This window comes from Nitrospina gracilis 3/211 (assembly GCF_000341545.2).
In the GTDB taxonomy this organism is placed as follows: domain Bacteria; phylum Nitrospinota; class Nitrospinia; order Nitrospinales; family Nitrospinaceae; genus Nitrospina; species Nitrospina gracilis.
Map to the genome: position 1 here is coordinate 1,021,819 of NZ_HG422173.1, position 55,306 is coordinate 1,077,124.

Genomic DNA, 55,306 nt, shown 5'->3' on the forward strand with positions numbered 1-55,306 from the left:
CATCGACCGCCTGTTCCTGTTCCGTGCCGCGCGACAGTTTTTTGGTCAGCGGGTGTTCCGGCGCGAGCACCATGAACGTCGCGCCCCACAGCGTGTCCGGCCGCGTGGTGAAGATGCGGATGGTCTCCTTCGCGCCTTTCACTGCAAAGTCCACCTCCGCGCCGAAGCTCTTGCCGATCCAGTTGCTCTGCATCGCCAGCACCTGCTCCGGCCAGCCGCCTTCCAGTTCCCTGCAGCCTTCCAGCAGGCGGTCGGCGTATTCGGTGATTTTGAAGAACCAGCCTTCCTGTTCTTTTTTGATGACCACGTTGTCGCAACGCCAGCAGCGGTCGTCGATGACCTGTTCGTTGGCGAGCACCGTCTGGCACGATTCGCACCAGTTGACCGTCGAGTTCTTACGGTACACCAGGCCGCGTTCGTGGAATTTCAGGAAGCACCACTGGTTCCACTTGTAGTAATCCGGCTTGCACGTCGCCACCTCGCGGCTCCAGTCGTAGCTGAGGCCGAGCCGCTTCAACTGCGTGCGCATGGTGTCGATGTTCTCGAACGTCCACTTGGCGGGGTGCGACTTGTGCTGGATGGCGGCGTTCTCCGCGGGCATGCCGAAGCTGTCCCAGCCGATGGGGTGCAGGACGTTGTAGCCTTTCATCATCTTGAAGCGGGCGAGGGCGTCGCCGATGGTGTAGTTGCGCACGTGGCCCATGTGGATGCGCCCGGAGGGGTAGGGGAACATCTCCAGAAGATAGTACTTTTCTTTCGACGGGTCCTCGGTGACGGAGAACGACCGGTTCGTGTCCCAGTGCTCCTGCCAGCGCGCTTCAATGGCTTTGTGATCGTATTCCTGCATGGTCGGGATGGGTCCTCGTGGAGATAAAAGGTGAATGAATCCGAAACCCGTATAGTAACCAAAACCGCCCGCCGTTTCCACCCGCCGGACAGCGTCTGGTGGCAAATAATGTAAAACAAAAATAAAAGGGAATGGCCTGAGCCATTCCCTTTTAAATTTTGAAAAGGTTAAATCACACCACAGGTCGGCCTGTATCTTGATCTGATTTCCTTTTCTATTCTCATTCGATTGGCCTCGTTGGTATACAGGACTGCAACTTTAAGAGCTTGGTTGCAGTTTCTTTTCCAACATGGTTTTCGTTCATGATTTTCATGAACGCTCCTTTTGACGGTCCCTGATTCACCGACATCAATCAGGTAATTCCCTCTGAACCCGCAATCCAGAATGGCGTACACGCCAGATTGATTTCTTATGGCCCATTTTAGATCAATGGAAAAAGGACCTTCAAAATTGTAACCATTTATTGATATACCCATTTTCTTCTCCTATACAATATGGGTGTTTTTAATTGACGGAGAAATGCAAAATGGGTACATTGAAAGTGCCTTACACATTTGTATTTCCCGCCGTTCAGGCGCAGAAAACCGCTACCCCACGTAGCGGTTTTCTTTTGCCCTAACCCCTACATCTTGTAGGGTCCATCCTAAGGTACCACTATATATTGTGATGTCAATCCAGTTTTTCCACAGGCTAAGCTCCTGAGTTTGAAAGCTTTTTGGTTCCGCAGCCACATGGAATTTCCGCCCACAGCGCTTTACAATGGAGGGTATGACGGAACTGTCCGGGGCCATCATCGTCGTCTTCTGCCTGTACGTCCTGCTGATGCTCGCCATTGGCTGGGCGACCTCGCGCTACCAGAAATCGGCGTCGCATTACTTCCTGGGCGACCGCTCGCTGAAAGCGTGGGTGACGGCGGTGTCCTCCACCGCCTCCTCCGAAAGCGCGTGGGCGGTGCTGGGTACGGTAGGGCTGGCGTACAAGGACGGCCTCGCCGCGTTGTGGTTTTTGCCCGGCTGTCTGCTCGGGTACGCGCTCAACTGGTTTTTCCTCGCCGAACGCCTGCGCAAGCATTCGCTCGACACCGGCGCGATCACCCTCCCTGATTATTTCGAATTCCATTTCAACGACAAAACCCGCGTGCTGCGCATGTTGTCGGTGGGCATCATTTTCTTCAGCATGATGGCGTACGTGGCGGCGCAGTTCACCGGCATCGGCAAAACCTTCGATGCCATCTTCGGCATCCCGCACACTGTGAGCATCCCGGTCGGCGGCGCGATCATCATCGTCTATACGATGATGGGCGGCTTTCTGGCGGTGGCGTGGACCGATTTCGTGCAGGGACTCATCATGGTCGCGGGACTGGTGGTGCTGGCAGTCGTCGGGTTCGTGCACCTCGGCGGATTCTCCGGCGTCGCCGAACAGGTGAACGCCGCCTCGCCGGAAACATTGCAGTGGATGGGCGGCAAGCCGACCGCCGTGTTCTTCGGCTCGATGATCGGCCTGTTGGGCATCGGCCTCGGCTACCCCGGCCAGCCGCAGGTGCTGAACCGTTACATGGCGGCGAAGAACAAGAAAGTGATCGAGACCGGCGTGTGGATCGCGCTCGGCTGGGGATTCCTGGTGTACGGATCGGCGATCCTTTTGGGCATCTGCGGCAACGCGCTGTACCCGACGCTGGACGATCCCGAACACCTGTTCCCGCGTGCCGCGACGGACCTGTTGCCGACGGGACTGACCGCGGTGGTTTTGACCGGGGTGATGGCAGCCATCATGTCCACCGTCTCCGCGCTCATCATCGTCGCCACTTCATCCGTGGCGCACGACGTGTACTCGAAGATGATCAACCCCAACCTCACGCATGAGCAGATCGTGCGCATCAGCCGTTACACCGTGCTGGCCCTGGGCATCGGCGCCATGCTGATTTCGCTGATGGAGACACGCGTCATTTTCTGGTTCGTATTGCTGGCGTGGTCGGCGTTGGGATCGAGCTTCGGCCCGGTGATCCTGTTTTCGCTGTACTGGAAGGGCGTGACGCGCGAGGGCGCGATCGCGGGCATGGTGACGGGCTTCGTCACCACCGTCGTCTGGTATCACAGCGGCATGAAGGATGTGCTGTACGAGATGATCCCCGCCTTCACCCTGGCCACCCTCGCCGTGTATGTAGTGAGCAAACTAACCGCGCACAAAGCTTCCGCTACCGTAACCACCAATCCCGAGCGGTCTGAATAAAGAAGTCGCTTTACAAGCATTGCCCCCTCTGTTCGCCACTCCTTGTTGATTTATGAGGAAATTGCAATTACGCATAAGATCAAAACAACCCAGCGAATTCCGTTACATAAATAATGACGGTTAATCATAGTGAATCCCTTTAGCGTGTCTTGGGGCAGTTCTGATTGTAGCGGGTGGGTTTGAAATGGGCTTGTTGGCCAGAGTTCTGTTCGCGGATTGTTTCCGCTCGCTTAGCGATCGTATCTGCTTGCTGCTCTGCACCGGTTTTGCGCAGGGCTGAGGCGTGCTCATCCAGAATATTAGCGAAAGCTATGGGATCTGTTTTTTCGCCACCCAAAATCTCTGCCAATTGGATACCCTTGTCGAAATAAGGGATCGATTGGGCATATTGGTCACTATCATAATAAAATCTCGCCAGTTCAAAGTAACTTTTTGCCTTGAAGTCCAGGGGAAATTCCAGCCTCTCTTTTATCTCCAGTGACTGCAGCATATATTTTTCTGCTTCTTCGTGATCGCACAAGTATCCGGAAATTCTGCCGTATTCATAAGCCGCATAAGCCCATTCTTCTTCACTCAGGTTGCCCAAATTGACATTGATAAGAGCCCTTTTGTAATTTTCTCGTGCAAGTTCCAGGTTGCCCCTGTTCTCCGCAACATTCCCCGACTCGATATATTTTCTAAAAGTCACCCTATTGATGGGGTTCGCACAGGACGCAAACATTGTCATCAATAAAAAGAATATTAACAGTTGGCTCCATTTAACTGGGCGGACGATGTTCAACATGGTCCCTCCAATAGTTTATTTGATGGGATTTGTATAGTTCTCCAACGCACGTAGGATCAATCCTGCCATCTCACGCGAGGCGCCTTTTTTTCTTTGACCAGCGTCACCGCTTTCTCCGTCAGTTTGGCGTGCAGGGTGTCTTCCTCGAACAACTCAGTGATGCGTTTGGCCATGGTGTCGGCATCGGCGACTTCGATGGCGATGCCGAGCGCGCCCAGTTCGTCCGCCGAGTGCTGCACGTTTTCGACGAAGGGTCCGTGCAGAACGACCTTGCCCTGCGCCGCCGGCTCGATGAGGCTGTGCCCGCCGCCGGGCGCGACGAGACTGCGCCCGACAAACGTCACGTCGCCCACCGCGTACAGCTTCGCCAGCTCGCCCATGGTGTCGAGCACGATCACGTCGCGGCCGTGGGAGTCGTCGGGCTTCAACTCGCTTTTGCGCATGGCGTCGAGGCCGCGCGCCTCGATCAGTTTCATCACCTCGCCCACCCGTTCCAGCCGCCGGGGCGCGAGCACCAGCGTCAGTTTGGGGAACCGCGCGCGCAGTTGTTCGTAGGCATCGAGCACGATGGCCTCTTCGCCCGGATGTGTGCTTCCCGCCACCCACACCGGATGGCTGGCCGGAATGCGCAACGCCTCGCGCAGGCGGAAGCCTTCCGGCTCGCCGACGGGTTTCAGTCCGTCGTACTTGGTGTCGCCCACCACGCGCAGTTTCTCCGGTTCCGCGCCGAGGCTGACCATCGCCTGCCGCCCCGCCTCGCTCTGCATGCAGATGAGGTCGAAGCGATTGAGCAGTCCGCGCACCCACGGCTTGACGAAGCCGTAGCACTTGAGCGATTTCTCCGACAGCCGCCCGTTGAACAGCACCTGCGGGATGCCGCGCGCTTTCAGCAGGTAGATCATGCCCGGCCAGAAGCCCGTGTCGGTGAGCACGTAGAGGTCGGGGCGGATGCGCGCCAGCGCCAGATTGAGAAACGGCCAGCAGTCGATCGGCGCAAAGAAGATCTGGCGCGCGAACGGCATCTGCCGCCGTGCGCCGTCGTAACCGGAATCGGTGGTGACCGACACCACGATATCGAGATCGGGCCGGTCCTCATGCAGGCGGCGCAGTACCGGCGCAGCGGCGTTGACCTCGCCGAACGACAAGGCCTGCACCCAGACGAGCGGACGTCCTTCCTCGCGGTTCACGCTCGGCACGTAGCCGAAGTGGTGACCCAGCCCGCGTGTTTTTTTGCCATTGATGATGCAGTAGAAAAAAACAGCGGCAGGACGAGGATGACGGCGAGACTCGACAGCGTGTGGTAGAGAAGGGACATAAAGGATCCGGTCACTCGGTTGTGGGTGCGAGCAGCTGTTCGAGGATGCGCAGGTTCGCGTCCAATGCGCCGCGGTTTTTTTCGACGGTCTCGTGCGCCAGCCGGCCGCGCAGTTCGATGTCTTCCGGTTGCTCCAGGAGATTGCGAAGCACCGGATAAAGTTCGTCCTCGCTCGTCAGCTGAATGCCGCCGCCGGACTCCACCAAAAGCCTAGCTTCTTCCCGGAAGTTGTCCATGTGCGGACCGAACACCACCGGCACGCCGTGCAGGGCAGGCTCGAGGATGTTTTGCCCGCCGAACTCCGGGCTGAAGCCGCCGCCGACGAACGCCAGTTGGCTCTGCCGGTAAAAGTCGTTGAGGTGGCCGATTTCATCGACCAGTACGATGGCGGTGTCGTCGTTCGGTTGCCCGTCCAGCTCGCTGAACCGCTGGTAATGCAGACCGCGGTTGAGGAGCATCGCCTCCACCTCGTCGCAACGGTTCGGATGACGCGGCGCAAGGACGAACCGCTTCGGCGCATTTCCCACTTCCTGCATGAGGCGGGTGATGGCGTCGAGGATGGGTGGTTCGTCGCCGGGGCGCGTCGAACCGAACACGACAAGCGACGCGTCCTGTCTTTCCTGCGGGGTGGCGGCGGTTTCCGGCAGGGCGTCGAATTTCATGTTGCCCGTGGTGTCCACCCGCGCTTCTGGAATGCCCAGGCTCAATAAACGTTCCGTGTCTTCTTCGGAACGCATGGCGAAGCGGTTCACGCCTGCGACCATCCAACGGAACAGGGGAGCGATCTGCCGGTAGCGTCTGGCGGACTTCCTCGACATGCGGCCGTTGACCAGCAGGACCGGCACCTCCCGCGCCGCGCACTGGTGCAGGAGTCCCGGCCAGAACTCGGCTTCGATCAACACCAGCAGGGCCGGGTGCAGTCGGTCGAGCACCCCGGCGGTGAGCCAGAACAAATCCGGCGGCAGACGGAACACGGGACAGAGATCGAACTCCACCGCCTGCCGGTATCCCGTCGGGGTGAAGGTGGAGAGCACCACCTGGTGGTGCGGAAAGCGTTTTAGCAGTCCCTGGATCAACACCCGCGCGACCCGCACCTCGCCGACGGAAGACGCGTGCACCCACAGCGTGTCATTGCAGGCTGGCAGGGATTTCCAGTTGCTCCAGCGTTCAAGCATTTCCTCGCGGAAGTCGGCATTGAATGCCATCCGCACGAGGAGGAAAGGCGAAACCGCCACAAACACGAGGCCTGTGATAAGATGATAGATCGCAATCATGGCTTTGATTATAAACCAGATACAGGCGTTTTGGGGACACGCCGGGGAAATCCGAAAACAAAAATGAGCATCGAGTCCTTGTTCTACCAGGTCATCTCTCCCGGCCGCCGCTTCTACCATGTGCCACTCTACCTCCTTTTAAGAAGCGTGTCGGTATTTTACGGTCTGGCACAGAAACTGCGGGTGGCCTGTTACCGCATGAAAATCCTGCCGACGCGCAAACTGGAGAAACGCGTGATCAGCGTTGGCAACCTGACGCTGGGCGGTACGGGAAAAACGCCGACCGTGGTGTGCATCGCCGAAATCCTGAAACGCCACGGGTACCGTCCGGCGGTGTTGAGCCGCGGATACGGGGGCGAGTCGCCGCTGGCGGTCAACGTGGTTTCCGACGGCAGGGACGTGTTGATGTCGCCCGCCGAGGCCGGGGACGAGCCGGTGATGATGGCGCGTCGGCTGGAAGGCGTGCCCGTGCTCACCGCCAAGAGCCGGTATGCCAGCGGACGCTTCGCCATCGACAATCTCGGAGCGGATGTGTTGATCCTCGACGACGGCTACCAGCACCTGCCGCTTTACCGCGATCTCAATATCATTTTATGTGATCATCAGGATCCTTTCGGCAACGGATGCATTTTCCCGGCGGGCGAACTGCGGGAGCCGCTCAGCCAGATCGAACGCGCCGACGTCATCTGCCTCACCCGCTACCGTCCCTCGGTGAACCACAGCCTGATCGACCACAACCCGAAGCAGGTTCCCGTCATCGCCACGCAACTCAGGCCGATCGATCTCATCCATCCGCCGACGGGCAAGGTGACGCCGCTTTCCGAATTGAAAGGGCGGCGCGTGGGGTTGTTCTGCGGTATCGGCAATCCTGCCGACTTCAAGGCATCGCTCGAGGCGCTGGGCGCGGAGGTGGTGGCAAAATTCGCCTTCCCGGATCATTACGCCTACCGCGGCGAGGATTTAAAAGAAATCGAGACGCGTGCCCGCAAAAACGGGGCGGAACTCCTCGTGACCACGGAAAAAGATGCCGTTAAGTTCTTCGATCATGCGTTTGAATTGCCGTGGCACGTGCTCCGCGTTGCGCTGGAAGTGGTGGAAGGTGAGGAAGCCTGGTTGCGCTTGATCGTGCCGGAGCATTCTGGGGAACGCGTGGGGGGTGCCGGTGCCGGAACCTGATGCAGAACGGGAAGCGGACGGCTCAACCGACGGAGCGATGTCTCCGGTCAAAAGCCTGGTGTTCACCATCGCCATTCCGTCTGTGTATCTTGGCGCATTGCTGGTGGCGTGGCTGGGGCCGAAACATTTCGGCTTCGGTGTGAGGCCGCTGGTGTATGCCGGGTTGACGGTGGGCCTGTCGGGCCTTTTGTTCTGGATCGTGGCGATGGTGCAGCTGGGGAAGTCGCTCGCGGTGCTTCCCGGGGGCGACCGGCTGGTGAGCCGCGGTGTGTACCGCTGTGTTCGGCACCCGGTGTACTGGGGCATCGTGCTTACGTTTTTCGGATTGTTCCTTGCGGTGGGATCGGTGCAGGGGATGGTTTATCTTTTTGTTGTGGTGGTGCCGCTCAACATCGTGCGCGCGCGGCAGGAAGAGCGTGCAATGCAGAAAAAATTCGGCGAGGCCTACACCCGTTACCGCCGGCAGACGTGGTTTTGAACTTCGAGTGAACGTGAACTGGATGAACGAACAAGGCGGTATTGTGGTTAAAGGCTTTGCGTGCGGGGCTGTCTGCGCGGTGTTGCTCTTTGGGATTACGTCGACCGCGGCTTGGGCTGAAGGACCGCCTCCACCCAGGGGAACGCATGTACCGGTGGAATCCCCTCCTTCTTCCGGCGGATCGGATTTATTTTCGCTGTATCCCTTGCTGGGGCTGCCCACCGTCAAGCAGGAAGTGCCGGTATTGACCGTGCTTCAGGAAACCAATGATACGGGCTGGCTGGGGATCGCGCCGCGCGAGACCAAGCCGGTATTCCTTCCCGGCGCGGATGATTTCACCCCCGCGCTTCGCGTGCACCGCGTCTATCCCGGTTCGACGGCGGACAAGGCGGGGTTGCTGGTCACCGACCGCATCGTGGCCGTCAACAACGAGCCGTTGCAGCTCGGCGCCGAAAACTCGCTGGTTGTGCATTTCAAGAACCGTGTGGCCCAGGTGGGGGCGGGCGGCAACCTGGAACTCAAACTCCTGCGTGGCGAGGGGGTGATGGACCTGGCGCTCACGCTCGATCCCATCCCGACGCACCCCCCCGTTCTGCCCGTGCATCCGGAACTGGACCGGCTTCACGCCGAGGCGAGGGAAACCTTTTTTTTGCAGACTCTGGAGCGCGAAGGCATGAAGGGTGAATTTAAAAAAACCCTGCGCGCCATGAAAACCGCCTCCGAGCGTGTGTTGACGACTGCCTTTGCGGGCGGGGAGGCGAATCCCTTCCGCCTGGGTGAGGTGAATTACGTCCTGCACCGGCCCATGGACCTGCCGTGGCTGGCTCACCTGCTGACGCGTTCCGTCCATCGTTCCTTTTCGGCCGAAACCCAGCGATTGGGTTCCCTTGTACGGGGGGGACTGGAGGCGCTGGGGGTGGAGAAGGATGCTGACGATTCTGTTCTCATGGAAAAGGCGTATATCCCACCCACGGACCTGGGCGATTTTATCGACCGTCTGGCGAAAGCCATGAATGAAGCCGAAATCCTGAGGCGCGAATCGTTTGCGAAACTGACCGTGGAAGAGATCCAAATGCTTGAGGAGGGTATCCGCGACTGGCTCTTTCAGGATCTGGTGGACGACGCGCTTGATCGAACGGAAATCGAGAAACGGGAAATGGAAGACCGGTTCCTGAAGTGGTTCGAGATAGCTATTAAAGTGGACCGCCACAAACTCCTTGTTGCGGGGAAACGCATCGCCGAGGTGCTGGACCTGCAATGGCTCAAATCGTGGAAGCAGAGCGGCGCTTCCTTCCGGCCCTTCCGCGAGGGCTGGGTGGTGCGTGAGGAGCGAGACCGGGTGGCGATCCGCACTGCGGGCATCACTATCGTGGTGGGCGACGGCCAATCCAACTTGTACAGCGAGGATGCCGATGTGATCATCGATCTCGGCGGCGACGACCGTTACCTCAACACCGCCGGGGCCAGCCAGGTGGGGCGACGCAACATGGTGGTGATCGATCTCGATGGCGACGACCTGTACCTGTCGCGTGGTTGGAGCCGGCAGGGCGCCGGACTGCTGGGTGCCGGGTTTCTGCTCGATCTCGGCGGCAACGACCGGTATGTGACCGATCACTTTTCGCAGGGCGCGGGGTTCCTCGGTGTCGGTGTGCTGGTGGACACGGGTGGGCAGGACCGGTACCAATGCCAGGTGTTCTGCCAGGGTGCGGGGTTTCTGGGCATCGGCATCCTGGCGGATGGGGGCGGGGACGATGCGTTTTCCAACGCCATTTACGGACAGGGCCTGGGAGCGACCGGCGGTTATGGCCTTCTGGTCGATGCTGCCGGGCAGGACCGCTACACTTCCGGCGGTTCGTTCGCGGATTATTCCGAGCCCATTCTGGCGTTCCGCTCCATGGCTCAGGGTGTGGGCCTGGGGCATGACCGCTGGGACAGCCTGATCCAGTTGTCCGGCGGAATCGGGATCCTCTCCGACCAGAATGGCAACGACACCTATGTGGCCGATTACTTTGCGCAGGGTACGGGGAAGACTTACGGGCTCGGCATTCTGCATGATGAAAACGGGGACGACCGGTACCTCGCCGGACGCTACGCCCAGGGTACCGGGATGCGCCAGGGAGCCGGGTTGCTGCTGGATGGTCACGGTGACGACGATTACCTGTCCCACGCCGGGGTGTCGCAGGGGGTCGGTCACGAAACCGGTGTGGGTATGTTGATCGATCGCGCCGGGGATGACCGCTTCACCAGCAGTCTCCTTTCGCAGGGGGCGGGCAACGGAAACGGCATCGGCCTGCTGGTGGATACCGATGGAGATGACGAGTACGCCTGCCGCGACCTGGGGCAGGGATTCGGTCTGTTCGATCCGGTGGCCGGGCAGGGCGGGTTCGGGTTCCTGTTCGATACCGGCGGTGGCAACGACCGCTATTCCCTCGGCCGCGGCAACGACGGCATCTCCAAAAACGAAGGCTGGGGCCTTTCCGCCGACCTGCACTGAAGGAACCGGTCATGACCGCATCCGTTCGCACACGCATCCTCTTTGAAAAACTGGTCACCATGACCGGACGCGATTACGAACGGGGCGAGGTCTGGGTGAAGGACGGTCGGGTCGAGTCTATTCAGGATACCGTCACCCCGGGCAACCCCGCTCCTACTATTGACCTCACCGGCCACCTGCTTCTGCCCGGCTTCGTCAACGCCCACAGCCACATGGGCCTGTGCGCACTGGAAGGCAAGCTGACGCCGCGGACGCCGTTTGCCGACTGGATTTTGGATGTGGTCGCCGCCAATACGGCGCTCAACTGGAGCGACCGGGTAGGAGCCCTGCACCGGCACAGTCAAACCATGTTGTCTACAGGCGTCACGCTGCTGGGAGATTATCTGGCCAACCCGGAATTGCTGGTGGAGCTGGCCCGTCTTCCGTTTCGCCAGGTACTGTTTCTGGAAACCCTGGGCTTTCCTGAAGAAGACGCGGTTGCCCGCGCGGACCGGGTGGAGGGTTTGGTCCAGGAACACGAATCCCAGGGTGGGCGCATCCGCCTGGGCATCGCCCCGCACGCGCCGTATTCGGTTTCGGCGAAATTGCTCCGCCGGTTGAAAGTCATTGCGCAGAACCACCGTTGCCCGATTTCCTGTCATGTAGCCGAGGTGCCGGAAGAGCGTGAATTCCTGCAAACCGGTGAGGGACCCATGCGGCACCTTCTGGAAACACGGGGCGTGTTCAACCCCCGGTGGCGTCCTCCCGAACTGGGGCCGGCGGCCTACCTGGATCAACTCGGAGTGCTGGAGGGACTGGTGGGCGTCCACCTGAACGACGTGGCAGGGGATCTGGACTTATTGGCCCGGCGGAATGTCACGGCCGTGTTCTGTCCCGGAAGCACCCGCTGGTTCGGCCGCGAGCGTTATATGCCGGTTCGCCAGCTGCTGGACCGCGGGGTGCCGGTGGGGTTGGGCACGGATTCCCTGGCCAGCAATGAATCGTTGAATTTCCTGCGTGAATTGAAGCTGGCCGAAGAAATGTTGCCGGAGGTGAGCCGTGCCGAAATTTTGACCATGGCCACCCGCTGGGGTGCCGAAGCGCTTCACAGCGAGGCCGGAACGGTGGAACCGGGCCGCTGCGCCGACCTCATCGCCTTCCGTATGGGGTCTGAGACAGAAAACTGGTTCGATATACCATTTGAAAATGGGGGGCGGCAGGTGGACTGGGTGATGATCCAGGGAAATCCGGTCCCCCCTCACCCGGGCCCGATGGAAGAATCATAACTTATTGAAAGCGTGAAGGTTTGTGGTAATTCTCCAAAGCGGTCAGAAAAACGGAAAAAAATCCAGAAAGCTTCAAAAAAATTTGTTTCCCTTGCGAAATCCATGATAAATTGAATCGGGATTTTGGCGGAAAATCTCCTAGCCTCAAATTTGGCCTGAATTTAGTTCTTTTTTATTGACACTAATCGAAACAAACAAGTAGAATCCATATTTTCGCGCACATAACGTGGGTTGGCATGGCCCGGTTGTTGACACCGCAGACGGAAGGTTTGCGGGGGAGGCCGAAGGGCGTACGTGTCGCCTGCGTAACGTATTGTTTATAAAAGGCTTTTGGGTTCAGTAAGTTGAGAGCCCTTTTTTATTTTTAGCGGGGTTGTTTTAACCTCAGGAGCTGGGGAGATTCCCGAGCGGTCAAAGGGACCAGACTGTAAATCTGGCGGCTCAGCCTTCGGAGGTTCGAATCCTCCTCTCCCCACCATTTTCAAACTACGGTTCCAGCGGGAATAGCTCAGTTGGCTAGAGCGTCAGCCTTCCAAGCTGAGGGTCGCGGGTTCGAGTCCCGTTTCCCGCTCCAAAACAGAGGCATGATTTATCAGGCCCACGTAGCTCAGTGGTGGAGCACTTCCTTGGTAAGGAAGAGGTCATCGGTTCAATCCCGATCGTGGGCTTGCCGTTTTTGATATAGAGAAGTGAAAAATACGTTGCCGGAGCAACCTGACACTTTATGAGAGCCGGTGCCGGATCCGGTTCTTCTTTCTGATGGAAATAGTTGAACGATGAGGGATATTGTACTTTTGGCGTGCGGTGAGTGTAAGCGACGGAATTATTCCACCACCAAGAACAAAAAGAAAACCACGGGCCGTTTGGAATTCAGCAAGTATTGCAGGTTCTGCAGGAAGCACACTCCTCACAAAGAAACTAAATAACAACTCATCAGCAGTCAGGTGGGGTTGCGCCGGGAGACCGGCGGGAGTCTGTCATGTGCAGGCGTCTCCTTCGGTGGCCTTCATGAAAATGAGATAGGCCAGTAGCTCTAATTGGTTAGAGCACTAGACTCCAAATCTAGGGGTTGGGGGTTCGAATCCCTCCTGGCCTGCGTGCTTACGCATCGGGTGGTTCATGCTCGCAAAAAGTAAAGAATTCCTGTCCGGAGTCAAGGCGGAAGTCAAAAAGGTCACCTGGCCTTCCCGTAAGGAGTCCGTGGGCGGCACCATGGTCGTGCTCGTCGTGGTGGCGTTCATCGGCCTGTTTCTTTGGATCGTGGACACGATCCTGTCCAAAATCGTGGAGGGCATGCTTTCCGGATGAGTGAAGAAAATGTGGACATGGAAAACGCGGTGGCCAAGGGGAAGGACTGGTATGTCATTCATACCTATTCCGGCTACGAGAACAAGGTCAAGCTGAGCCTGGAAGAGCGCTTTGCGCACCAGGGGGTCCGCGACAAGCTGGGTGAGATCGTTATCCCCACGGAAGAAGTTGTGGAGGTGCGTCAGGGCAAAAAGAAAATCAGTTCGCGCAAGTTCCTGCCCGGGTACGTATTGATCTCGGTGGATATGGATCAGGACGTCTGGTACCTGATCAAGAACACGCCGAAGGTCACCGGGTTTCTGGGCGGCACGGAGCCGACGCCTTTGTCCGAGGCGGAGGTCAAGGAAATCATGGACCAGGTCAAGGGCGAGTCCCAGCGGCCGAAGCCGAAATTCCAGTTCGAGAAGGGCGAGGGCGTACGAGTGATCGACGGCCCGTTCATGAACTTCAACGGCACGGTAGAGGAAGTGAACCACGACAAGGGCAAGGTGAAGGTCATGGTTTCTATTTTCGGTCGGGCGACGCCGGTGGAGCTGGAATTTCCGCAGATTGAGAAAGTCTGAGCAGTACGAATTCGAAAGGTTGAAACAACATGGCCACTAAGAAAAAGAAGGTTGCGGCGCAGATCAAGCTGCAGATAGCCGCCGGGCAGGCAACGCCTTCGCCGCCCGTAGGGCCGGCGCTCGGTCAGAACGGCGTCAACATCATGGATTTCTGCAAGGCGTTCAATGCCGCCACGCAGGGCCAGGAAGGTATGATCATTCCGGTCGTCATCTCGGTGTATGAGGACCGCAGTTTCAGTTTCATCACCAAGTCGCCGCCCGCCTCGGTTCTGCTCAAGCAGGCGGCGGGCATTGCCAAGGGCTCGACCCACCCCAGCAAGGAAAACGTGGGCACGGTGACGCGGGCGCAGGTGAAGGAAATCGCCGAAATCAAAAAGGCAGACCTCAACGCATACGATACGGACGCGGCGATGAAGATCATCGAGGGGTCCGCAAAAAGTATGGGCATCAAGGTTACGGATTAGGAGTGGAGAAAGGATTCAGCATGGCCAGGCATGGAAAGAAATACCGGGCGGCGGCGGAGAAGATCGACCGCAATCAGCGTTACGCGCTGGAAGAGGCGTTGCAGCTTGCCAAGGGCGGCGTGGAGGCCAAGTTCGACCAGTCGCTGGACGTGGCGGTGAGGCTGGGCGTCGATCCCCGGAAGGCGGACCAGAACATCCGCGGCAGTGTGGTGCTTCCCAAGGGCACGGGCAAGAAGTTCCGCGTGCTGGTGTTCGCCAAGGGAGAGAAGGAAACCGAAGCCAAGGAAGCGGGCGCGGAGTTCGTCGGCGGTGACGACCTGGTGAAGAAGATTCAGGACGGCTGGTTTGAGTTTGACCGCGTCGTGGCCACGCCGGACATGATGGGCACCGTGGGCAAGCTCGGCAAGGTGCTGGGCCCGAGGGGCCTCATGCCCAACCCGAAGACCGGCACCGTCACCTTCGACGTGGCGGACGCCATCCGGCAGATTCAGGCGGGCAAGGTGGATTTCCGCGTGGACAAGGCGGGTATCGTGCACGCATCGGTGGGCAAGGCCAGTTTTTCGGTGGAAGACCTTGCGGAGAATTTCAAGGAGTTCATGGGCACGCTGGTCAAGATGAAGCCCTCTACGGCAAAGGGCGTGTACATCCGGGGCGTGTCGTTGTCCACCACCATGGGGCCGGGAGTTAAGGTCGCTTACACCGGCGCCTGAACGGGCGGGGACGGATCGTAATCACGGAACTGCAGTTGAGGAATTGAAGCGGGCGGTTTGAGAAAAAGGAAAGGGAGCGCGTCGTGCCGACACCAGTGAAAGCAAAAGAAATAGAACGGTTGAACGGAGTGTTCGCCAAGGCCAAGTCAGCGGTGCTGGCAAATTACCAGGGCCTGTCGGCAGAGCAGATGACACAACTTCGGTCGCACATGCGTGAGCGGTCGCTGGAATTCAAGGTCATCAAGAACACCCTCGCCCGCATTGCGGCGAAGAACACGCCCTTCGAGGTTTTGGATACCTCGTGGGAAGGGCCTGTGTCCATCATCGTCAGCTTCGATGACGAGGTGGCTCCGGCCAAGGCGCTTTCCGACTTTGCCAAGTCGGGCGCAGAAAAAAATCCGCAGGTGGTCTGCGGCGTGGTGGATGGGCAGGCGGTGACGCCGGAACAGGTGAAGGCTTTGGCAGACCTGCCGTCCAAGGAAGTATTGATTTCGCAAATGCTTTCGGTCATGCAGGGCCCGACGCGCAACTTTGTCGGCGTGTTCGCCAGTCTGCAGCGCAGCCTGGTGGGAACCCTGGATGCCATCCGCGAGAAGAAGGCCCAGCAGGGCTGATTTTCGGGCGGACTCCAAAAGGCGAACGAAATTTTTTCGAAAATTATTTGAATAAGCGTTTCATCCCAGAAAGGAGATTGCAATGGCAGTCACGAAAGAGGACGTCGTTTCCTTCATCGACAACATGACGGTTTTGGAGATGTCGGAATTCGTCAAGGAATTGGAAGAGAAGTACGGTGTCACGGCAGCGGCCCCGGCCATGATGGCGATGCCGGCAGGTGCGGGTGGCGATGCCGGTGCGGCTGCGGAAGAGAAAACCGAGTTCGACGTGGTGCTGACTGCGGCCGGTGACAAGAAAATCCAGGTGATCAAGGAAGTGCGCGGCATCACGGGCCTGGGTCTGAAAGACGCCAAGGACCTGGTGGAAGCGGCTCCCAAGCCGATCAAGGAAGGTGTCAAAAAGGAGGAAGCTGAGGAGATCAAGAAGAAGATCGAAGAAGCCGGTGGAACTGTTGAGATTAAGTAATGCCTTTTGCCTTCTTTTGATGAGAGGGGAGTATGGCCATTAATCTTTAACAGGGGACTGGATTAAATCTATGTCTATCAAAACCACCGATCGAACCCAAAGCACTGTTCGTGAAAGGTTGGACTTCTCCCGGATCCCTGCGGTCATCGAGATTCCCAACCTGATTGGAATTCAAAAGAAGTCCTTTGAGTACTTCCTGCAGACGGAAACCGCCCCGTCGGAACGCAAAATCCAGGGTCTGGAGGAAGTGTTTCAGGATGTGTTCCCCATCTCCGACCTGAACATCAACGCCCGTATCGATTACGTGGGTTATGAAGTCGGCGTGTGGGAGTGTGCCTGCGGCGAGTACAAGGAACTCGGCGGCCTGGGTGTGGTGTGTGACGCCTGCGGCCAGGAAGTCAATTACAAGGAAAAGTTCAAGCTCGCGGAATGCCGCCAGAAGGGCCTCACCTACTCCGACCCGATCAAGATCATGGTGCGCATGGTCCTGTTTCAGCGTGAGAAGATCGAGCTCAACGCACGCATCCTGAAGGAACTGCCCGGCAAATACATTGTCGAAGAGGTGAAAAACCCGGAGACGAACAAGCCGCTCATTCCCTCCCGAACCGAAATCGACGCCACCGTCATTGAGGTCCTGCAAAAAGCCAAGGTGCAGGAGATCACCATCAATTCCGTCAAGGAAGTGAAGGAGCAGAAAATCTTCCTGGGCGAGATGCCGGTCATGGGTCCCACGGGAACGTTCATGATCAACGGCGTCGAGCGCGTGATCGTCAGCCAGATGCACCGTTCCCCCGGCGCGTTCTTCGCGCACGACAAGGGACGCAGTCACGTCAGCGGAAAAATTCTGTACAGCGCGCGGGTCATCCCGGACCGCGGTTCGTGGCTCGACTTTGAATTCGACATCAAAGACATCCTGCACGTCAAGATCGACCGCCGGCGCAAACTTCCGGCCACGGTTCTCCTGAGCGCCTTTGGCATGAGCCAGGAGGAAATCCTCGCTTCCTTCTACAACATCGAAAAAGTATCGCGGCTTGTCAAGGACGACCGGTACTTCATGGGCAGCAAGGGGCTCATGTGCGGCATCAAGGTGCTTGAAGACGTCATCGACCCCAAGACGGATGATGTTCTTGTGAAGTCCGGCAAGAAGGTGGCGCCGCAGCAGATCAAGAAACTGCGCCGCATGACCAAAACCCAGCGTGTTGAGATCGACAAGGAGACGCTGGCCGGTGGATACCTCGCGCAGGACATCGTGGACAAGGAAACCGGTGAGGTCCTGATCGAATCCAACACCGAAATCACCCCGGAGACGCTTGCGGTTCTGGCCAAGCACAACATCAGCGAATTTTCGGTGCTGTCCATCGACGAGGAAAACCCGGATACCACCATACGCGACACTCTGGCCCAGGCGAAGATTGCGGATTCGGATGAAGCCATCCGCGAAATCTACAAACGTCTGCGTCCTGGCGACCCGCCGACGACCGAGATCGCAAAAACGCTTTTCTACAACCTGTTCTTCAATCCGAAGCGGTATAACCTGTCGGTGGTGGGCCGGATCAAGATGAACCAGAAGTTTGGTCTGGATGTGCCGTTGGAGCACCGCCTGCTCACCCGCGAAGATCTCATTGCGGTCATCCGTTACATGGTGGACCTGCGAAACGGTGTGGGCGTGGTGGACGACATCGACCATCTGGGTAACCGCCGCGTTCGCGCGGTGGGTGAGTCCCTGGAAAACCAGTTCCGCGTCGGTTTGGTGCGCATGGAGCGCGCCATCATCGAGCGCATGTCCATTCAGGACCTGGATGTTTCCATGCCGCACGACCTGATCAACTCGAAGCCGGTCACCGCGGCGATCAAGGAATTTTACGGAAGCAGTCAGTTGTCCCAGTTCATGGACCAGACCAATCCCCTCAGCGAGGTAACGCACAAGCGGCGCCTCAGTGCATTGGGGCCCGGTGGCCTGACGCGCGAACGCGCGGGATTCGAGGTGCGGGACGTGCATCCGACCCATTACGGGCGAATCTGTCCCATCGAGACGCCGGAGGGACCGAACATTGGTCTCATTGCATCGCTCAGCACCTACGCGCGGGTGAACGACTACGGGTTTGTCGAAACCCCGTACCGCCGTGTGACGGAAGCCAAGGTGAGCGACAACGTCGAGTTTCACAACGCGATGGTCGAAGACGAGTATGTCATCGCGCAGGCCAACGCCCAGCTCGACGACAAGAACAGCTTCGTCAATGAAATCGTAGATGCGCGTCAGGGTGGCGACTTCATTCTGTCGCCGCGCGAAAAGATCAACCTGATGGACGTTTCGCCCAAACAGTTGATCAGCGTCGCCGCGTCATTGATTCCGTTTCTGGAAAACGACGACGCGAACCGTGCCCTCATGGGTTCCAACATGCAGCGTCAGGCCGTGCCGCTTCTGCAGACCGAGGCGCCTCTCGTTGGTACCGGTATGGAAGAGGTGGTGGCCCGCGATTCCGGCGCCGTGGTGGTGGCGGAGAACGACGGCGAAGTCATCAGCGCCGATGCGTCGCGTATTGTGGTGCGGACTTCCGGTCGCCAGAAGAGGAAAGGCATGCTGGATTCCAGTGTGGACATCTACACCCTGTCCAAGTACCAGCGCTCCAACCAGAACACCTGCATCAATCAGCGCCCGCTTGTCGGTACCGGCGAAAAGGTGAAGAAGGGTCAGGTCATCGCCGATGGGCCGTCGACGGACCGCGGTGAGCTGGCGCTCGGGCGCAACGTGCTGGTCGCGTTCATGCCGTGGGAAGGTTACAACTTCGAGGACGCCATCGTCATCAGCGAGAAGGTGGTGAAGGAGGACGTCTTCACGTCGGTCCACATCGAGGAGTTTGAGGTGGAGGCCCGCGACACCAAGCAGGGCAAGGAAGACATCACACGGGACATCTCGAACGTCGGCGAGGAAGCCCTCAGAAACCTGGACGACAGTGGCATCATCCGCATCGGTGCTTCGGTTGCGCCCAACGACATCCTGGTCGGCAAGATCACGCCCAAAGGCGAGACGCAGTTGAGTCCCGAAGAAAAACTGCTCAAGGCCATCTTCGGCGAAAAGGCGGGCGACGTGCGTGACACGTCCCTGCGCGTGCCGCCGGGCATCCAGGGCATCGTCATCGATGTCAAGGTGTTCTCGCGCAAGGGAGTCGACAAAGATTCCCGCACGCTGTCGATCGAGGAGGAGGAAGTCTCCAGGATCGAAAAGGACTTCAGCGACGAGATCGAGATCGTCAGGAACGAAAGCGAAAAGAAACTCCTGTCCATGCTGGTGGGCAAGCAGGTGACCAAGGTCACCACCATCGGCAAGAAGGTTTTCAAGAAGGGTCAGGACCTGACCGCGGAAGACCTCGCCAAAATGCCCACCAAGGACATGGTGAAGGTTCCGGTCAAGGACGTGGACCCGAACGAGTTGCAGCAGATCGAGGATGCCAGCAAGGACCAGATCCACATCCTCAAGACCATGATGAATGACAAGATCGCCAAACTGAAGAAGGGCGACGACCTGGCACCCGGCGTCATCAAGCTGGTGAAGGTGTTCGTTGCCATGAAACGCAAGCTTCAGGTGGGCGACAAAATGGCCGGCCGTCACGGCAACAAGGGTGTCGTCTCCAAGATCGTTCCGGAAGAGGACATGCCCTATATGGATGATGGAACGCCGATCGAGCTGATACTCAATCCGCTCGGCGTACCGTCCCGTATGAACGTCGGCCAGATTTTCGAAACCAACCTCGGCATGGCGGCCAAGGCCAGCGGCAAGCACGTCGCGACGCCCGTCTTCGATGGCGCAAAGGAAGACGATGTTCGCAGAATGCTCGTCGATTCCGGCTGTTCGCCCACCGGCGAAGTCAGTCTGTTCGACGGACGCACCGGCCAGCCGTTTCACCAGAAGGTCATGGTGGGGTACATCTACATGCTCAAACTGCATCACCTTGTGGATGACAAGATCCACGCCCGGTCCACCGGACCCTACTCGCTCGTCACCCAGCAGCCGCTGGGCGGAAAGGCGCAGTTCGGCGGTCAGCGGCTGGGTGAGATGGAGGTCTGGGCGCTCGAAGCATATGGCGGCGCCTACACCCTGCAGGAGATGCTCACGGTCAAATCCGACGACGTCGAGGGCCGCAAACGGATGTACGAAGCCATCGTCAAGGGCGACACGAATCTCACGCCCAGCCTTCCGGAATCGTTCAACGTCCTGGTCAAGGAACTGCAGAGTCTGGCCATCGACGTGGAACTGATGGAAACCGCCAGCAAGTAGCGGCCGCCGGGGCGACAGGAACGGCTTCCTGTCCGGAAACGAATTTTTAAATAAACTTTCATTTAGGAGACCACGCTTGTGGATACCCTGAACATTTTTGAAAAACCCAAGAATCCGATCATGTTCGACGCCATCCGGGTAAGGCTGGCCTCTCCGGAAAAAATCCGGTCTTGGTCGTACGGGGAAGTCAAAAAGCCGGAAACCATCAATTACCGGACCTTCAAGCCAGAGCGGGACGGCCTGTTCTGCGCCAAGATCTTCGGCCCGGTGAAGGATTGGGAGTGCAACTGCGGCAAGTACAAGCGCATGAAGCACAAGGGGGTGGTGTGCGAAAAATGTGGAGTGGAAGTCATCCTGTCCAAGGTCCGCCGCGAGCGCCTGGGGCACATCGAACTGGCCAGCCCCGTCGCGCACATCTGGTTCTTCAAGGGACTGCCGAGCCGCATCGGCCACGTGCTGGATCTCACGCTCAAGGAACTTGAGCGCATCATTTATTTTGAAAACTACGTGGTGGTCGATCCCGGCGAATCGGATTTCAAACCCGGCCAGCTCCTGGATGAAAAAGAATACCGAGAGGCGGAAATCGAGTACCCGCACGGACTGAAGGTGATGGTCGGTTCCGAAGCGGTGTACGAAATGCTGAAGAACATCGACCTGGACGCCACCGCCGAGCAGCTGAAGGAAAACCTGGCGAAAACCACCTCGGTGCTCAACAAACGCAAGATCGCCAAGCGCCTCAAGATCATCGAGGCCTTCCGCAAATCCGGCAACCGGCCGGAGTGGATGATCCTGAGCGTGGTGCCGGTCATCCCGCCGGAGTTGCGCCCGCTGGTGCCGCTCGATGGCGGCCGCTTCGCCACCTCCGATCTCAACGACCTGTACCGCCGTGTCATCAATCGCAACAACAGGCTGAAGCGGTTGATGGAACTGAAAGCGCCGCAGATCATCATCCGAAACGAAAAGCGCATGTTGCAGGAAGCGGTGTCGGCGCTGTTCGACAACGGCCGCCGTGGCCGGACGCTTCGCGGTACCAACAAGCGTCCGCTCAAATCGTTGAGCGACATGCTGAAGGGCAAACAGGGACGTTTCCGCCAGAACCTGCTTGGAAAGCGCGTCGATTACTCCGGCCGATCGGTCATCGTGGTTGGTCCCGAACTCAAGCTGCACCAGTGCGGGCTGCCTAAGAAGATGGCGCTCGAGCTGTTCAAGCCGTTCATCTTCAACCGGCTCGAGCAGAAAGGTTATGCCGCCACCATCAAGACCGCCAAGAAGATGGTCGAGCAGGAACGCGCCGAGGTGTGGGAGGTATTGGAAGAAGTCATCCAGAAGCATCCGGTTCTCTTGAACCGCGCGCCTACCCTGCATCGTCTCGGCATCCAGGCTTTCGAGCCGGTGTTGATCGAGGGCAAGGCCATCCGCATCCACCCGCTGGTGTGCACCGCGTTCAACGCGGATTTCGACGGCGACCAGATGGCCGTGCACGTGCCGCTCTCGATGGAAGCGCAGGTCGAGGCGAAACTGCTCATGATGGCGCCCAATAACGTGCTGTCTCCGGCCAACGGCAAGCCCATTGCCGTGCCCAGTCAGGACATTGTTCTCGGCTGTTACTACATGACCAAGATCCGCGGCAGCGTGCCCGGCGAGGGGCGCGTGTTCTCCAACCTGCGCGAGGTGCGCGCGGCGTACGATCACGGAGAACTGCACCTGCAGGCGAAGATGATGGTCGAAGTGGACGGCAACTTGGAAGTCACCACCACCGGCCGCGTTCTCTTGTATGAGGTATTGCCCGAAGAACTGCCGTTCAAGCTGGTCAACCAGGAGATGAACAAGAAAACCCTGTCCAACCTGATTTCCACGTCGTTCCAGATTGTGGGCCGGGAGAAAACCGTCGCGCTGTTGGATGCGGTCAAGACCCTCGGGTTTCATTACGCGACCGAGGCGGGCCTGTCTATTTCGACCGAATACATGCGGATTCCGAAGGCGAAGGAGACGCTCGTCAACAAGGCCGGCGATGAAGTGCTCCGCGTTTACAACCAGTACCGCGACGGCCTCATCACCAACGGCGAACGCTACAACAAGGTCATTGACATCTGGGCGCACGTCACCGAGCGCGTCTCGGAAGAGATGTTCCGCGAGCTGGAAGTCGAAGATGAAAATATCGTCAAGGGCGTGGAGGCCAAGGACTTCAACTCGATCTTCATCATGGCCGACTCCGGAGCGCGCGGCAGTTCGCAGCAGTTGCGGCAGCTGGCCGGCATGCGCGGCCTGATGGCCAAGCCGTCGGGTGAGATCATCGAGACGCCCATCACCGCGAATTTCCGCGAAGGGCTGTCGGTGATCCAGTACTTCATTTCCACTCACGGCGCGCGCAAGGGTCTGGCCGATACCGCACTCAAGACCGCAAACTCCGGTTATCTGACCCGGCGCCTTGTCGACGTGGCGCAGGATATCATCATCATGGAAGAAGACTGCGGCACCCTGCGCGGCATTAAGTTGTCGTCGCTGGTGGAAGCGGGTGAGATCATCCAGCCTCTGGGTGAGCGCATCCTCGGCCGTACGTGCCTGGAAGACGTGCTCGATCCGTTCACCGGCGATGTGCTGGTCAAGGCGAACGAGATGGTCGATGAAAAAGTGGTCGAGGCCATTGAGAACGCCGGTATTGAGGGCATCCGCATCCGCTCGAACCTGACCTGCGAATCGAAGCAGGGGTTGTGCGTGAAGTGCTACGGACGCAACCTGGCCACCAACGGCTGGGTGGAGATCGGCGAGCCGGTCGGCGTGATCGCCGCACAGTCCATCGGTGAACCGGGCACCCAGCTCACCATGCGGACGTTCCACATCGGCGGCACCGCGAGCCGCGTGGTCGAGCAGACCACGCTCAGCACGAAGAAGGGCGGCATCATCAAGTACCAGGGTCTGCGCACGATCAAGAACCAGCGCGGCGAGATCATCGTCATGAACCGCAACGGAAGCCTGGTGGTGCAGGACGAAAACGGCCGGGAAAAGGAAAGATATTCCGTCGTCTATGCGGCGAAGCTCAAGGTGCACGACGGGCAGGAAGTCCACGAAAACCAGACGCTGGTCGAATGGGACCCGTACACCAACTCGATCCTCACCGAAGTTGAGGGCACCATCGCTTTCGGCGACGTGGTGGAAGGCATCACCATGAAAGAGGACTTCGACGAAATCACCGGTTTGTCCACCAAGGTCATCATCAGCCACCGCGACGAAAAGCGCCAGCCGCGCATTTCGATCAAGGACGACAAGGGCGAAACCATCCGGCGTTACATTCTGCCCGCGGGCGCGCACATCAACGTCAACGAGGGCGACCGCGTGAATGCGGGTGACGTCATCGTCAAGATTCCCCGGGAGACGGCCAAGACGAAGGACATCACCGGCGGTCTGCCGCGTGTTGCGGAACTGTTCGAGGCGCGAAAGCCGCACGAGCAGGCGACCATTTCGGAGATCAGCGGTACCGTCAAGTTCGGCGGGTTCGTGAAAGGCATGCGGAAGGTGGTCATCGTCAACGACAGTGGTGAAGAGCGCGAGTACCTCATTCCGCGCGGCAAGCACATCAACGTGCATGAAGGCGACGAAGTGCAGGCCGGCGAGCCGCTCATGGATGGTGCGGCCAACCCGCATGACATCCTGCGCATTCTCGGTGAAAACGAGTTGCAGAAATACCTCGTCAACGAGGTGCAGGAGGTGTACCGCCTGCAGGGTGTCGCCATCAACGACAAGCATATCGAAGTCATCGTCCGCCAGATGCTCCGCCACCTTCAGGTGGAAGAGCCCGGGGACACCGACTTGCTGATTGGCGAGCAGGTGACCCGCAAGGTATTCAACGAAAAAAACCAGGAGACCATCAAGGAAAAAGGCAAGCCCGCGCAGGGTCAGCCGGTTCTTCTGGGAATCACGAAATCGTCTCTCAGCACCGAGAGTTTCATCTCCGCGGCCTCCTTCCAGGAAACCACGCGGGTGCTGACGGAAGTGGCGGTCAGCGGTAAGGAAGACCGCCTGTTTGGACTGAAAGAAAATGTGATCATGGGTAGGCTGATTCCGGCCGGAACCGGTTGCCGCGCCTACAGCGGCATCCGCATCGAGGAGCCGGAATTCGAGGAAACCGAGGAAGTCAAGCCGGTAGAAGAGGAAGAAACCCCGGCTGCGGTAGAGTAGGAAAAAATACCGGAAAATTCCCTTGACTCCCCGCATGGGAGTGATAAAATCCAAGCTTTTCGGCCTACTACAGACATACTCTGAACATTCCAACAAATTCAATTAGTTGAGGATGGGTCAACTGGGTTTTGTTAAGGTGTTGGTCCCTCTATCAGGAGAATTTTATTGTGCCGACCATTAATCAACTGGTCAAAAGAGGCCGGCGTAAGCCGGTAGAGAAAACGGCATCGCCGGCGCTGAAGTCGTGCCCGCAGAAACGGGGCGTGTGTGTGCGTGTGTACACCTCCACTCCGAAGAAGCCCAATTCGGCATTGCGAAAAGTGGCGCGCGTCCGGCTGACTAACGGAATGGAAGTGACGAGCTACATTCCGGGTGTCGGGCACAATCTCCAGGAGCACTCGATCGTTTTGATTCGCGGCGGCCGCGTTAAGGATCTGCCGGGTGTTCGTTACCATGTTGTGCGGGGCAGTCTGGATACGCTGGGCGTGGCCAACCGCATGCAGAGCCGTTCCAAGTACGGCGCCAAGAAACCGAAGAAAACCTAATAAGAATTATACGCAACCATGGCAAGAAGACGCGAAGCGGAAAAACGGGAGATCCTGCCGGACCCCAAATACAACGACATTCTGGTTGCCCGGTTTGTCAACAGCCTCCTCAAGCGGGGCAAGAAGAGCGTGGCGGAACGTATGTTCTATTCCGCTCTGGACAATATCGGTAAGCGGGTGAAGGACGAAGAGCCCATCAGGGTGTTCAAGAAGGCCGTGGACAATGCCGCGCCGCTTCTCGAGGTCCGGTCCCGCCGGGTTGGTGGCGCCACCTATCAGGTGCCGGTGGAGGTCAACGCCAACCGGCGCACCGCGCTCAGTATCCGCTGGATCATCAGCAATGCCCGCAGCCGTGCGGGTCGTTCGATGTCTGACAGGCTGACCGACGAACTGGTCGATGCCTACAACAGCACCGGCGGCGCGGTTCGCAAGAAGGAAGATGTTCATCGTATGGCAGAAGCCAACAAGGCGTTCGCCCACTACCGCTGGTAGCGCGGTTCTCAAGCAGCATATAAGGTGTTATGAGCAAGAAGCCCAAAATCAGTCAAATCCGGAATATCGGCATCATCGCCCACATCGACGCGGGCAAGACCACGACGACCGAGCGAATCCTTTATTACACCGGAAAAAGTCACAAGATCGGTGAGGTTCATGAGGGCAGTGCGACCATGGACTGGATGCAGCAGGAACAGGAGCGCGGCATCACCATCACCTCCGCCGCCACCACGTGTTTCTGGCTGGATCACCAGATCAATATCATCGACACGCCGGGCCACGTCGATTTCACCGCCGAGGTCGAGCGGTCGCTCCGTGTGCTGGACGGGGCTGTGGGTGTGTTCTGCGCCGTCGGCGGCGTTGAGCCGCAATCCGAGACGGTGTGGCGCCAGGCCACCAAGTACAAGGTTCCGCGCATCGGGTTTGTCAACAAGATGGACCGCGCCGGTGCGGATTTTCTCGGCTGTGTGCAGCAGATGAAGGAGCGCCTGAACGCGAACCCGGTGCCGGTGCAGTTGCCCATCGGGTCGGAAGCAGATTTTGTGGGGCTCATTGACCTGGTCACGATGAAGGCCAATGTTTACTCCGACAAGTACAAGAAGGGTGAGGCGTACGACACTCAGGAGATTCCGGAAGACCTGCTGGAGCAGGCGAAGGAATATCGCGACCACATGCTGGAAGCCCTGGCCGATGTGGATGAAGCGCTGATGGAAAAATACCTGGGCGGGGAGGATGTGAGCGAGGAGGAAATCCGCGCGGCTCTCCGCAAGGGTGTGCTGGCCCTGGCGTTCACGCCGATTTTTTGCGGGGCCGCGTTCAAGAACAAGGGTGTGCAGCAGTTGCTCGACGCGGTGGTTCATTATCTGCCGTCCCCGGACCAGGTGGCGGCAGTCGTCGGCGTCAATCCGAACACGCAGGAAGAAGTAATGTGTCCGGTCGATGAGAGCAAGTCGCTGTCCGCGCTGGCATTCAAAATCATGACCGACCCGTTTGTCGGTCAGCTGGCCTACTTCCGCGTTTATTCCGGTCATATCAAGAGTGGCACGTACGTGTACAACTCGACCAAGAATCAGAAGGAGCGCGTGGGACGCCTGCTCCGCATGCACGCCAACAAGCGTGAAGAGGTGGATGTGGTCGGTGCCGGGGACATTGCCGCGGCGATCGGCTTCAAAAAGACTTTTACCGGTGACACCCTGTGTCGCGAAGAGAGCCCCGTTATCCTCGAGTCCATTTCCTTTCCTCAACCCGTCATTTCTGTAGCGATTGAGCCGAAAACCAAGCAGGAGCAGGAAAAGCTTTCCGACTGTCTCATCAAGCTTCAGCAGGAAGACCCCACCTTTGAAGTGAAGGTGGATCCGGAAACCTCCCAGACCATTATTTCAGGTATGGGTGAGTTGCATCTGGAGATCCTCGTGGACCGGATGAAGCGCGAGTTCAACCTCGACGTCAGTGTGTCCAAGCCGCAGGTGGCGTATCGGGAAACCGTCACCAAGAAGACGGACCACAGCTACAAGTACGTCAAGCAGACCGGTGGTCGGGGTCAGTATGGTCATGTCGAGATCACACTCGAGCCGCGCAAGGCGGGTGAAGGGTTTGAGTTCGTCAACAAGATCGTGGGCGGCGCCATCCCGAAGGAATACATACCCGCGGTTCAAAAGGGTGTTACGGAAGCCATGGATCGCGGCGTTCTGTGCGGGTTCCCGATGGTGGACGTTCGCGTCACCCTGAACGACGGTTCGTATCACGACGTGGACTCTTCCGAGATGGCATTCAAGATTTGTGCGTCCATTGCGTTTCGGGATGCGGCGAAAAAGGCCTCGCCCGTGCTGCTCGAGCCCATCATGGACGTGGAGGTGGTCACACCCGAGGAGTTCATGGGTGATGTCATCGGCCACCTCAACTCGAAGCGCGGCAAGGTCAAGGAACTGGGTGACCGTGCCGGCGCAAAAGTGGTGCGGTGCGAAGTGCCGTTGGCGGGTATGTTCGGGTATTCCACCGATCTTCGGTCGAACACCCAGGGTCGCGCCAACTACTCAATGGAATTTTTGAAATATGACGTGGTTCCGAATGCGATTGCGGAGGAGTTGATCGCCAAATCGACCGGAACCTCAAGTGAAGTGACCGTATAAATAAAACGAATACAAAACCGGAACAATGATTTCATCATTAATGGAGTGAATCGGTATGGCAAAAGAAAAATTTGTGAGAGACAAACCCCACGTGAACATCGGAACCATCGGGCATGTTGACCATGGTAAAACCACGCTCACAGCGGCCATCACCGAAGTTTTGGCAAAAAAGGGTATGGCGCAAAGCATTGCGTTCGACCAGATCGACAAAGCGCCTGAAGAAAAAGAGCGCGGCATCACCATCGCTATCGCGCACGTGGAATACCAGACGGAAAGCCGTCACTACGCCCACGTGGACTGCCCGGGCCATGCCGACTACGTCAAGAACATGATCACCGGTGCGGCGCAGATGGACGGCGCGATCCTGGTGTTGAGCGCCACCGACGGCCCCATGCCGCAGACCCGTGAGCACATCCTGCTCGCCCGTCAGGTCGGTGTACCCAAAATTGTCGTGTTCATGAACAAATGCGACATGGTCGATGACCCGGAACTGCTGGACCTGGTTGAGTTGGAAGTACGCGAACTGCTCAACAAGTACGAGTTTCCCGGTGACGACATCACCGTCATCCGCGGCAGTGCTTTGCAGGCTCTGGAAAACGCCGAAGACGAAGAGAAGACCAAGTGCATCTGGGAACTGATGGCTGCCTGCGATGCGGACATTCCGGTTCCGGAACGCCCGATCGACAAGCCTTTCCTGATGCCGATCGAGGACATTTTCAGCATCTCCGGTCGCGGTACCGTAGCCACCGGCAGGATTGAGACCGGTGTCATCAAGGTAGGCGAGGAGGTCGAGATCGTCGGTTTCCGCCCGACCACCAAGACCACCGTCACCGGTGTTGAGATGTTCCGCAAGCTGCTGGACGACGGTCAGGCGGGAGACAATGTCGGTTGTCTGCTCCGCGGTACCAAGCGCGACGACATCGAGCGCGGACAGGTTCTGGCGAAGCCCGGTTCCATCACCCCGCATGCGAAGTTCAAAGCCGAGGTGTACATCCTGAATAAGGAAGAGGGCGGGCGCCACACTCCGTTCTTCAACGGCTACCGGCCGCAGTTTTATTTCCGCACCACGGACGTGACCGGCGTGGTCACCCTGCCGCAGGGCGTGGAGATGGTCATGCCGGGCGACAATGTCACCTTCGAGGTTGAATTGATCACCCCCGTGGCGATGGCCAAGGAATTGCGGTTCGCCATTCGTGAAGGTGGCCGGACTGTGGGCGCGGGCATTGTCAGCGAGATCATGGACTAATGAGCGATCAGAAAATAAAAATCAAGCTGAAGGCTTACGACCACAAACTGCTCGACTGGTCGGTCGGGGAAATTGTGGAGACCACCAAGCGCACCGGCGCCCGGGTGGTCGGTCCCATCCCGCTTCCAACCAAGAAGAACCGGTGGACCGTGCTGCGGTCGCCCCATGTGGACAAGAAATCGCGGGAGCAGTTCGAGATCCGGACGCATAAGCGCATCCTGGAAATCCTCGAGCCCACTCCGCAAACCGTCGACGCGCTCATGAAGCTGGACCTCAGTGGCGGCGTGGATATTGAAATCAAACTGTAAGAACGGTCGGGATCGATGAAAGGTTTGCTCGGTAAAAAATTGGGAATGACCCAGGTCTATCTGGAAAACGGCGATTGTGTACCCGTCACTGTCATCCAGGTGGAGCGGTGTGTGCCCGTGGATAAACGGACTCAGGATAAAAACGGGTACGATGCTGTGGTGGTGGCCTATGGCCAGCGCAAGCCGAAGCACACCAACAAGCCGTTGGCCGGATATTACGGTAAGATCAAAGCGGAGCCCGCCCGGGTCCTTAAGGAATTCCGCAACCTGGAATTGGCGGACGATGCCATGGGCCAGCAACTCAAGGTGGATGTGTTCGCCGAGGGGGAACTGGTGGATGTGGTCGGCGTCTCCAAGGGGCGTGGTTTCTCAGGCGTGGTCCGACGGTACAACTTCCGCGGTCAGCCGGCGTCCCGCGGTACTCACGAGTCGTTTCGCGGCGGCGGTTCCATCGGCATGCACACCTATCCCGGGCGCACGCTGAAAGGCCAGAAGATGGCCGGACGCATGGGCGGTAAAACCGTGCATGCGAAGAACTTGAAAGTCGTCCGCGTGGATGCGGGCAACAACCTGATCCTGGTGCGCGGCTCGGTGCCGGGCGCCAACGGTCGGCTGGTGCGCATCACCGAGGCCAAGGCCGGCGGCAGGAAATAATTTAAAGCGAAAGAAGCGAAAGAGCGAAACATGGCGGAACTCGAAATCGTCAACACAGAAAACAAGAAGGTCGGTACGGCCACGCTGTCACCCGAGGTGTTTGAAGGGCCCGTCCGGGAGCATCTCGTGCAACAGTACGTCGTCATGCAGTTGGCGACCAAGCGGAGCGGCACCGCCTCGACCATCGAAAATCGCGGCGATATCAGCGGCGGCGGTAAAAAGCCCTGGCGGCAGAAAGGAACTGGGCGCGCCCGTCACGGTAGCACCCGCTCCACTATCTGGCGCGGGGGTATGACGGTGTTCGGTCCCCGTCCGCGCGCGTACACGCACAAGCTTTCCAAGAAGTCCCGCAAGCTCGCCATCCGCTCCGTTCTCGCCGAAAGATTGCAAAGTAATAACATTCAAGTGGTCGAATCACTGAACCTGGAAGAGCCCAAAACCAAGCAGGCCCTGGCTCTGCTCGGCAAGCTCGGGTTGCCGGAAAAGACGTTGTTCCTGGTCGCCGAGAAAAACCCGAACCTGGAACTCGCCGTTCGCAACCTGCCGCAGGTCAATGTGCTGTCGGTGGAAGGCGTCAATGTGTTCGACCTGCTGGTGCATCAGAAGATCGTGTGCACCCCCGACTCTCTCAAGAAATTAGAGGAGCGACTCAGCTGATGTCCACCGACCATTATCGAATTTTAGAGAAGCCGCTCATCACTGAAAAGAGCACCATGATGCTGGAAGACGGCAACCGGGTGATGTTTCAGGTGAAGCGCGATGCCAACAAGCTTCAGATCAAGCAGGCCGTGGAGAAAATCTTCAACGTCACCGTGCTGGATGTGAATACCCTCAACGTGAAACCCAGGCAGAAACGGTTCGGCCGCAACGTCGGGTTTACCAAGGCGAGCAAAAAAGCCATCGTCACGTTGAAGGACGGCGACAAGATAGACTTTTTTGAAGGAGCGTAAGCGGCCATGCCAGTAAGAAAACTCAACCCGACTTCCGCCGGTGTTCGATTTCAGACGATCTCGGATTTCGGTGAAGTGACCAAATCCACACCGGAGAAAAGCCTGCTGGTGTCGATTTCCCGCAAGGGCGGCCGCAACAACAACGGCCGCGTCACCGCCCGTCGGCGTGGTGGCGGGCACCGCAAGCTGTACCGCAAAATCGATTTCCGGCGAAACAAGGACGGGGTCGAAGCGAAGGTGGCGGGCATCGAATACGATCCCAACCGTTCGGCGAACATCGCGCTTCTCGTATACACGGACGGAGAGAAGCGGTACATCCTGGCGCCTTCGGAATTGAAGGACGGTGCCACGGTGATGTCCGGCCGGGACGCCGAAGTGCGCGTTGGCAACTGTTTGCACCTCGAAGACATTCCCGTGGGCACGACGATCCACAACATCGAGCTCAGGCCGGGCAAGGGAGGGCAGATCGCGCGCAGTGCCGGGACCTATGCGCAGCTGATGGCGAAGGAAGGCGATTATGCCAACATCAAGCTCAAGTCCGGCGAAGTGCGGCTGGTCTCGGTGAAATGCCGTGCCACGGTGGGTTCCGTCGGTAACGCAGAGCACGAAAACGTGTCTCTCGGCAAAGCCGGGCGAACACGATGGATGGGGCGCCGCCCGCGTCCGCGCGCTGTGGCCATGAACCCGGTCGATCATCCGATGGGCGGCGGTGAAGGCCGCTCTTCCGGCGGACGCCACCCGTGCAGTCCGTACGGCATGCCGGCGAAGGGGTACAAAACGCGGAAGAAAAAGAAACCGTCCTCTCGGTACATACTGAGTCGGCGCAAGAAATAATCAACTTTAGAAGGCAGGAGCGCTATGGCGCGATCACTGAAAAAAGGGCCGTTTGTCGATCAGCATCTGGCGGACAAGGTGGAGCTGATGAACCGGAAGAACGAGAAAAAGGTCGTCAAGACCTGGTCGCGCCGGTCCACCATTCTGCCGGATTTCGTCGGGCACACCCTGGCGGTGCACAACGGCAAGAAGTTCATTCCCGTGTTCGTCACGGAAAACATGGTGGGGCACAAGCTGGGGGAGTTTTCCCCGACCCGCACCTTCAAGGCCCACAGCGGCAAAACCAAAAAAGCGGCGCCGCCCAAGTAATTTAATCGAGAGCAACGGAAATGAGTGTCAGAGCCCAATTGAAACACGCCCGCACGGCCCCGCGCAAAGCGCGCTTGATCGCCGACATGATCCGCGGCAAGAACGTGAACGACGCGATGAACGTCCTTGTCTTTACGCGGAAGAAGGCGGCGGGCCTGTTTCAGAAACTTTTGAAGTCGGCGTTGGCCAATGCCGAGGAAAACCACAAGGTGCTGGACGTGGACGATCTTTACGTTCGCAAGGTCACGGTGGACGAAGGTGTGACCATGAAACGCCAGCTTCCGCGGGCGCGGGGGATGACGACCCTCATTCGCAAACGCACCAGCCACATCACGCTTGTGCTGGACGAAAAGGAGTAACCGACACATGGGTCAGAAGGTACATCCCTACGGGTTTCGACTGGGCATCAACAAGCCCTGGAAATCGAACTGGTACGCAAAAAAAGATTACGCCGATCTTCTGCAGGAAGATATTAAGATCCGCAAGCACCTCAGGAAAAACCTGTCGCACGCGGGTATCTCGAATCTGGAGATCGAGCGTTCGGCAAGCCGCATCCGCATCAACATCCACACCGCCCGCCCCGGCATCATCATCGGCAAAAAGGGGCTGGAGGTGGACCGGGTGAAGGAGGAGTTGCAGAGGATCATCGGTACGGCCAAGCAGGTCAACCTGAACATCAAGGAAATCCGCCGGGCGGAACTCGACTCCTCGCTCATCGCGCAGAACGTGGCCATGCAGTTGGAGAAACGGATTTCCTTCCGCCGCGCCATGAAGAAGGCGGTGGTCAGCGCCCTGCGCTTCGGCGGCAAGGGCATCAAGATCCGCGTGTCGGGTCGCCTGGGCGGCGCGGAAATCGCGCGCAGTGAATGGTACCGGGAAGGCCGCGTGCCCCTGCACACGCTCCGCGCGGACATCGACTACGGCACCGCCGAGGCCCGCACCACTTACGGAATCATCGGTATTAAGGTGTGGGTGTACAAGGGCGAGATTTTTGAAGGGGCGGCGGATACCGCCGAAGATGGCGAAGCCGCTGCGTCCTGACGAACACGAATAGCAAGCTGGGAGAGTTACAGTCATGTTGATGCCCAAGCGCGTCAAGTATCGCAAAAAACACAAAGGCCGGATGCGTGGCACCGCGTTCCGCGGCGGCAAGGTCAATTTCGGAGAGTATGCCCTGCAGACTCTGGAGTGCGGGTGGATCACCAACCGCCAGATCGAAGCGGCGCGTATTGCCATGACCCGTCACGTCAAGCGTGGCGGGAAAATCTGGCTCCGGATTTTCCCGGACAAGCCGATCTCCAAGAAGCCGGCAGAGACCCGCATGGGTAAAGGTAAAGGCAACCCGGAATTCTGGGTCGCCGTCGTCAAGCCCGGAAGGATTCTTTACGAAATGTCCGGCGTGGCGGAGGACGTGGCCAAAGAGGCTCTGCGTCTGGCGTCACACAAACTTCCGGTGGCCACCCGGATCATCGTGAACAAGTAACAGGCGGGAACCGACTATCATGAAGATGAAGGAAATCCGGGAGCTGTCCGAAAAGGAGCGCGAGGAAAAACTCGCCGACCTGGAGGAAGAGTATTTCAATCTGAAGTTTCAGCTCGCTACGGGAAAGATTGAGAATCCGGGACGGATGAAGCACATGCGCCGGGACATTGCACGGCTCAAGACCCTTAACCGGGAAATGAAACAGTCGGCGGACCAGGCAGGCCAGCCGAAAGCCGAAACCCCCTCGTCATAAAGACGGGTGAAAAGAAATAACCTCAGGAGTGCACGTTGAGCGAAGGTAAGCGCAAGCAAACGCTGTTGGGCACCGTTATCAGCGACAAGATGGACAAGACGGTGGTGGTGCGGGTGGACCGGAAGTACATTCACCCCAAATTCAAGAAAGTGGTCAAGCAGACCCGGAAATACAAGTGCCACGACGAGACGAACCAGTGCAATGTCGGTGACTTTATTTCCATGAAACAGGTGCGGCCGTTGAGCAAGGACAAGCGGTGGTCCCTGGTTGAAATTTTAAAGAAACGGGAAATTTAACGGCGATGATTCAACTGCGAACAGTTTTGGATGTGGCGGACAACTCGGGCGCGCGGAAAGTCCAGTGTATCAAGGTGCTGGGCGGAACCGGACGGCGTTACGCCTCGGTGGGCGACATCATCGTCGTGGCCGTGAAGGAGTGCGAGCCGAACAGCAACGTTAAAAAAGGCGACGTGAAAAAAGCCGTGGTGGTGCGCACGCGTAAAGAGATGCGCCGCTCGGAAGGCAGTTACATCAAGTTCGACACCAACGCCGCGGTGCTGGTGAACGATGCGAAGGAGCCGGTCGGCACCCGCATCTTCGGTCCTGTCGCCCGCGAACTCCGCGCCAAACGGTTTCTCAAGATCATTTCCCTCGCCCCGGAGGTGCTCTGATGGCCGGTAGCTGGTTGCTGAAAAAAGACGATATCGTGATGGTGATGAAGGGTCGCGAGCGCGGCAAGAAGGGAAAGGTCCTGGCATTCTACCCGGACCAGGACAGCATCACCGTGGAAAAGCTCAATCTCTACAAGCGCCACATGAAGCCGAGCGGGCAGAACAAGGGCGGCATCGTGGAGAAGGAAGGCAAGATTCATTACTCCAACGTGCTTTTGGTTTGCGACAAGTGCGGCAAGGGCGTGCGTGTGAAAAGCAAGAAACTGGAAGACGGAAGCCGCGTCCGCGTCTGCCGTAAATGCGGCGACGCCATCGACAAGATTTAAGTGCCAGAAAGGTTGACGGAATAGAACATGGCAGTACCCAATGTCAAGCAGGCATACGACGAAAAGTATCGCAGCCAGATCCAGAAGGAACTCGGGCTGAAGAACATCATGCAGGTTCCGCGTCTGGAGAAGATCGTGCTCAATATGGGCCTGGGCGAAGGCACTCAGAACGCCAAGCTGATCGAGGCGGGTGTTGAGCAGTTGCGCATCATTACCGGTCAGGCCCCGGTGGTGACAAAGGCGAAAAATGCGATCTCCAACTTCAAGCTGCGCGAAGGCATGCCGGTGGGTGTGCGCGTGACCCTGCGCGGCTCCCGCATGTACGAGTTTTTTGAGCGGCTCGTTGGGTTTGCTCTGCCGCGCGTTCGTGATTTCAAGGGCCTGTCGCCCAAGTCTTTCGACGGGCGCGGCAATTACACCATCGGCCTGCGCGAGCAACTGATTTTCCCGGAGATCAATTTCGACAAGATCGAGAAGATCAAGGGCATGAACATCACCATCTGCACCACCGCTGAAAACGACGAGCAGGGGCGGGTGCTGTTGAAGACCATGGGATTTCCGTTTCGCAACTGAATCCCGATTTTTAGAGGCAAGACATGGCGAAGAAATCGCTGATAGCCAAGGCCAACCGCAAGCAGAAATTCAGCGTGCGGGAGTACAACCGGTGCAAAGTGTGCGGCCGCCCGCGGGCGTTTCTCCGCAAGTTTGGTTTGTGCCGCATCTGTTTTCGGCAGCGGGCGCTGTTGGGGGAAGTCCCCGGCGTCACCAAGGCCAGCTGGTAAGGCAACGAGTTACGTAAGTTTAGGAGAACATTGATCTCATGATGACCGATCCCATAGCGGATTTTTTCACCCGGCTCCGGAACGGAATGCAGGTGCGCCACCCTTCGGTGGACATGCCGAATTCCAAAATGAAGACCCGGATCGCCGAGATTTTGCAGGGTGAAGGATTCATTCGCAACTTCAAGACAAAGGAAGACAATAAGCAGGGGTTGTTGCGGGTGTACCTGAAGTACCACAACGGCTCCCCCTGTGTACGCGGCATCAAGCGTGTCAGCACACCCGGCCGTCGTGTTTATGTGGACAAGGATCATATCCCGAAGGTGCTGAACGGTCTGGGGGTCGCTATCATCTCCACATCGCAGGGATTGGTCACCGATCAGATTTGCCGCGAAAAAGGTATCGGCGGCGAAGTGGTCGGATACATCTGGTAAGGCAGGAATCGATTATGTCACGTATTGGAAAATTGCCGGTTGAATTGCCTTCCGGCGTCGAGTGCACCATTCAGGGCAGTCACGTGAAGGTCAAGGGCCCCAAGGGGGAACTGGTGCGTGACCTGCACCCGGAGATGTTGATCGAGAAAGAGGAAAACCAGGTGTTGGTAAAGCGGCCGTCGGACAACCGGACGCACCGCGCCCTGCACGGCCTCACCCGGGCGCTTCTCAACAACATGGTGGTGGGCGTTTCTCAGGGTTACGAGAAACAGCTCAATATTGTCGGCGTCGGTTACAAGGTGGAACTGAAGGGAAAGGCCCTGGTGCTGAACCTGGGTTATTCGCATCCCATTGAATACCCGAGCCCCGACGGCATCGAGTTCGAGGTGGATTCGAAAGCCAACACCATCAAGGTCAAGGGCATCGACAAGGAAAAAGTGGGACAAACATCCGCGGAAATCCGCAAAATGCGACCTCCGGAGCCTTACAAGGGTAAAGGGGTCATGTATGCCGACGAGCGCATCCGCAGAAAAGCGGGCAAAGCCGCCGCGGGCAAATAATTTTAGCAAGACGGACCATGTCAAAAACAAATCTCAAAACCCGGCTGAGGCTGAAACGCAAATTCAGGGTGAAAAACCGGACCCAGAAAGACCCGCAGAAACTGCGCCTGTCGGTGTTCCGCAGCACCAACCACATTTACGCCCAGATCATCGACGATGCCAACCGCAAGACTCTCGCGTCCGCGTCTTCCTTGACCAAGGATTTTCAGGCGAAGATGAAAACGGGCGGCAATGTGGAAGCAGCGAAACTGGTGGGTTCCATGCTGGGCGAAAAGGCCTCCGCACAGGGAATCAAGGAAGTGTATTACGACCGCAACGGATTCATTTATGCCGGCCGCGTGAAAGCGCTGGCGGAGGCGGTGCGGGAAAAGGGAATCAAGTTTTAAAAAACCAACCCGGCGGGGAAAATGCCCGGCCAGGCAGGAGGAATGCTTTTGCAGGAACGAGCCGCCAAACAAACCGAATTCGTCGATAAAGTCGTCAAGATCAAGCGTGTCGCCAAAGTGGTGAAAGGCGGACGTCGCTTCAGCTTCAGTGCCCTGGTCGTGGTGGGCAACCGCGAGGGCAAGGTGGGTTGGGGGCTTGGCAAGGCCAATGAAGTGCCCGAAGCTATTCGCAAGGGCGTCGAGCGCGCCAAGAAAAACCAGATCCGCGTGGCTCTGGACGGCACCACCATCCCGCATGAGATCGTCGGCCGTTTCGGTTCCGGTGAAGTGCTTTTGAAGCCGGCGAGCCGGGGTACCGGATTGATCGCCGGGGGTGCCGTGCGTGCGGTCCTGGAAGCGGCGGGGGTGAAGGACATTCTCACCAAGTGTATCCGCACCAACAATCCGCACAACGTCGTGAAGGCCACGATTGACGGCCTTGAGTCCCTGCGCGACGTCCAGCAGTGCCAGGAAGTGCGCGGTAAAGAATTGCATCATAAATCGTCCCGTTGAGTGATCCAGATATGATCGAATTATCCAATTTAAAAGGTTTCCCCGGCGGCCGCAAAAAACGCAACCGGGTCGGGCGTGGACCGGGTTCCGGAAATGGCAAAACCTCCGGGCGCGGTCAAAAAGGCCAGAAGAGCCGTTCCGGCGGCAGTCCGCATCCTTGGTTTGAAGGCGGCCAGATGCCGTTGCAGCGTCGCCTGCCCAAACGCGGTTTCACCAACATTTTCAAGAAAAGCTACGAGCTGGTGAACCTCGGAGACCTGAAAGGCATTTCGGTGGACGGCCCATTGACTCCCGATGTGATGAAAGAAAAAGGCCTCATCCATAAAACCGAAGCGGTCAAGGTGCTGGCGGACGGCGACCTCTCAGGGGCGATCACCATCCACGCCCACAAGTTCAGCAAGGCAGCGGTGGAGAAAATCGAGAAGTCGGGAGGAAAGGTCGTAGTCCTTTAAATGAGTGGCGCCGAGAGTTTTGCCAACATATTCCGGATCCCGGAACTCAAACGCCGGGTGTTCTTCACCCTTGGCGTCCTGATCGTTTACCGGATTGGCGCGCACATACCGACTCCGGGCATTGATGGCGCCGCCCTGGCGGAAATTTTCGAGCAGGCCAAGGGCACGATCCTCGGGTTCTTTGACATGTTTTCGGGCGGAGCGTTGAGCCGCCTGACCATTTTTGCGCTGGGCATCATGCCCTACATCAGCGCGTCGATCATCCTGCAGCTCCTCACCATCGTTTCGCCGCATCTGGCGCAGTTGAAGAAGGAGGGCGAGCAGGGCCAGAAAAAAATCACCCAGTACACGCGGTATGGCACGGTGCTGTTGAGCGTCATCCAGAGTTCCGGCATGGCGGTGGGGCTGGAAGCAATGAAGAGCCCCGGCGGCGCGCCGATCGTACCCGATCCGGGCTGGGAGTTCCGCATGATGACGATGCTGACCCTGACTGCGGGCACGGTGTTCATCATGTGGCTGGGCGAACAGATTTCCGAGCGCGGTATCGGCAACGGCATCTCGCTTATTATTTTCACCGGTATCGTGGCGGGCCTGCCCTCGGCGATCGGCATGTCGCTGGACCTGATGGGTACCGGCGAACTTTCCGTTTTGATCGGGCTGTTGCTGGCGGTGGTCATGATGGCCGTGGTCGGGTTCATTGTATTTACAGAGGGGGGACAGAGGCGAATCCCAATTCAGTACGCCAAGCGCGTGGTGGGGCGAAAGATGTATGGCGGGCAGACCTCGCACCTGCCGCTCAAGGTCAACACTTCCGGCGTCATCCCGCCGATATTTGCGTCCTCGATCATCATGTTCCCGGCAACCATCGCCCAGTTCATCGATCATCCATGGATGCAGACGGTTTCGGCGGCCCTGGCTCCAGGTAATTTGATCTACAGCCTGATTTTCATCGGTGCGATCTTTTTCTTCTGTTATTTCTACACGGCGGTCATTTTCAACCCGACCGAAGTGGCGGACAACATGAAGAAGCACGGCGGCTTCATTCCCGGAATCCGTCCGGGCCCGAAAACCGCCGAATACATCGACCAGATTCTGTCCAAGTTGACGTTTTACGGGGCGATATATCTGTCTTTTATCTGTATTTTGCCCGATTATTTGATAAAATACCTGAACATTCCGTTTTATTTTGGCGGGACAAGCCTGCTCATCGTCGTTGGTGTCTCCCTCGATACCATGCAACAAATTGAATCCCATTTGGTGATGCGGAATTATGACGGTTTCATCAAAAAAGGGAGGTTACGGAGTCGTCGAGGCTGATCCATGAGGGTGATATTGCTAGGTCCTCCTGGGTCCGGAAAGGGTACCCAGGCGAATTTGCTCCAGGAGCGGTTTTCCATCCCCAAAATTTCCACTGGGGACATCCTGAGGGCCGCCGTCAGTGACGGTACAGATTTGGGCAGCCAGGCCAAGACCTACATGGATCAGGGCCAGTTGGTGCCGGATGAGATTGTCGTCGGTCTCATCAAAGAGCGCATCAAGGAGCCCGATTGCGACAACGGATTCATTCTCGACGGCTTTCCCCGCACCATCGTGCAGGCGGAAAAGCTGGGTGAGATGCTGAGGTCCATGGGGCAGGACATCGATGTGGTTGTGGACCTGGAAGTGGGCAAGGACGAATTGCTGGTCCGCCTGACCGGGCGAAGCACCTGCAAGGAATGCGGAGCCATGTACCACAAAACCACGCACCCGCCGAAGGTGGCGGGTCGGTGTGATGCGTGCGGCGGTGAGTTGTACCAGCGCGACGACGACAACGAGGAGACGATCCTCAAGCGTTTGACGGTTTACAAGCAACAAACCGAGCCGCTCAAAAATTATTATGAAAAACAGGGAAAGCTGAAGACCGCCCCCGGTCGGGGTACGGTCGATGAAATATTTTCCCGGGTTTGCGAAATGGTCAACTGAATATGTCCAAAGAAGATTCCATCGAAGTCGAAGGCACCGTACTGGAACCCCTGCCGAACGCCATGTTCCGCGTGGAATTGGAAAACGGACACAAGATTCTCGCTCACATCTCCGGAAAGATGCGGCTGCATTTCATCCGCATCCTGTCGGGCGACAAGGTGAAGGTACAGCTTTCACCGTATGACCTGTCCCGGGGTCGAATCACTTACCGGTACAAGTAATCACGTCAGTCACAGAGGTCATCATGAAAGTTCAGGCATCCGTCAAAAAGATTTGTAAGAATTGCAAGGTGATCCGCCGTCGCGGCGTGGTGCGCGTGATTTGTGAGAACCCCAAGCACAAACAGAAACAGGGCTGAGCCCCGTAGCGGGCAACCGCGTCGTTAGAAGAAAGGAAATCGTGTGGCACGTATAGCCGGTGTGGACATTCCCATGAACAAACGCGCGCATGTGGCGTTGACCTATGTGTACGGCATCGGCCCGACCACTTCGGGCAGAATCCTTCAGCAGGCCAACGTGGCTCCGGAAACCCGGATCAAGGATTTGACGGACGATGAATTGACGCGTATCCGCTCGATCATCGAGAAAGATCATCAGGTGGAAGGCGATCTGCGCCGCACCAACAACATGAACATGAAGCGGCTCATGGACATCGGCTGTTACCGCGGGCTTCGGCACCGTCGCGGTTTGCCCGTTCGCGGCCAGCGCACGCACACCAACGCCCGCACGCGCAAGGGACCCCGTAAGACGGTCGGCGCCAAAGGCAAGAAATAACAACTGAGGTAAGGATCGATGGCAGACAAGAAACCCAAAGCTGGAAAGAAAAAGGGCAAAACCGCTCCGGAGATGGGCGTTGCCCATATCCGCGCTACGTTCAACAACACGATCGTGACCATCAGCGATCTGTCGGGGAACGTCGTGTCCTGGTCCAGCGCCGGTGCGCAGGGCTTCAAAGGCTCGCGCAAGAGCACCCCGTTTGCCGCGCAGGTGGCTGCCGAGAAAGCCGCCACCAAGGCCCGCGAAATGGGCATGCGCAAACTGGAAGTGCACGTGAAAGGCCCGGGTGCCGGGCGCGAATCCGCCATCCGGTCCCTGCAGGGTGTGGGCATGGAAATCACCGTCATCCGCGACCGCACGCCGATTCCGCACAATGGATGCCGGCCGCGCAAGCGCCGCCGTGTGTAACCGCATTATTGATTTGATTCATTTATAGGAGAGAGTAGCTTTGGCACGATATATTGGTTCCGTTTGTCGTCTCTGTCGCCGCGAAGGGGAAAAGCTGTACCTGAAAGCTGAGCGGTGCGATACCCCCAAGTGTGCGATCGACCGCCGAAGCTACGCCCCCGGCCAGCACGGCCAGGGTCGCACCAAGTTCTCGGAATACGGAGTGCAGTTGCGTGAGAAACAGAAGGTCCGCCGCCTCTACGGCGTACTGGAAAACCAGTTCCGCACGTACTTCAAAAAAGCCGACCAGAAGAAAGGCGTCACCGGCGAGAATCTTCTGCAGAACCTGGAAATGCGGATGGACAACGTCATCTACCGGATGGGCCTCGCGGGGTCCCGTAATGCCGCGCGCCAACTGGTGCGGCACCGCTTTTTCACCGTCAACGGCAAGAAAGTGAACGTGCCTTCTTACGCGGTCAGGAAAGGCGATGTGATCGGGCTGGTCGCATCCAAGAAAGATAAACTGCCGATCAAGACCGGCCTCGAAGCCATGAAGGGCAAAACTCTGCCCAACTGGGTGACATTTGATTTTGACAAGAACGAAGGAACGGTTCTGGAACTCTCCTCGCGTGAGGACATCACGCTCCCGATCAACGAGCAGTTGATCGTTGAATTGTATTCGCGTTGATGAGACCCTGATGGAGCCGCGCCCCCGCATTGCGCCGCCCCGTCGACCATCACCCAATACGCAATTGACACAGAACCCAATCGGAGGATTGACTTGATGATGCAGGGAATCGTTAAACCCAAGCGTCTCGATTTTGACAAAAAGACCCGGTCCGACAACTACGCCAAGTTCCAGGCAGGACCCTTTGAGCGCGGTTACGGCATCACTGTCGGGAATTCACTCCGCCGCATGCTGTTGTCTTCCATCGAAGGCACCGCCGTCATCGGCGTGAAGTTTGAAGGCGTGTTCCACGAATTTTCGTCCATTCCGGGCGTTATGGAAGACGTTACTGAAATTATCCTCAACCTGAAAAAACTGCAGTTGAAACTGCAGGGCAGTGAGGACAGCAAACGCCTGTACTTGAAGCGCGATACCGCAGGCGAAGTGCTGGCCAAGGATTTTCAGGAGGATCCGGACGTCACCATCCTGAGCCCGGACCACAAGATCGCCACGCTCGACAGCAACGGCACGCTGGACATGGAAGTGCTCATCCAGCGCGGTCGAGGTTATGTCCCGGCGGACCGCCATGACATGACCACCGAGTCGGTGCAGATGATTCCCGTCGATGCACTGTTCTCGCCGGTAGAAAAAGTGAATTACACGGTCGAGAAAACCCGCGTCGGGCAGTCCACGGACTACGATTCTCTCGTTATGGAACTGTGGACCGACGGCAGCATCACTCCGGAAGACGCCGTGGCGCACGCCGCGAAGATCGTCAAGGACCACATGCAGATCTTCATCAACTTCGATGAGGAGCCGGAGCCGGTTCAACCGCAGATCGACGAAAAGAAACAGAAACTGCTCACCAATCTGGCGAAAAGCGTCGAGGAACTGGAATTGTCCGTACGGTCCTACAACTGCCTAAAAAACGCGAATATCACCACCATTGCCGAGCTGGTGCAGAAGGGCGACAGCGAAATGCTGAAGACCCGAAATTTCGGTCGCAAGTCGCTCAACGAAATTAAAGAAATTCTCGAGGAAATGGGCCTGTCGCTGGGCCTGAAACTGGAAGAGGAAGACCTCCGACAGATCCAGGCCATGCGCAAGAAAAAAGAAGTGGAACTCGAGGGAGAACGCGCCTGACGAGAAACCCATCGTTTCCCACGGGCCCCAGAAACTGAACGGAGAGATCACATCCCATGCGTCACCTGAAAGCGGGAAGAAAACTGGGCCGCACCTCGGCTCACCGGAAAGCGTTGTTCCGTAACCTGGTCACTGCGCTCATCGTGAAAGAACGCATCCGTACTACGCTGGCCAAGGCGAAGGAACTGCGCAGCCACGTGGAGAAAACCATCACGCTGGGCAAGAAAGGCACCCTCCACGCCCGCCGCCGCGCTCTGCGCGTGGTCCACGGCAAGGAAGCCTTTGTGAAACTGTTTGACACGCTCTCCGACCGTTACGCCAGCCGCAACGGCGGTTACACCCGCATCCTGCACGTCGGCAACCGACGTGGTGACGACGCTCCGATGGCCATCATCGAACTCGTGGACCGCGAGGAAGAGCAGGCGCAGGCCGCTCCCGCCAAGGAGAAAAAAGCCAAAAAAGACTCCGGTGAAAAAAAGGAAACGGGCGAAAAGAAGGACAAAAAGGAAAACGGGGAGAAGAAAGCCCCGGCCGCCAAGAAGGACGACAAGGACAAGGCGCCCGCCAAGAAGAAAGCCGCTCCCAAAGCGGATAAGGACAAGGGCAAAGGCGACGAAAAGAAAACCAAGGCCGCCACCAAAAAGTCCACGGCTCCAAAGAAAAAATCCGACGACAAGTAACTCCCTCCGTCGCCGGATTTCAACTCACTCAATCAAATGTTTCATTTCCCCCATGCGGGGAAAGTCAAATCAACTGCCGCAACCGACCATGGCTTTCAGCTTGCGTCCCTTGGCATTGGGCCTGCCATAATCCGGTTCTTTATATTTGAACCGGTAATTGGTGTTTTCGTTGATCCAGTCCAAAAGTTCTTTGTAACTTTTGAAATGCTCCGTCCAGCCGTAATCGTCGCCGGTATATTCACAATTTTCGATACTGTGTTCGCGGCAAATGTACGGGCGCGTTTCATAAATGGCGCACTTGTTGTCGTCGCGCAGAAAATTGCACACCGTCTCCACCATCATGTACCAGCCCTTGCGGTAGATATAAAACGAAACGCCTTTGTGCGCGATCTGCCACAACATCGCTTCGTAGTCCTTGCGTGATTCCGGTTCATCCACCTGCAACGCGAAATAGGTACAGCACTTCGCCGGCAGGCATTTTTTACACTGATCCCACGGATCCTTGATCTTCGCTTTAGCCATAATAACCTGTCCTCAGGAAAAACAAATAGACGCCTCGCCCCTGCACGCCCCTATGCTAGGGGCAACGCCGGATAAGCGCAACCCCCGCATTCAAAAAAAAGCGGATTTCTGGAAATAAAAAAGGAAGAAAACAAACGAAGGAAGAAAAGGAAACGTAGACGACTTCAGGTCGTTTTCCGGTAACCGTACAACCAGCAGGCGGAGGTGCCTCCGATGTTGCGTGCCGAATGCACCGCCCGCGCGGGGATGAACACCTCCTCACCCGGTTGGGGACGGCCCACCGCGCCTTCGATCTCGATTTCTATGCGGCCTTCCCCCACCATGAACAGCTCGTCCACCTCGTGCACGAAACCTTCCCGGCGCCGGCCGGCCGGGTCGCGGAATTCGCCGAACGAGTGGCCGCGGCGTTTCCAGTCTCGGGCGATGCGGCCGGGGTCCACCCTGAGGAGAAGCAGTATAAACAGGGTTCAAGGCAGGGCGTAGGCCAGAAACGCTTCCGGGTCACGTGTGTCGAAGCGGCGCAAACCTTCTTCTTTGGCGATGCGCACGGCCTCGGCGTGTTCTTCGGAAGTCGTTCTGCGGCAGATTTCGCGAAAGCGGTTTTCGGTTACCTTGCCCGCCGGGCGGTACTGGTCCATGATGTTGACGTAGGTGTCGGGCGAGATTTCATTCGCCAGCCAGCGCATGATGGGCCGCACGTTCTCCGCGCTGTTCGGCATCACCAGGTGCCGCACCAGCACACCGCGTCTGGCGAGGCCTTTCTCGTCGAACACCAGGTCGCCCACCTGCTCGTGCATGGCCTTGATGGCGGCGCGCGCGGCGTCGGGATAACTTTTGGCCTTGAGGTAGGTGGACGATTCTTTCTCCTCCCAGTACTTGAAGTCGGGCATGAAGATGTCCACGATATCGCACAGGCTCTCGATGCTCTCCAGCGAATCGTAGGCGCCGGTGTTGTACACCAGCGGCAGTCGCAGGCCCATTTCGACGGCCATCGGCAGGGCCTCCAGAATCTGCGGCACCACGTGCTCCGGCGTGACGAAATTGATGTTGTGGCACCCCATCGCCTGCAGGCGGAGCATGATCTGCGCCAGCGCTTCGGGGCCGACCTCGTCGCCGTCGTGTTTCTGGCTGATATCGTAGTTCTGGCAGAACACGCACTTGAGGTTGCACATGGAAAAGAAGATGGTGCCGCTCCCGTTCCAGCCGCGCAGGCAGTCTTCCTCGCCAAAGTGCGGGAAGAAGCTGGAGACGTAGGCGTAGCGACCCGTCTTGCACAGTGCGAACTCGTTGTTCAGCCGGTCCACCTCGCAGTCGCGCGGGCACACCCTGCAGTTTGTGAGCGCCCGTAGAGCCTCGCGCGAACGGCGGAACAGCTCCCCCGTACGGTGCAGCTTCATGTAAGCGGGCTCAAATTTTTCGGAGTTGATGGTGAACGGGGTGGACACGCGGATCCTCTTTGGTTGACAATCGCCTCATGATATCGATTTTTGGAAGCGACTTCCAGAGGAGGTCCCGGGCAATCCGCAGTGCCAACGGGCCAGCCCTGTTCCGAAATACGAACTTTATTTCACAAAACCAAAAGCATCCAGAGCGGCTTGCCGGCCTGGCCCGGCCCCATTTTTTTGGCAAGTCAAAACCCGTGTTGCAGCCATCGGAATCCTGGCCGAAAGGGGTGGAAAGCGTTTGAAAATCGGTCAGAAAGCGTGATAAGAAAATGATTGACAACCGTGCGGGAAGCGTATAACTTGGTAATCGACCCCAAGAAGCAATGCTTCCTGCAAAAAAACCTCAGAACAACCGACGCCCGGAATCCTCAACCCAGTTCATTGAAGCGAAAACCCCATAAGCAGGACGGGCTCCAGCACATCCTCAATCGAGGAAACATCGCAAGGTCTTAAACCGAATCATCCACTCAAACCTGAATCCAACCACATACCATGCAAGCACAAACACAAGCACCATCCATGAACATTGAGGAACTTAAAACCAAGACCATATCCGAATTGACCAACATGGCCAAGTCGCTGAAAATTCCCGGCCACAGCGGTTTGCGCAAGCAGGACCTCATCTTCAAAATCCTCCAGGCCCAGATCGAAAAAGACGGTTTGATGTTCGGACAGGGCGTGCTGGAAATCCTGCCCGACGGATTCGGTTTCCTGCGAGCACCGACGTACAACTACCTCCCGGGCCCCGACGACATTTACGTGTCGCCTTCGCAGATCCGGAAATTTGATATGCATACCGGGGACACCATCTCCGGCCAGATTCGTCCCCCCAAGGAGAACGAGCGTTACTTCGCCCTGCTCAAGGTCGAGGCGATCAACTTCGAGAATCCGGACAAGACCAAAGACAAGATCCTGTTTGACAACCTGACGCCGCTCTACCCGATGGAGCGCATCCGTCTGGAAACGCCGAACTGCACGGATTACAGCGCGCGCATCATGGATTTGATGACGCCGATCGGCAAGGGCCAGCGCGGCCTCATCGTCGCCCCGCCCCGTACCGGCAAGACCATGCTGTTGCAGTCCATCGCCAACAGCATCGCCACCAACCATCCGGAAATGGTGCTGATCGTCCTTCTCATCGACGAGCGCCCGGAAGAGGTGACGGACATGGAACGCTCCGTTCGCGGCGAGGTCATCAGCTCCACCTTCGATGAACCGGCGCAACGCCACGTGCAGGTCGCCGAAATGGTCATCGAAAAAGCCAAGCGGCTGGTCGAACACAACAAGGACGTGGTGATCCTGCTCGACAGCATCACGCGCCTGGCACGTGCCTACAATGCCATCGTGCCGCCCAGCGGCAAAGTGCTCTCCGGCGGTGTGGACTCCAACGCCCTCCAGCGGCCGAAACGCTTTTTCGGCGCGGCCCGCAACCTGGAGGAAGGGGGCAGCCTCACCATCATCGCCACCTCGCTGGTCGATACTGGCAGCCGCATGGACGACGTCATCTTCGAGGAATTCAAGGGCACCGGCAACCTGGAGATCGTGCTTGACCGAAAACTCGCCGAAAAGCGCATTTTCCCGTCTATCGATATCAACCGCTCCGGCACGCGTAAGGAGGAATTGCTCATCGAGGAGCAGGAACTCCAGAAAATCTGGCTGTTGAGAAAAGTTTTACTGCCGATGGGCATCCATGATACGATGGAACTCCTCCTGCAGAAAATGCGAGAAACCAAAACCAATGCGGAATTCATCCAGACGATGAATTCCTGATCGTTCGGAGAACGTAGAATGAAAGCGGATATCCATCCGGAATATTTCGAGACCACCATCACGTGCGCCTGCGGCAACCAAGTGAAAACCCGTTCCACGGTGAAAGACGTCCATCAGGAAATCTGTTCCGCCTGCCATCCCTTTTTCACCGGCAAGCAGAAGCTGATCGACAGTGCCGGCCGCATCGAGAAGTTCACGCGGAAGTACCAGAAAGCCCAGGAAGCGAAAGCCGCCAAGCAGGCCTCCCCCAACTAGCTTTTCCACCCTCCGGAAAGCCCGACGGCGAAGAACCCTCCTTTTCACCCCGAACCCGGCCTGAGGGCCGAATTCCATGTTTGAACAACTCGATGACATCGAAAAGCGTTACGAAAAGCTCAATAATTTGATGAGCGACCCCAAGGTGTACGGCAACCCCGCCGAATACCAGAAATGCGCGCGCGAACACTCGGAACTGAGCGACATTGTTTCCGAGTACCGGGAATGGAAACGGGCGGACCGCCAGTTGCAGGAAAATCGTAAGGTGCTGGATGAGGAAAGCGACCGCGAACTGATCGAGATGGCCCGCGAGGAGGTCGAGTCTCTCATTCTCCGGAAAGAAGAACACGAAGCGCAGTTGAAATTGATGCTGTTGCCCAAGGACCCGCGCGACGAAAAGAGCGTCATCATGGAAATCCGCGCCGGAACCGGCGGCGATGAAGCGGGATTGTTCGCTGCGGACCTGTTTCGTATGTATTCCCGTTACGCGGAAGACAGGAAGTGGAAAATCGAAGTGCTCGCCAGCAGCGTCACCGGCGTGGGAGGGTACAAGGAAATCATTTGCAATATCCAGGGCAAGGGCGCCTACAGCCGCCTCAAGTTCGAAGCGGGGACGCACCGCGTGCAACGCGTACCGGCCACAGAAACACAGGGACGCATCCACACTTCGGCGGTCACCGTCGCCATCCTGCCGGAAGCGGAGGAGGTGGACGTGCAGATCAACCCGGGCGACCTCAAGATCGACGTGTACCGCTCATCGGGTCCCGGCGGACAGAGCGTGAACACCACCGATTCTGCAGTGCGCATCACCCACGTGCCCAGTGGGATCGTCGTCACCTGCCAGGATGAAAAGTCCCAACACAAAAACAAGGAACGTGCCCTCAAGGTCCTGCGCGCGCGGTTGTACGAGGAAGAGCAGCGCCGCCAGCAGGAAGCGATGGCGCAGGATCGCAAGTCGCAGGTGGGAACCGGCGACCGCAGTGAACGTATCCGGACCTACAACTTCCCGCAGGAGCGGGTTACCGATCACCGCATCGGCCTCACCCTGCACAAGCTGACGCAGATCATGGAGGGGCACCTCGACGAATTGATCGACAAACTGGTTTACCATTATCAAACCGAAGCCCTGCAGAAAAGCAGCGCTTCCTGAACCGTTAGATACCCGATGTCCATACTGAAATCCGACGCTCTCATAACCGTCGGCGAAATTCTGCATGATGCGGAAAACCGCCTGCATGAGGCGGGCGTGAATACACCCCGCCTCGATGCCGAGATCCTGCTTGCGGAAGCGATGCACACCACGCGTACGGGGTTGATGGCGGATGCGGGCCGGGAAGTAACTCCTGTGGAGAGAACGGCGTTCACCACCTGGCTGGAGCGCCGCGAACAGCGCGAGCCGGTGGCCTACCTGCTGGGTCGCAAGGAATTCTGGTCGCTGGATTTCACCGTGAACCCGAATGTGCTCATTCCCCGCCCGGACACGGAGTGTTTGATCGAACATTTGCTCACGCTGGTCAAACGCGACGGCGTGGAGGCCCCCCGCATCCTTGACGTGGGTACGGGATCAGGCATCCTTGCCATCGTTGCCGCAAGAGAGTGTCCCACCGCCACCGTTACCGCGATGGAATTGTCCGACCGGGCGCTGGACCTGGCGCGGCACAACGCGTCGGTTCATAATGTTTTGTCACAGATTCAGTTCGTCCAGGGCGATTTCCACCGCGAGTTCTGGGAAGGCGCGCCGTTCGACTACATCCTCAGCAATCCTCCTTATATCGATTACGAAACTTATGAGACCCTTGCGCCGGAAATCCGCGAGTACGAGCCGAAGCAGGCCCTGGTAGCGGGACCCGACGGCATGGACGCATACCGGAAAATCATTCCGTTGGCGGCCATGTTGCTTCGTCCCGGCGGATCGCTTTTGCTGGAATTCGGAAACGATCAGGGACCGGGGGTCAATCAGCTCGTAGCCGAAAACAACGGTTTCGAGGCTATCGAGCGGGCAAGTGATTACACGGGCGCGGAACGGGTGCTGTCGGCGAAAAGGAGAGCGGTCCGTGGATAAGATCTGCATCGAAGGCGGACGCCCTCTCAAGGGGACGGTGCGCATCAGCGGTGCCAAAAATGCCGTGCTCCCTGCGCTCGCCGCCACGCTCCTCACCGGCGGCAAAAACGAAATCACCAACATCCCACGCGTGCGCGATGTGCTCACACTGGTCAAACTCCTGGAAGATCTGGGTTGTAAAACGGAATCGTTCGAAGGTGACCGGATTGTGCTCGACTCCGCGCAAATCCATAATCACAAAGCGCCGTACGATCTGGTGAAAACCATGCGCGCATCGTGTCTGGTATTGGGGCCCCTGCTGGCGCGTCTCGGCAAGGCGGAGGTGTCGCTCCCCGGCGGTTGCGCCATCGGCGCGCGTCCCATCGACCTGCATATCAAAGGCCTGCGTGCCCTGGGTGCGGAGCTCCGCATCGAAGGCGGATATATCAAGGGCCGTGCCGACAAACTGAAAGGCGCGCGGTTCTGTTTCGACTCGACCACGGTCACCGGGACCATGAACGTGATGATGGCGGCGGTGCTGGCGGACGGCGAAACCATTCTGGAAAACGTCGCGCGCGAACCGGAGGTGACCTTCCTCGCGGATGTGCTGAACCGGTGCGGTGCGAAGATCGAGGGTGGCGGCACCGATACGCTGGTCATCCAGGGGGTTTCGTCGTTGAAGCCGATTCATTGCGCCATCTTCCCGGACCGCATTGAAGCGGCGACCTACATGGTCGCGGCGGCAATCACCGGCGGGGATGTGGAGGTGACGCATTGCCTGCCGCAACATCTGGAACCGGTTCTGCTCAAAATGAAAGAGGCCGGGGTGGAGTTGACGGAAGGGGACCACTCGGTGCGGGTGCGCCGTTCGGGGTCCCTGCAGCCGACGAACATCATCACGCAGCCGTATCCCGGATTCGCCACCGATATCCAGGCGCAGTTCATGGCCTTGATGACCCTTGCTGAAGGACAGAGTGTCATTACTGAAACCGTATTTGAAAACCGGTTCCTGCATGCGGCGGAATTGAAACGGATGGGCGCCAATATCCTTCTCGACGGGCATACGGCCATCGTCACCGGAGTCAAGAAGTTGAGCGGTGCTCCGGTGATGGCCACCGATCTGCGCGCCAGCGCCTCGCTCGTGCTGGCGGGGCTGGCTGCGGAAGGGGAAACGGTGATCTCCCGCGTTTATCACATTGACCGCGGCTATGAGACCATGGAAGATAAAATGTCCCGGTTGGGTGCCGCCATTCGACGCGTGCGCGCCTGATGGGTGATGGTGGGCTGCGGGTAATGCTACCGAAGTCCTGAAATGATAAAACCATGCGATCCACCGATTGGGAAAAAGAAAACATCCATCACATCGCGCTTTGGATGCCAAACTGGCTGGGTGACGTGGTGTTCGCGCTCCCGGCAGTGCAGGGAATCCGCAAAGTGTTTCCCGAGGCCCGCTTCACAGCGCTCGCTCGCCGTCCTGCCGACGATTTTTTAATTCACCATCCCGCATTCGACAGCGTTCTTCCCATTCCCTACGGGTCCAGCGAGGGTGCATTGGCGTCCTTGCAGTTCGGGCGGACCCTGCGTAAGTACCGGTTCGACCTTTCCATCCTGTTTCCCAACGCCATCCGCACCGCCTTGTTGTCGCGGCTGTCCGGTTCCCGCCTTCGTTTAGGGTATGGTACCGAATGGCGGGGGTGCCTGTTGACACACCCGGTGGATGCGATTGATTCACGAAGTATGCATGCGGTTGAATATTATTACCGCTTGGCGGAAACTTTGGGGGCACCGGCATTGGAGCGGTCGTTCGAATCGGTACTGACCGATGACGACGTGTTTCGTCAGAAGACGATGCTGGCAGAAAAAGGAATCGGTGATACTCCCTGCCTGGTGGCGGTGCAACCGGGTGCCTCGAAGGCGGAAAAACGCTGGCACGCAGAACGTTTCGGCGAGCTGTGCCGCAGGTTGGCCCAAGAACAGGACGCGCAATTTGTTTTTCTGGGAAGTCAGGCTGAGGCGGGGCTGATCGATGAAGTCCGCGCCCTTTGCCCACCTGAAAAATGCGTGGCGTTGACCGGACTGCCTCTGCACGAGGTTCTGGGTGTGATCAAAAACTGTCGATTTCTGGTAGCCAATGACAGCGGCATCATGAACCTCGCCGCCATGGTGGGCACGCCGGTGGTTGCGATTTTCGGTCCCGGTAACGTGCTCACCACCGATCCCGTTATCGCTCCGGAGAAAAAAGAGATCGTCACCAAAAAATTTCCATGCTCCCCCTGCCGCCACCGATTCTTTGAAGAATGCGAACCTTCCCCCAATAATAAGCCGTACTGCATTGAGGACATTCAGGTGGAGGAAGTGATGCAGGCGGTACAGCGTCTCCTGCAACGCGTGTGAGGGGTGCGGAAGCTCAGCTCTCTGAGCCGGTGTCAATTTGATCCACCTCCGCCGACTCGTCCCAGTAGGGTTCCAGATCGAAATAGCTCAGAATCACCTGTTCCTCTTCGCGCGTCAGGGCCTCGATGTCTTCCGGGGTGGGTGCCTGCTGAATGGCCTCGCGCGTATACTGGGCCTGTACTTTGGCGGAATCGATCGTTGCCAGGTGGTCGATGGGAAAGATCACGGTTTTGCCGCGTGTGGACAGGAACCCGCCTTCGATGAATACAATGTAGCGTACGCGGTGTGTGTCCGGTTCCGCCAGCACACCGCGGATACGCGCCATTTCGCGCAGGTCCTTGTCGTATACGTAAGACCCGACCAAACGTTCTTCGCTGCGGAGGTCGTAAACATTGTCGTCGTGGTAACGCAGGGGACTTAGAGTCATGTCGTGCCCGGATTCGGGTGGCCGTTCGATTTGCCGCAAATTATATCAAATTTATCAATAGGTTGTTGTATAATTCTGTGATGACCGCATTGCCTCGTGGCACCTGGTCGCGGCCTGTATGAACTCCCAACCGGAGCCGATCATGCGACATTTTCATGCCCGAACGCCTGCCCTCCTTATGGCGATCTTTTTTGCGGTCTCGTTCGCTCCACCCGCTGAAGCCCGTTACATCTACGTATACACCGACGATCAGGGTGTGGTGCACTATTCGGATTTTTTGAGTGGTGTGCCGCCCGAGTATCGTGGAAAAGCACGGGCCAAATTCGTTCCCGACAAGAAACCGCAATCCAAAACTGGAGAGGACCAGGCTTCAAAAGGCAGTGGCGGCTCCGCCCCCTCCAAGTCAACCGGGTCCACGGACAAGGAACAGGTTGGCCTCTCCGAAGAGCAGGAACGGTTGATGAATGAGGTCAAGTCGGTATTGAATCGAATGGTGCCGCTGGGCGGTAAATATAAGGATGTCCAGAAAAATTTCACCAACGGGCGTCGTATGTACGGTGACATCCAGGGCAATCTGTCCGTGAAAAAAGGTCTGGTGGACAAGCTTGGCAACGCCAAAAATTCCCTGCTGGTGCAGGCCCGGGGATTTCTGAAAAGCAGTATTTCCCAGGATGAAAACACGGTGGTGAACACCGGCACCCCCAAGCGGAAGATTTATGATATTTATGCGCGTTTCGAATCCGAATCCCAACAGGCGCAAAACCTGATTCAGAAAATCGATCAGGCGATTCAAAAATCAAACCAGGACAAAGCGGAAGCGGAAGCAAAGGCAAAAGCCGAAGCGGCAAAGAAGTAAATCTTTTCATTACCATCCACCATGATGCGGGGCTCTGTTACCGGCAACAATCTTCCCGCCCCATTTCATTTCATGCGTTCCTTCCTTTTAAACCATCTCACATCCACTCCCGTTAGACTGGCAGCATGACCGCGATCAATGAATTCTTTGCCGGCCTGAGCGGATTCCTTTGGGGACCGTGGCTTCTGATCCTGCTTGTCGGCACCGGAATCTGGCTCACCATCTGCCTGCGCGGCATCCAGTTCCGCATGCTGGGGTACGCGTTGCGCCTAACGTTTTCATGCGAGCGGAAGGGCGAGGGCGACATTTCACATTTCGGCGCACTCATGATCGCGCTCTCCGCCACCATCGGCGTTGGTAACATCGCCGGCGTGGCGACAGCGGTCGCCCTGGGCGGACCTGGGGCGGTGGTGTGGATGTGGATCACGGCGCTGTTCGGGATGGCCACCAAGTATTCGGAAGGATTCCTCGCCGTGAGATTTCGCACCACCAACGCGCGCGGGGAAATCTCCGGCGGTCCCATGTATTACCTGGAAGGAGGACTGGGCTGGCGGTGGCTGGGTGTGGTGTTCGCGTTTGCGGGAGCCATCGCCGCGTTCGGCATCGGAAACATGGTGCAGGCCAACACCACGGCGGAGGCCATCGTCGGCGTGGCGGGGGTATCCAGAACGCTGGTCGGCGGGGTGTTGATGGTTCTCACGGGACTGGTCATCTTCGGCGGAGTCAAATGGATCGCAGAGGTGGTATCGTTTTTCGTTCCGGTCATGGTGGTGTTGTACTTCGGGGGATCGGTGCTCATTCTGATTGGGAACTGGGAACAGGTTCCGTCCGGGCTGGCTATGTTGTTTGAAGATGCATTGTCGGGCACTGCCGCCTCCGGCGGATTTGCCGGTGCGACCCTGGCGCAGGCGATCCGGTTTGGCGTGGCACGTGGATTGTTCTCCAACGAATCCGGATTGGGAAGCGGTCCGATCGCCGCCGCTGCGGCCAGGACCAATCAACCCGCCAAGCAGGCACTGGTGTCGATGACGGGAACGTTCCTCGACACCATCGTCGTGTGCTCGCTTACGGGACTGGTTCTGGCGACCACCCGGGTGTGGACGTCCGGCGAGACCGGTGTGGCGCTCACCATGCAGGCGTTCTCCGCAGGGCTTCCCGGCCAGTGGGGCCAGTGGATTGTGACCCTGGGTGTCGTCACTTTTGCCTTCTCGACGATCTTGGGATGGAGCTATTACGGTGAAAAATGCTTTGAGTACCTGGCCGGTGTGAAATGGGTTTGGTACTACCGCGCGGTTTGGTGCGCGGTTGTGTTCGTGGGGGCGGTGGTGAAGCTGGATCTTGTCTGGAACTTTGCCGATGCGATGAACGCGCTCATGGCCGTGCCCAACCTGATCGCCCTTCTCGCTCTCAGCAACCTGGTCAGGCGCGAAACCAGGCAGTTTGAGGAAGGACTCAAAAACGGATCCATCTGCCGCTACGATTGATCCCGCGTCCGGCTCAATCCGTCAGGCGGAACTTGATGATGAACCAGATGGCGGCGACGCCGTCTTTCCAGTTGATCTTTTTGCCTTCCGAATAATCCCGTCCGCTGTAGGAAATGGGCACTTCATAGATGCGGAAATTTTTGCGCGCGATCTTGCTGGTGAACTCCGGCTCGAAACCGAAGCGGTCGCACTTGAGCGTGATGGAGTCCAGTACTTTCTTCGTGAACACCTTGTAACAGGTTTCCATGTCCGTCAGGTTCAGGTTGGTGAACATGTTGGACAGGGTGGTCAGCACCTTATTGCCGACGTAGTGCCAGAAAAAGAGCACGCGGTGGGGTCCGCTCAAAAACCGCGACCCGTAAACGACATCCGCACGTCCGTCGAGAATGGGTTCGAGCAGAACCCCATACTCCGAAGGGTTGTACTCGAGGTCGGCATCCTGAATGATGATCACGTCGCCGGTCAGGTTTTTGAAACCCGTACGTAAAGCCGCTCCCTTCCCCCGATTTTTGTCATGGTAGACGACCCGAAACCCTTCCTTCGATTCGTATTCCTTTAAAATCTCGCGTGTGCCGTCAGTGGAATAGTCATCCACAAGCACGATTTCTTTCTCGTACGGCGTGGCTTCCACGCGCTCAATCAGGGTGCGGACGGTGTTTTTTTCGTTGTAAACGGGAATGACGACAGAGATTT

General features: G+C 57.8%; 64 protein-coding genes and 4 tRNA genes (1 of these 68 cut by a window edge). 59 read left to right on the top strand and 9 right to left on the bottom strand.

Annotated elements, in window-relative coordinates; all coding sequences use genetic code 11:
• Positions 1 to 847, bottom strand: an 847-nt coding sequence (locus TX82_RS04815; protein WP_042250567.1) for a class I tRNA ligase family protein, incomplete at its 3' end; no start/stop codon positions are given.
• Positions 848 to 1,615: 768 nt separating this feature from the next.
• Here TX82_RS04815 and TX82_RS04820 point away from each other — a divergent pair.
• The gene (locus tag TX82_RS04820; RefSeq protein ID WP_005007642.1) at positions 1,616 to 3,076 is read left to right on the top strand and encodes a sodium/proline symporter; all 1,461 of its coding nucleotides are present in this window, start codon (positions 1,616 to 1,618) and stop codon (positions 3,074 to 3,076) included.
• A 139-nt stretch (positions 3,077 to 3,215) separates the two neighbouring features.
• Here TX82_RS04820 and TX82_RS04825 read toward each other — a convergent pair whose 3' ends face one another.
• The 3 genes from TX82_RS04825 to TX82_RS04845 are packed head-to-tail and all read right to left on the bottom strand — an operon-like array spanning position 3,216 to position 6,449.
• Positions 3,216 to 3,860 carry a tetratricopeptide repeat protein gene (locus TX82_RS04825; protein WP_005007644.1) on the bottom strand — a complete coding sequence of 215 codons (645 nt, stop codon included), beginning with the start codon at positions 3,858 to 3,860 and terminating at the stop codon, positions 3,216 to 3,218.
• Positions 3,861 to 3,916: 56 nt separating this feature from the next.
• Positions 3,917 to 5,182 (bottom strand): 3-deoxy-D-manno-octulosonic acid transferase, encoded by a 1,266-nt coding sequence (locus tag TX82_RS04830; protein WP_338038056.1) that lies wholly within the window; start codon positions 5,180 to 5,182, stop codon positions 3,917 to 3,919.
• A 4-nt stretch (positions 5,183 to 5,186) separates the two neighbouring features.
• Positions 5,187 to 6,449, bottom strand: a complete 1,263-nt coding sequence (locus TX82_RS04845; RefSeq protein WP_005007646.1) for a 3-deoxy-D-manno-octulosonic acid transferase — start codon at positions 6,447 to 6,449, stop codon at positions 5,187 to 5,189.
• 63 nt (positions 6,450 to 6,512) lie between these two features.
• Here TX82_RS04845 and lpxK point away from each other — a divergent pair, with 63 nt between their 5' ends.
• From lpxK to rplQ, 50 genes are all read left to right on the top strand, one after another.
• Entirely contained in the window at positions 6,513 to 7,625 is a 1,113-nt protein-coding gene (gene lpxK, locus TX82_RS04850) for a tetraacyldisaccharide 4'-kinase (protein WP_005007648.1), read from the top strand.
• The gene (locus tag TX82_RS04855; RefSeq protein WP_144079085.1) at positions 7,612 to 8,103 is read left to right on the top strand and encodes a methyltransferase family protein; all 492 of its coding nucleotides are present in this window, start codon (positions 7,612 to 7,614) and stop codon (positions 8,101 to 8,103) included. Before lpxK ends, TX82_RS04855 begins: the two co-directional genes overlap by 14 nt.
• Positions 8,104 to 8,257: 154 nt before the next feature.
• On the top strand, positions 8,258 to 10,597 hold the full coding sequence (locus TX82_RS04860) for a PDZ domain-containing protein (protein ID WP_042250577.1): 2,340 nt from the start codon (positions 8,258 to 8,260) through the stop codon (positions 10,595 to 10,597).
• A gap of 11 nt (positions 10,598 to 10,608) precedes the next feature.
• Positions 10,609 to 11,862, top strand: coding sequence for an amidohydrolase family protein (locus tag TX82_RS04865; protein WP_005007653.1), 1,254 nt, complete (start codon positions 10,609 to 10,611; stop codon positions 11,860 to 11,862).
• 393 nt (positions 11,863 to 12,255) lie between these two features.
• Positions 12,256 to 12,340: transfer RNA gene (locus tag TX82_RS04870), tRNA-Tyr, on the top strand.
• Positions 12,341 to 12,359: 19 nt separating this feature from the next.
• Positions 12,360 to 12,436: transfer RNA gene (locus TX82_RS04875), tRNA-Gly, on the top strand.
• 22 nt (positions 12,437 to 12,458) lie between these two features.
• A tRNA-Thr gene (locus TX82_RS04880) sits at positions 12,459 to 12,530 on the top strand.
• A 108-nt stretch (positions 12,531 to 12,638) separates the two neighbouring features.
• The gene (gene rpmG, locus TX82_RS15665; protein WP_084603965.1) at positions 12,639 to 12,788 is read left to right on the top strand and encodes a 50S ribosomal protein L33; all 150 of its coding nucleotides are present in this window, start codon (positions 12,639 to 12,641) and stop codon (positions 12,786 to 12,788) included.
• A gap of 95 nt (positions 12,789 to 12,883) precedes the next feature.
• Positions 12,884 to 12,958 (top strand) — tRNA-Trp (locus TX82_RS04885).
• Positions 12,959 to 12,981: 23 nt separating this feature from the next.
• Positions 12,982 to 13,170: a preprotein translocase subunit SecE gene (gene secE, locus TX82_RS04890; RefSeq protein WP_005007655.1), complete on the top strand. Its 189-nt coding sequence runs from the start codon at positions 12,982 to 12,984 to the stop codon at positions 13,168 to 13,170.
• Complete coding sequence (gene nusG / locus TX82_RS04895) at positions 13,167 to 13,733, top strand: transcription termination/antitermination protein NusG (RefSeq protein ID WP_005007656.1); 567 nt, start codon at positions 13,167 to 13,169, stop codon at positions 13,731 to 13,733. Before secE ends, nusG begins: the two co-directional genes overlap by 4 nt.
• Positions 13,734 to 13,762: 29 nt before the next feature.
• Complete coding sequence (gene rplK, locus TX82_RS04900) at positions 13,763 to 14,197, top strand: 50S ribosomal protein L11 (protein ID WP_005007657.1); 435 nt, start codon at positions 13,763 to 13,765, stop codon at positions 14,195 to 14,197.
• A 20-nt stretch (positions 14,198 to 14,217) separates the two neighbouring features.
• Complete coding sequence (gene rplA / locus TX82_RS04905; protein WP_042251896.1) at positions 14,218 to 14,907, top strand: 50S ribosomal protein L1; 690 nt, start codon at positions 14,218 to 14,220, stop codon at positions 14,905 to 14,907.
• Positions 14,908 to 14,990: 83 nt separating this feature from the next.
• A complete protein-coding gene (gene rplJ, locus TX82_RS04910) occupies positions 14,991 to 15,521 on the top strand; it encodes a 50S ribosomal protein L10 (RefSeq protein WP_005007659.1) in 531 nt (176 codons plus the stop codon).
• A gap of 82 nt (positions 15,522 to 15,603) precedes the next feature.
• The gene (rplL, locus tag TX82_RS04915) at positions 15,604 to 15,987 is read left to right on the top strand and encodes a 50S ribosomal protein L7/L12 (protein WP_005007661.1); all 384 of its coding nucleotides are present in this window, start codon (positions 15,604 to 15,606) and stop codon (positions 15,985 to 15,987) included.
• 70 nt (positions 15,988 to 16,057) lie between these two features.
• Positions 16,058 to 20,263 carry a DNA-directed RNA polymerase subunit beta gene (gene rpoB, locus TX82_RS04920; RefSeq protein ID WP_005007662.1) on the top strand — a complete coding sequence of 1,402 codons (4,206 nt, stop codon included), beginning with the start codon at positions 16,058 to 16,060 and terminating at the stop codon, positions 20,261 to 20,263.
• Positions 20,264 to 20,383: 120 nt separating this feature from the next.
• Complete coding sequence (gene rpoC / locus TX82_RS04925; protein ID WP_042251901.1) at positions 20,384 to 24,439, top strand: DNA-directed RNA polymerase subunit beta'; 4,056 nt, start codon at positions 20,384 to 20,386, stop codon at positions 24,437 to 24,439.
• Between the two features lie 167 nt (positions 24,440 to 24,606).
• Positions 24,607 to 24,984, top strand: a complete 378-nt coding sequence (rpsL, locus tag TX82_RS04930) for a 30S ribosomal protein S12 (RefSeq protein ID WP_005007664.1) — start codon at positions 24,607 to 24,609, stop codon at positions 24,982 to 24,984.
• A gap of 18 nt (positions 24,985 to 25,002) precedes the next feature.
• Complete coding sequence (gene rpsG, locus TX82_RS04935; RefSeq protein WP_005007665.1) at positions 25,003 to 25,476, top strand: 30S ribosomal protein S7; 474 nt, start codon at positions 25,003 to 25,005, stop codon at positions 25,474 to 25,476.
• Positions 25,477 to 25,505: 29 nt separating this feature from the next.
• Positions 25,506 to 27,608, top strand: coding sequence for an elongation factor G (fusA, locus tag TX82_RS04940; protein ID WP_005007666.1), 2,103 nt, complete (start codon positions 25,506 to 25,508; stop codon positions 27,606 to 27,608).
• A 55-nt stretch (positions 27,609 to 27,663) separates the two neighbouring features.
• Entirely contained in the window at positions 27,664 to 28,854 is a 1,191-nt protein-coding gene (gene tuf / locus TX82_RS04945) for an elongation factor Tu (RefSeq protein WP_005007667.1), read from the top strand.
• On the top strand, positions 28,854 to 29,162 hold the full coding sequence (gene rpsJ, locus TX82_RS04950; protein WP_005007668.1) for a 30S ribosomal protein S10: 309 nt from the start codon (positions 28,854 to 28,856) through the stop codon (positions 29,160 to 29,162). Before tuf ends, rpsJ begins: the two co-directional genes overlap by 1 nt.
• Before the next feature lie 15 nt (positions 29,163 to 29,177).
• The gene (gene rplC, locus TX82_RS04955) at positions 29,178 to 29,816 is read left to right on the top strand and encodes a 50S ribosomal protein L3 (RefSeq protein WP_005007669.1); all 639 of its coding nucleotides are present in this window, start codon (positions 29,178 to 29,180) and stop codon (positions 29,814 to 29,816) included.
• 30 nt (positions 29,817 to 29,846) lie between these two features.
• On the top strand, positions 29,847 to 30,473 hold the full coding sequence (gene rplD, locus TX82_RS04960; RefSeq protein ID WP_005007671.1) for a 50S ribosomal protein L4: 627 nt from the start codon (positions 29,847 to 29,849) through the stop codon (positions 30,471 to 30,473).
• Positions 30,473 to 30,766 carry a 50S ribosomal protein L23 gene (rplW, locus tag TX82_RS04965; RefSeq protein ID WP_005007672.1) on the top strand — a complete coding sequence of 98 codons (294 nt, stop codon included), beginning with the start codon at positions 30,473 to 30,475 and terminating at the stop codon, positions 30,764 to 30,766. Before rplD ends, rplW begins: the two co-directional genes overlap by 1 nt.
• Positions 30,767 to 30,772: 6 nt before the next feature.
• Entirely contained in the window at positions 30,773 to 31,600 is an 828-nt protein-coding gene (gene rplB, locus TX82_RS04970) for a 50S ribosomal protein L2 (protein WP_005007673.1), read from the top strand.
• A 24-nt stretch (positions 31,601 to 31,624) separates the two neighbouring features.
• Positions 31,625 to 31,909, top strand: coding sequence for a 30S ribosomal protein S19 (gene rpsS, locus TX82_RS04975; protein WP_005007674.1), 285 nt, complete (start codon positions 31,625 to 31,627; stop codon positions 31,907 to 31,909).
• Positions 31,910 to 31,929: 20 nt separating this feature from the next.
• The gene (gene rplV / locus TX82_RS04980; RefSeq protein ID WP_005007675.1) at positions 31,930 to 32,268 is read left to right on the top strand and encodes a 50S ribosomal protein L22; all 339 of its coding nucleotides are present in this window, start codon (positions 31,930 to 31,932) and stop codon (positions 32,266 to 32,268) included.
• A gap of 7 nt (positions 32,269 to 32,275) precedes the next feature.
• Positions 32,276 to 32,950, top strand: a complete 675-nt coding sequence (gene rpsC, locus TX82_RS04985; protein ID WP_005007676.1) for a 30S ribosomal protein S3 — start codon at positions 32,276 to 32,278, stop codon at positions 32,948 to 32,950.
• A 34-nt stretch (positions 32,951 to 32,984) separates the two neighbouring features.
• Entirely contained in the window at positions 32,985 to 33,392 is a 408-nt protein-coding gene (rplP, locus tag TX82_RS04990; protein ID WP_005007677.1) for a 50S ribosomal protein L16, read from the top strand.
• Positions 33,393 to 33,411: 19 nt separating this feature from the next.
• Positions 33,412 to 33,645, top strand: coding sequence for a 50S ribosomal protein L29 (rpmC, locus tag TX82_RS04995; protein ID WP_005007678.1), 234 nt, complete (start codon positions 33,412 to 33,414; stop codon positions 33,643 to 33,645).
• 35 nt (positions 33,646 to 33,680) lie between these two features.
• The gene (gene rpsQ / locus TX82_RS05000; RefSeq protein WP_005007679.1) at positions 33,681 to 33,941 is read left to right on the top strand and encodes a 30S ribosomal protein S17; all 261 of its coding nucleotides are present in this window, start codon (positions 33,681 to 33,683) and stop codon (positions 33,939 to 33,941) included.
• Between the two features lie 5 nt (positions 33,942 to 33,946).
• Entirely contained in the window at positions 33,947 to 34,315 is a 369-nt protein-coding gene (gene rplN, locus TX82_RS05005; protein ID WP_005007681.1) for a 50S ribosomal protein L14, read from the top strand.
• Positions 34,315 to 34,641, top strand: a complete 327-nt coding sequence (gene rplX, locus TX82_RS05010; protein ID WP_005007682.1) for a 50S ribosomal protein L24 — start codon at positions 34,315 to 34,317, stop codon at positions 34,639 to 34,641. The genes rplN and rplX overlap by 1 nt, the downstream gene beginning before the upstream one ends.
• Before the next feature lie 27 nt (positions 34,642 to 34,668).
• The gene (rplE, locus tag TX82_RS05015) at positions 34,669 to 35,214 is read left to right on the top strand and encodes a 50S ribosomal protein L5 (RefSeq protein ID WP_005007683.1); all 546 of its coding nucleotides are present in this window, start codon (positions 34,669 to 34,671) and stop codon (positions 35,212 to 35,214) included.
• Positions 35,215 to 35,237: 23 nt separating this feature from the next.
• Complete coding sequence (locus TX82_RS05020) at positions 35,238 to 35,423, top strand: type Z 30S ribosomal protein S14 (RefSeq protein ID WP_005007684.1); 186 nt, start codon at positions 35,238 to 35,240, stop codon at positions 35,421 to 35,423.
• Between the two features lie 38 nt (positions 35,424 to 35,461).
• On the top strand, positions 35,462 to 35,854 hold the full coding sequence (gene rpsH, locus TX82_RS05025; protein ID WP_005007685.1) for a 30S ribosomal protein S8: 393 nt from the start codon (positions 35,462 to 35,464) through the stop codon (positions 35,852 to 35,854).
• Between the two features lie 14 nt (positions 35,855 to 35,868).
• A complete protein-coding gene (rplF, locus tag TX82_RS05030; RefSeq protein WP_005007686.1) occupies positions 35,869 to 36,414 on the top strand; it encodes a 50S ribosomal protein L6 in 546 nt (181 codons plus the stop codon).
• Between the two features lie 17 nt (positions 36,415 to 36,431).
• Positions 36,432 to 36,800, top strand: a complete 369-nt coding sequence (rplR, locus tag TX82_RS05035) for a 50S ribosomal protein L18 (RefSeq protein ID WP_005007687.1) — start codon at positions 36,432 to 36,434, stop codon at positions 36,798 to 36,800.
• Between the two features lie 42 nt (positions 36,801 to 36,842).
• Entirely contained in the window at positions 36,843 to 37,352 is a 510-nt protein-coding gene (gene rpsE / locus TX82_RS05040) for a 30S ribosomal protein S5 (RefSeq protein ID WP_005007688.1), read from the top strand.
• 14 nt (positions 37,353 to 37,366) lie between these two features.
• Positions 37,367 to 37,804 (top strand): 50S ribosomal protein L15, encoded by a 438-nt coding sequence (gene rplO, locus TX82_RS05045; RefSeq protein ID WP_052338299.1) that lies wholly within the window; start codon positions 37,367 to 37,369, stop codon positions 37,802 to 37,804.
• Positions 37,805 to 39,121 carry a preprotein translocase subunit SecY gene (secY, locus tag TX82_RS05050; protein WP_005007692.1) on the top strand — a complete coding sequence of 439 codons (1,317 nt, stop codon included), beginning with the start codon at positions 37,805 to 37,807 and terminating at the stop codon, positions 39,119 to 39,121.
• 3 nt (positions 39,122 to 39,124) lie between these two features.
• Positions 39,125 to 39,766 (top strand): adenylate kinase, encoded by a 642-nt coding sequence (locus TX82_RS05055; RefSeq protein WP_005007693.1) that lies wholly within the window; start codon positions 39,125 to 39,127, stop codon positions 39,764 to 39,766.
• Between the two features lie 2 nt (positions 39,767 to 39,768).
• Positions 39,769 to 39,987 (top strand): translation initiation factor IF-1, encoded by a 219-nt coding sequence (gene infA / locus TX82_RS05060; protein ID WP_005007695.1) that lies wholly within the window; start codon positions 39,769 to 39,771, stop codon positions 39,985 to 39,987.
• 23 nt (positions 39,988 to 40,010) lie between these two features.
• Positions 40,011 to 40,124 (top strand): 50S ribosomal protein L36, encoded by a 114-nt coding sequence (gene rpmJ, locus TX82_RS05065; RefSeq protein WP_042250588.1) that lies wholly within the window; start codon positions 40,011 to 40,013, stop codon positions 40,122 to 40,124.
• A 43-nt stretch (positions 40,125 to 40,167) separates the two neighbouring features.
• Positions 40,168 to 40,539: a 30S ribosomal protein S13 gene (rpsM, locus tag TX82_RS05070; RefSeq protein ID WP_005007696.1), complete on the top strand. Its 372-nt coding sequence runs from the start codon at positions 40,168 to 40,170 to the stop codon at positions 40,537 to 40,539.
• 18 nt (positions 40,540 to 40,557) lie between these two features.
• Complete coding sequence (gene rpsK, locus TX82_RS05075; RefSeq protein ID WP_005007698.1) at positions 40,558 to 40,950, top strand: 30S ribosomal protein S11; 393 nt, start codon at positions 40,558 to 40,560, stop codon at positions 40,948 to 40,950.
• Between the two features lie 40 nt (positions 40,951 to 40,990).
• On the top strand, positions 40,991 to 41,617 hold the full coding sequence (gene rpsD, locus TX82_RS05080; RefSeq protein ID WP_005007699.1) for a 30S ribosomal protein S4: 627 nt from the start codon (positions 40,991 to 40,993) through the stop codon (positions 41,615 to 41,617).
• 96 nt (positions 41,618 to 41,713) lie between these two features.
• A complete protein-coding gene (locus tag TX82_RS05085; RefSeq protein WP_005007700.1) occupies positions 41,714 to 42,739 on the top strand; it encodes a DNA-directed RNA polymerase subunit alpha in 1,026 nt (341 codons plus the stop codon).
• Between the two features lie 56 nt (positions 42,740 to 42,795).
• Positions 42,796 to 43,419 (top strand): 50S ribosomal protein L17, encoded by a 624-nt coding sequence (gene rplQ, locus TX82_RS17150; RefSeq protein ID WP_005007701.1) that lies wholly within the window; start codon positions 42,796 to 42,798, stop codon positions 43,417 to 43,419.
• Between the two features lie 69 nt (positions 43,420 to 43,488).
• Here rplQ and TX82_RS05095 read toward each other — a convergent pair whose 3' ends face one another.
• From TX82_RS05095 to TX82_RS05105, 3 genes are all read right to left on the bottom strand, one after another.
• A complete protein-coding gene (locus tag TX82_RS05095; protein WP_005007702.1) occupies positions 43,489 to 43,941 on the bottom strand; it encodes a YkgJ family cysteine cluster protein in 453 nt (150 codons plus the stop codon).
• Between the two features lie 164 nt (positions 43,942 to 44,105).
• Complete coding sequence (locus TX82_RS05100; protein WP_005007703.1) at positions 44,106 to 44,381, bottom strand: cupin domain-containing protein; 276 nt, start codon at positions 44,379 to 44,381, stop codon at positions 44,106 to 44,108.
• A 27-nt stretch (positions 44,382 to 44,408) separates the two neighbouring features.
• Positions 44,409 to 45,386: a radical SAM protein gene (locus tag TX82_RS05105; protein WP_005007705.1), complete on the bottom strand. Its 978-nt coding sequence runs from the start codon at positions 45,384 to 45,386 to the stop codon at positions 44,409 to 44,411.
• 519 nt (positions 45,387 to 45,905) lie between these two features.
• On the opposite strand from TX82_RS05105, the gene rho reads away from it, so the two are divergent.
• From rho to waaF, 6 genes are all read left to right on the top strand, one after another.
• The gene (gene rho / locus TX82_RS05110) at positions 45,906 to 47,156 is read left to right on the top strand and encodes a transcription termination factor Rho (RefSeq protein ID WP_005007707.1); all 1,251 of its coding nucleotides are present in this window, start codon (positions 45,906 to 45,908) and stop codon (positions 47,154 to 47,156) included.
• Positions 47,157 to 47,174: 18 nt separating this feature from the next.
• Complete coding sequence (gene rpmE, locus TX82_RS05115) at positions 47,175 to 47,411, top strand: 50S ribosomal protein L31 (RefSeq protein ID WP_005007709.1); 237 nt, start codon at positions 47,175 to 47,177, stop codon at positions 47,409 to 47,411.
• A 76-nt stretch (positions 47,412 to 47,487) separates the two neighbouring features.
• Complete coding sequence (gene prfA / locus TX82_RS05120; protein ID WP_005007710.1) at positions 47,488 to 48,561, top strand: peptide chain release factor 1; 1,074 nt, start codon at positions 47,488 to 47,490, stop codon at positions 48,559 to 48,561.
• A 15-nt stretch (positions 48,562 to 48,576) separates the two neighbouring features.
• Entirely contained in the window at positions 48,577 to 49,473 is an 897-nt protein-coding gene (gene prmC, locus TX82_RS05125; RefSeq protein ID WP_005007711.1) for a peptide chain release factor N(5)-glutamine methyltransferase, read from the top strand.
• Complete coding sequence (murA, locus tag TX82_RS05130) at positions 49,466 to 50,722, top strand: UDP-N-acetylglucosamine 1-carboxyvinyltransferase (RefSeq protein WP_005007713.1); 1,257 nt, start codon at positions 49,466 to 49,468, stop codon at positions 50,720 to 50,722. Before prmC ends, murA begins: the two co-directional genes overlap by 8 nt.
• Positions 50,723 to 50,775: 53 nt before the next feature.
• Complete coding sequence (gene waaF / locus TX82_RS05135) at positions 50,776 to 51,846, top strand: lipopolysaccharide heptosyltransferase II (RefSeq protein WP_005007714.1); 1,071 nt, start codon at positions 50,776 to 50,778, stop codon at positions 51,844 to 51,846.
• Between the two features lie 13 nt (positions 51,847 to 51,859).
• On the opposite strand, the gene TX82_RS05140 is transcribed toward waaF, so the two are convergent.
• On the bottom strand, positions 51,860 to 52,273 hold the full coding sequence (locus tag TX82_RS05140) for a PRC-barrel domain-containing protein (protein WP_005007715.1): 414 nt from the start codon (positions 52,271 to 52,273) through the stop codon (positions 51,860 to 51,862).
• A gap of 142 nt (positions 52,274 to 52,415) precedes the next feature.
• Between TX82_RS05140 and TX82_RS05145 the strand changes: the two genes are divergently transcribed.
• Both TX82_RS05145 and TX82_RS05150 read left to right on the top strand, forming a co-directional pair.
• Positions 52,416 to 53,129, top strand: a complete 714-nt coding sequence (locus tag TX82_RS05145; RefSeq protein ID WP_187291913.1) for a DUF4124 domain-containing protein — start codon at positions 52,416 to 52,418, stop codon at positions 53,127 to 53,129.
• Between the two features lie 125 nt (positions 53,130 to 53,254).
• Complete coding sequence (locus TX82_RS05150) at positions 53,255 to 54,613, top strand: alanine/glycine:cation symporter family protein (RefSeq protein WP_005007719.1); 1,359 nt, start codon at positions 53,255 to 53,257, stop codon at positions 54,611 to 54,613.
• 13 nt (positions 54,614 to 54,626) lie between these two features.
• Here TX82_RS05150 and TX82_RS05155 read toward each other — a convergent pair whose 3' ends face one another.
• Positions 54,627 to 55,306 carry the 3' portion of a glycosyltransferase family 2 protein gene (locus TX82_RS05155; RefSeq protein ID WP_005007721.1) on the bottom strand. 4 nt of this gene lie beyond the right edge of the window, so only the last 680 of its 684 coding nucleotides appear in the window; its start codon lies beyond the right edge, outside the window — the gene reads right to left on this strand; the stop codon is at positions 54,627 to 54,629.

Coding starts and splice junctions, on each gene's coding strand:
- TX82_RS04820 (WP_005007642.1), top strand. CDS start 1,616: ATGACGGAACTGTCCGGGGCCATCATCGTCGTCTTCTGCCTGTACGTC.
- TX82_RS04825 (WP_005007644.1), bottom strand. CDS start 3,860: ATGTTGAACATCGTCCGCCCAGTTAAATGGAGCCAACTGTTAATATTC.
- TX82_RS04845 (WP_005007646.1), bottom strand. CDS start 6,449: ATGATTGCGATCTATCATCTTATCACAGGCCTCGTGTTTGTGGCGGTT.
- lpxK (WP_005007648.1), top strand. CDS start 6,513: ATGAGCATCGAGTCCTTGTTCTACCAGGTCATCTCTCCCGGCCGCCGC.
- TX82_RS04865 (WP_005007653.1), top strand. CDS start 10,609: ATGACCGCATCCGTTCGCACACGCATCCTCTTTGAAAAACTGGTCACC.
- rpmG (WP_084603965.1), top strand. CDS start 12,639: ATGAGGGATATTGTACTTTTGGCGTGCGGTGAGTGTAAGCGACGGAAT.
- secE (WP_005007655.1), top strand. CDS start 12,982: ATGCTCGCAAAAAGTAAAGAATTCCTGTCCGGAGTCAAGGCGGAAGTC.
- nusG (WP_005007656.1), top strand. CDS start 13,167: ATGAGTGAAGAAAATGTGGACATGGAAAACGCGGTGGCCAAGGGGAAG.
- rplK (WP_005007657.1), top strand. CDS start 13,763: ATGGCCACTAAGAAAAAGAAGGTTGCGGCGCAGATCAAGCTGCAGATA.
- rplA (WP_042251896.1), top strand. CDS start 14,218: ATGGCCAGGCATGGAAAGAAATACCGGGCGGCGGCGGAGAAGATCGAC.
- rplL (WP_005007661.1), top strand. CDS start 15,604: ATGGCAGTCACGAAAGAGGACGTCGTTTCCTTCATCGACAACATGACG.
- rpoB (WP_005007662.1), top strand. CDS start 16,058: ATGTCTATCAAAACCACCGATCGAACCCAAAGCACTGTTCGTGAAAGG.
- rpoC (WP_042251901.1), top strand. CDS start 20,384: ATGTTCGACGCCATCCGGGTAAGGCTGGCCTCTCCGGAAAAAATCCGG.
- rpsG (WP_005007665.1), top strand. CDS start 25,003: ATGGCAAGAAGACGCGAAGCGGAAAAACGGGAGATCCTGCCGGACCCC.
- fusA (WP_005007666.1), top strand. CDS start 25,506: ATGAGCAAGAAGCCCAAAATCAGTCAAATCCGGAATATCGGCATCATC.
- tuf (WP_005007667.1), top strand. CDS start 27,664: ATGGCAAAAGAAAAATTTGTGAGAGACAAACCCCACGTGAACATCGGA.
- rpsJ (WP_005007668.1), top strand. CDS start 28,854: ATGAGCGATCAGAAAATAAAAATCAAGCTGAAGGCTTACGACCACAAA.
- rplC (WP_005007669.1), top strand. CDS start 29,178: ATGAAAGGTTTGCTCGGTAAAAAATTGGGAATGACCCAGGTCTATCTG.
- rplD (WP_005007671.1), top strand. CDS start 29,847: ATGGCGGAACTCGAAATCGTCAACACAGAAAACAAGAAGGTCGGTACG.
- rplW (WP_005007672.1), top strand. CDS start 30,473: ATGTCCACCGACCATTATCGAATTTTAGAGAAGCCGCTCATCACTGAA.
- rplB (WP_005007673.1), top strand. CDS start 30,773: ATGCCAGTAAGAAAACTCAACCCGACTTCCGCCGGTGTTCGATTTCAG.
- rpsS (WP_005007674.1), top strand. CDS start 31,625: ATGGCGCGATCACTGAAAAAAGGGCCGTTTGTCGATCAGCATCTGGCG.
- rplV (WP_005007675.1), top strand. CDS start 31,930: ATGAGTGTCAGAGCCCAATTGAAACACGCCCGCACGGCCCCGCGCAAA.
- rpsC (WP_005007676.1), top strand. CDS start 32,276: ATGGGTCAGAAGGTACATCCCTACGGGTTTCGACTGGGCATCAACAAG.
- rplP (WP_005007677.1), top strand. CDS start 32,985: ATGTTGATGCCCAAGCGCGTCAAGTATCGCAAAAAACACAAAGGCCGG.
- rpmC (WP_005007678.1), top strand. CDS start 33,412: ATGAAGATGAAGGAAATCCGGGAGCTGTCCGAAAAGGAGCGCGAGGAA.
- rplN (WP_005007681.1), top strand. CDS start 33,947: ATGATTCAACTGCGAACAGTTTTGGATGTGGCGGACAACTCGGGCGCG.
- rplX (WP_005007682.1), top strand. CDS start 34,315: ATGGCCGGTAGCTGGTTGCTGAAAAAAGACGATATCGTGATGGTGATG.
- rplE (WP_005007683.1), top strand. CDS start 34,669: ATGGCAGTACCCAATGTCAAGCAGGCATACGACGAAAAGTATCGCAGC.
- TX82_RS05020 (WP_005007684.1), top strand. CDS start 35,238: ATGGCGAAGAAATCGCTGATAGCCAAGGCCAACCGCAAGCAGAAATTC.
- rpsH (WP_005007685.1), top strand. CDS start 35,462: ATGATGACCGATCCCATAGCGGATTTTTTCACCCGGCTCCGGAACGGA.
- rplF (WP_005007686.1), top strand. CDS start 35,869: ATGTCACGTATTGGAAAATTGCCGGTTGAATTGCCTTCCGGCGTCGAG.
- rplR (WP_005007687.1), top strand. CDS start 36,432: ATGTCAAAAACAAATCTCAAAACCCGGCTGAGGCTGAAACGCAAATTC.
- rpsE (WP_005007688.1), top strand. CDS start 36,843: ATGCTTTTGCAGGAACGAGCCGCCAAACAAACCGAATTCGTCGATAAA.
- secY (WP_005007692.1), top strand. CDS start 37,805: ATGAGTGGCGCCGAGAGTTTTGCCAACATATTCCGGATCCCGGAACTC.
- TX82_RS05055 (WP_005007693.1), top strand. CDS start 39,125: ATGAGGGTGATATTGCTAGGTCCTCCTGGGTCCGGAAAGGGTACCCAG.
- infA (WP_005007695.1), top strand. CDS start 39,769: ATGTCCAAAGAAGATTCCATCGAAGTCGAAGGCACCGTACTGGAACCC.
- rpmJ (WP_042250588.1), top strand. CDS start 40,011: ATGAAAGTTCAGGCATCCGTCAAAAAGATTTGTAAGAATTGCAAGGTG.
- rpsK (WP_005007698.1), top strand. CDS start 40,558: ATGGCAGACAAGAAACCCAAAGCTGGAAAGAAAAAGGGCAAAACCGCT.
- TX82_RS05085 (WP_005007700.1), top strand. CDS start 41,714: ATGATGCAGGGAATCGTTAAACCCAAGCGTCTCGATTTTGACAAAAAG.
- rplQ (WP_005007701.1), top strand. CDS start 42,796: ATGCGTCACCTGAAAGCGGGAAGAAAACTGGGCCGCACCTCGGCTCAC.
- TX82_RS05095 (WP_005007702.1), bottom strand. CDS start 43,941: ATGGCTAAAGCGAAGATCAAGGATCCGTGGGATCAGTGTAAAAAATGC.
- rho (WP_005007707.1), top strand. CDS start 45,906: ATGAACATTGAGGAACTTAAAACCAAGACCATATCCGAATTGACCAAC.
- rpmE (WP_005007709.1), top strand. CDS start 47,175: ATGAAAGCGGATATCCATCCGGAATATTTCGAGACCACCATCACGTGC.
- prfA (WP_005007710.1), top strand. CDS start 47,488: ATGTTTGAACAACTCGATGACATCGAAAAGCGTTACGAAAAGCTCAAT.
- prmC (WP_005007711.1), top strand. CDS start 48,577: ATGTCCATACTGAAATCCGACGCTCTCATAACCGTCGGCGAAATTCTG.
- waaF (WP_005007714.1), top strand. CDS start 50,776: ATGCGATCCACCGATTGGGAAAAAGAAAACATCCATCACATCGCGCTT.
- TX82_RS05140 (WP_005007715.1), bottom strand. CDS start 52,273: ATGACTCTAAGTCCCCTGCGTTACCACGACGACAATGTTTACGACCTC.
- TX82_RS05145 (WP_187291913.1), top strand. CDS start 52,416: ATGCGACATTTTCATGCCCGAACGCCTGCCCTCCTTATGGCGATCTTT.
- TX82_RS05150 (WP_005007719.1), top strand. CDS start 53,255: ATGACCGCGATCAATGAATTCTTTGCCGGCCTGAGCGGATTCCTTTGG.